The 57,671-nt window shown below is 67.4% G+C and carries 38 protein-coding genes and 1 CRISPR repeat array (2 of these 39 only partly in view); of the genes, 21 read left to right on the forward strand and 17 right to left on the reverse strand.

Going from position 1 to position 57,671, the window contains the following annotated elements:
- The 3 genes in view from R5H19_RS16285 to R5H19_RS16295 are tightly spaced (at most 29 nt apart) and all read left to right on the forward strand, a layout consistent with a single transcriptional unit that may run on beyond the window.
- Positions 1-48 carry the end of an OmpA family protein gene (locus R5H19_RS16285; protein WP_318160092.1) on the forward strand. Its footprint begins 1,269 nt before the window's first position, so only the last 48 of its 1,317 coding nucleotides appear in the window; its start codon lies off the left edge, out of view; it ends in the stop codon at positions 46-48.
- A 29-nt stretch (positions 49-77) separates the two neighbouring features.
- Entirely contained in the window at positions 78-704 is a 627-nt protein-coding gene (locus R5H19_RS16290; protein ID WP_318160093.1) for a hypothetical protein, read from the forward strand.
- On the forward strand, positions 599-2,833 hold the full coding sequence (locus R5H19_RS16295) for a hypothetical protein (protein ID WP_318160094.1): 2,235 nt from the start codon (positions 599-601) through the stop codon (positions 2,831-2,833). The genes R5H19_RS16290 and R5H19_RS16295 overlap by 106 nt, the downstream gene beginning before the upstream one ends.
- Positions 2,834-3,074: 241 nt before the next feature.
- Here the strand turns inward: R5H19_RS16295 and R5H19_RS16300 are convergent, their stop codons facing one another.
- Positions 3,075-3,995 carry a LysR substrate-binding domain-containing protein gene (locus tag R5H19_RS16300; protein ID WP_318160095.1) on the reverse strand — a complete coding sequence of 307 codons (921 nt, stop codon included), beginning with the start codon at positions 3,993-3,995 and terminating at the stop codon, positions 3,075-3,077.
- 109 nt (positions 3,996-4,104) lie between these two features.
- On the opposite strand from R5H19_RS16300, the gene R5H19_RS16305 reads away from it, so the two are divergent.
- Complete coding sequence (locus R5H19_RS16305) at positions 4,105-4,302, forward strand: hypothetical protein (protein ID WP_318160096.1); 198 nt, start codon at positions 4,105-4,107, stop codon at positions 4,300-4,302.
- Positions 4,303-4,407: 105 nt separating this feature from the next.
- On the forward strand, positions 4,408-5,352 hold the full coding sequence (locus tag R5H19_RS16310; RefSeq protein ID WP_318160097.1) for an aldo/keto reductase: 945 nt from the start codon (positions 4,408-4,410) through the stop codon (positions 5,350-5,352).
- Positions 5,353-5,519: 167 nt separating this feature from the next.
- Here the strand turns inward: R5H19_RS16310 and R5H19_RS16315 are convergent, their stop codons facing one another.
- The 4 genes from R5H19_RS16315 to R5H19_RS16330 form a co-directional block, all read right to left on the reverse strand.
- Entirely contained in the window at positions 5,520-6,521 is a 1,002-nt protein-coding gene (locus R5H19_RS16315; RefSeq protein ID WP_318160098.1) for a TraB/GumN family protein, read from the reverse strand.
- 127 nt (positions 6,522-6,648) lie between these two features.
- Positions 6,649-8,874: an NADP-dependent isocitrate dehydrogenase gene (locus R5H19_RS16320; protein ID WP_318160099.1), complete on the reverse strand. Its 2,226-nt coding sequence runs from the start codon at positions 8,872-8,874 to the stop codon at positions 6,649-6,651.
- Positions 8,875-9,106: 232 nt separating this feature from the next.
- Positions 9,107-9,619: a hypothetical protein gene (locus R5H19_RS16325; RefSeq protein WP_318160100.1), complete on the reverse strand. Its 513-nt coding sequence runs from the start codon at positions 9,617-9,619 to the stop codon at positions 9,107-9,109.
- A gap of 16 nt (positions 9,620-9,635) precedes the next feature.
- Entirely contained in the window at positions 9,636-9,932 is a 297-nt protein-coding gene (locus tag R5H19_RS16330; protein WP_318160101.1) for a LysM peptidoglycan-binding domain-containing protein, read from the reverse strand.
- Between the two features lie 298 nt (positions 9,933-10,230).
- Here R5H19_RS16330 and cas1f point away from each other — a divergent pair, with 298 nt between their 5' ends.
- Positions 10,231-11,217, forward strand: coding sequence for a type I-F CRISPR-associated endonuclease Cas1f (gene cas1f / locus R5H19_RS16335; protein WP_318160102.1), 987 nt, complete (start codon positions 10,231-10,233; stop codon positions 11,215-11,217).
- Positions 11,214-14,651 carry a type I-F CRISPR-associated helicase Cas3f gene (gene cas3f, locus R5H19_RS16340; RefSeq protein WP_318160103.1) on the forward strand — a complete coding sequence of 1,146 codons (3,438 nt, stop codon included), beginning with the start codon at positions 11,214-11,216 and terminating at the stop codon, positions 14,649-14,651. The genes cas1f and cas3f overlap by 4 nt, the downstream gene beginning before the upstream one ends.
- 6 nt (positions 14,652-14,657) lie before the next feature.
- Here cas3f and R5H19_RS16345 read toward each other — a convergent pair whose 3' ends face one another.
- Entirely contained in the window at positions 14,658-15,068 is a 411-nt protein-coding gene (locus tag R5H19_RS16345; RefSeq protein ID WP_318160104.1) for a type II toxin-antitoxin system VapC family toxin, read from the reverse strand.
- A gap of 2 nt (positions 15,069-15,070) precedes the next feature.
- A complete protein-coding gene (locus R5H19_RS16350) occupies positions 15,071-15,325 on the reverse strand; it encodes a plasmid stabilization protein (protein ID WP_318160105.1) in 255 nt (84 codons plus the stop codon).
- 422 nt (positions 15,326-15,747) lie between these two features.
- On the opposite strand from R5H19_RS16350, the gene csy1 reads away from it, so the two are divergent.
- The 4 genes from csy1 to cas6f are packed head-to-tail and all read left to right on the forward strand — an operon-like array spanning position 15,748 to position 19,718.
- Positions 15,748-17,130 (forward strand): type I-F CRISPR-associated protein Csy1, encoded by a 1,383-nt coding sequence (gene csy1 / locus R5H19_RS16355; protein ID WP_318160106.1) that lies wholly within the window; start codon positions 15,748-15,750, stop codon positions 17,128-17,130.
- Positions 17,127-18,101, forward strand: a complete 975-nt coding sequence (gene csy2, locus R5H19_RS16360) for a type I-F CRISPR-associated protein Csy2 (RefSeq protein WP_318160107.1) — start codon at positions 17,127-17,129, stop codon at positions 18,099-18,101. The genes csy1 and csy2 overlap by 4 nt, the downstream gene beginning before the upstream one ends.
- A 19-nt stretch (positions 18,102-18,120) precedes the next feature.
- Positions 18,121-19,149 carry a type I-F CRISPR-associated protein Csy3 gene (csy3, locus tag R5H19_RS16365; protein WP_318160109.1) on the forward strand — a complete coding sequence of 343 codons (1,029 nt, stop codon included), beginning with the start codon at positions 18,121-18,123 and terminating at the stop codon, positions 19,147-19,149.
- 2 nt (positions 19,150-19,151) lie between these two features.
- A complete protein-coding gene (gene cas6f, locus R5H19_RS16370) occupies positions 19,152-19,718 on the forward strand; it encodes a type I-F CRISPR-associated endoribonuclease Cas6/Csy4 (protein WP_318160110.1) in 567 nt (188 codons plus the stop codon).
- A 129-nt stretch (positions 19,719-19,847) separates the two neighbouring features.
- A CRISPR array of direct repeats spans positions 19,848-29,239; the repeat unit is 28 nt; unit sequence GTTCGCTGCCGCGCAGGCAGCTCAGAAA.
- A 303-nt stretch (positions 29,240-29,542) separates the two neighbouring features.
- On the opposite strand, the gene R5H19_RS16375 is transcribed toward cas6f, so the two are convergent.
- The 3 genes from R5H19_RS16375 to R5H19_RS16385 form a co-directional block, all read right to left on the reverse strand.
- Positions 29,543-32,683 carry an efflux RND transporter permease subunit gene (locus tag R5H19_RS16375; RefSeq protein WP_318160111.1) on the reverse strand — a complete coding sequence of 1,047 codons (3,141 nt, stop codon included), beginning with the start codon at positions 32,681-32,683 and terminating at the stop codon, positions 29,543-29,545.
- Positions 32,684-33,418: 735 nt separating this feature from the next.
- A complete protein-coding gene (locus R5H19_RS16380; protein ID WP_318160112.1) occupies positions 33,419-36,652 on the reverse strand; it encodes an efflux RND transporter permease subunit in 3,234 nt (1,077 codons plus the stop codon).
- 105 nt (positions 36,653-36,757) lie between these two features.
- Positions 36,758-37,999 (reverse strand): efflux RND transporter periplasmic adaptor subunit, encoded by a 1,242-nt coding sequence (locus R5H19_RS16385; RefSeq protein WP_318160113.1) that lies wholly within the window; start codon positions 37,997-37,999, stop codon positions 36,758-36,760.
- A 490-nt stretch (positions 38,000-38,489) separates the two neighbouring features.
- Here R5H19_RS16385 and R5H19_RS16390 point away from each other — a divergent pair, with 490 nt between their 5' ends.
- On the forward strand, positions 38,490-39,011 hold the full coding sequence (locus tag R5H19_RS16390) for a c-type cytochrome (protein WP_318160114.1): 522 nt from the start codon (positions 38,490-38,492) through the stop codon (positions 39,009-39,011).
- A gap of 265 nt (positions 39,012-39,276) precedes the next feature.
- Here the strand turns inward: R5H19_RS16390 and R5H19_RS16395 are convergent, their stop codons facing one another.
- The gene (locus tag R5H19_RS16395) at positions 39,277-39,870 is read right to left on the reverse strand and encodes an ACP phosphodiesterase (protein ID WP_318160115.1); all 594 of its coding nucleotides are present in this window, start codon (positions 39,868-39,870) and stop codon (positions 39,277-39,279) included.
- A gap of 48 nt (positions 39,871-39,918) precedes the next feature.
- Between R5H19_RS16395 and R5H19_RS16400 the strand changes: the two genes are divergently transcribed.
- Together R5H19_RS16400 and zapE are read left to right on the forward strand one after the other, a co-directional pair.
- Positions 39,919-40,608, forward strand: a complete 690-nt coding sequence (locus R5H19_RS16400; RefSeq protein WP_318160116.1) for an alpha/beta fold hydrolase — start codon at positions 39,919-39,921, stop codon at positions 40,606-40,608.
- A gap of 35 nt (positions 40,609-40,643) precedes the next feature.
- Positions 40,644-41,762 (forward strand): cell division protein ZapE, encoded by a 1,119-nt coding sequence (zapE, locus tag R5H19_RS16405; RefSeq protein ID WP_318160117.1) that lies wholly within the window; start codon positions 40,644-40,646, stop codon positions 41,760-41,762.
- Between the two features lie 86 nt (positions 41,763-41,848).
- On the opposite strand, the gene R5H19_RS16410 is transcribed toward zapE, so the two are convergent.
- Both R5H19_RS16410 and R5H19_RS16415 read right to left on the reverse strand, forming a co-directional pair.
- On the reverse strand, positions 41,849-43,936 hold the full coding sequence (locus R5H19_RS16410) for an Atxe2 family lasso peptide isopeptidase (RefSeq protein ID WP_318160118.1): 2,088 nt from the start codon (positions 43,934-43,936) through the stop codon (positions 41,849-41,851).
- Between the two features lie 66 nt (positions 43,937-44,002).
- Positions 44,003-46,699 (reverse strand): TonB-dependent receptor, encoded by a 2,697-nt coding sequence (locus R5H19_RS16415; protein ID WP_318160119.1) that lies wholly within the window; start codon positions 46,697-46,699, stop codon positions 44,003-44,005.
- Positions 46,700-47,118: 419 nt separating this feature from the next.
- Here R5H19_RS16415 and R5H19_RS16420 point away from each other — a divergent pair, with 419 nt between their 5' ends.
- The 3 genes from R5H19_RS16420 to R5H19_RS16430 all read left to right on the forward strand — a co-directional run bounded on the left by R5H19_RS16420 (position 47,119) and on the right by R5H19_RS16430 (position 50,675).
- Positions 47,119-47,661 (forward strand): sigma-70 family RNA polymerase sigma factor, encoded by a 543-nt coding sequence (locus tag R5H19_RS16420; protein ID WP_318160120.1) that lies wholly within the window; start codon positions 47,119-47,121, stop codon positions 47,659-47,661.
- Positions 47,658-48,704, forward strand: a complete 1,047-nt coding sequence (locus R5H19_RS16425; protein ID WP_318160121.1) for a FecR family protein — start codon at positions 47,658-47,660, stop codon at positions 48,702-48,704. The genes R5H19_RS16420 and R5H19_RS16425 overlap by 4 nt, the downstream gene beginning before the upstream one ends.
- 180 nt (positions 48,705-48,884) lie before the next feature.
- Positions 48,885-50,675, forward strand: a complete 1,791-nt coding sequence (locus R5H19_RS16430; RefSeq protein ID WP_318160122.1) for a GGDEF domain-containing phosphodiesterase — start codon at positions 48,885-48,887, stop codon at positions 50,673-50,675.
- 22 nt (positions 50,676-50,697) lie between these two features.
- On the opposite strand, the gene R5H19_RS16435 is transcribed toward R5H19_RS16430, so the two are convergent.
- Positions 50,698-51,243: a DUF1453 domain-containing protein gene (locus tag R5H19_RS16435; RefSeq protein ID WP_318160123.1), complete on the reverse strand. Its 546-nt coding sequence runs from the start codon at positions 51,241-51,243 to the stop codon at positions 50,698-50,700.
- 247 nt (positions 51,244-51,490) lie between these two features.
- Positions 51,491-52,234 carry a 2,3-diphosphoglycerate-dependent phosphoglycerate mutase gene (gpmA, locus tag R5H19_RS16440; protein WP_318160124.1) on the reverse strand — a complete coding sequence of 248 codons (744 nt, stop codon included), beginning with the start codon at positions 52,232-52,234 and terminating at the stop codon, positions 51,491-51,493.
- Between the two features lie 144 nt (positions 52,235-52,378).
- Here gpmA and R5H19_RS16445 point away from each other — a divergent pair, with 144 nt between their 5' ends.
- On the forward strand, positions 52,379-53,050 hold the full coding sequence (locus R5H19_RS16445; RefSeq protein ID WP_318160125.1) for a hypothetical protein: 672 nt from the start codon (positions 52,379-52,381) through the stop codon (positions 53,048-53,050).
- Positions 53,051-53,097: 47 nt separating this feature from the next.
- Here R5H19_RS16445 and hemF read toward each other — a convergent pair whose 3' ends face one another.
- Positions 53,098-54,000, reverse strand: a complete 903-nt coding sequence (gene hemF / locus R5H19_RS16450; protein ID WP_318160126.1) for an oxygen-dependent coproporphyrinogen oxidase — start codon at positions 53,998-54,000, stop codon at positions 53,098-53,100.
- 302 nt (positions 54,001-54,302) lie between these two features.
- Here hemF and R5H19_RS16455 point away from each other — a divergent pair, with 302 nt between their 5' ends.
- From R5H19_RS16455 to R5H19_RS16465, 3 genes are read left to right on the forward strand one after another with little or no spacing between them, the layout of a single operon-like run.
- Positions 54,303-55,496 (forward strand): beta-ketoacyl-[acyl-carrier-protein] synthase family protein, encoded by a 1,194-nt coding sequence (locus R5H19_RS16455; RefSeq protein WP_318160127.1) that lies wholly within the window; start codon positions 54,303-54,305, stop codon positions 55,494-55,496.
- Positions 55,493-56,287, forward strand: coding sequence for a beta-ketoacyl synthase chain length factor (locus tag R5H19_RS16460; protein ID WP_318160128.1), 795 nt, complete (start codon positions 55,493-55,495; stop codon positions 56,285-56,287). Before R5H19_RS16455 ends, R5H19_RS16460 begins: the two co-directional genes overlap by 4 nt.
- Complete coding sequence (locus R5H19_RS16465) at positions 56,284-57,039, forward strand: glycosyltransferase family 2 protein (protein WP_318160129.1); 756 nt, start codon at positions 56,284-56,286, stop codon at positions 57,037-57,039. The genes R5H19_RS16460 and R5H19_RS16465 overlap by 4 nt, the downstream gene beginning before the upstream one ends.
- 5 nt (positions 57,040-57,044) lie before the next feature.
- On the opposite strand, the gene fabG is transcribed toward R5H19_RS16465, so the two are convergent.
- Positions 57,045-57,671, reverse strand: the 3' portion of a protein-coding gene (fabG, locus tag R5H19_RS16470) for a 3-oxoacyl-ACP reductase FabG (RefSeq protein WP_318160130.1). It continues 111 nt past the right edge of the window; 627 of the gene's 738 nt are visible here — the last part of the coding sequence; its start codon lies off the right edge, out of view — the gene reads right to left on this strand; it ends in the stop codon at positions 57,045-57,047.

The following is a 57,671-nucleotide window of genomic DNA, read 5'->3' on the forward strand; positions in this document are numbered from 1 at the left end:
GACACGGTCCGGGAGAAAGCGCGCAACCTGCTCGACCGGATGTTCTGACACCCTCCCTTTCGCCAAGGAACTACTCCATGCGTCCATCGAAGTTCGTCGTCATAACCGCAGTACTCGGGCTGGTCCTGGCCGCCTGCGGCAGGGAAAAGTCACCGGAGGAACAGCGCCAGGAGGTAGCCGCGGAAATGAAGGCCGTTACCGACAAGATGAAGAACCTTTCTTCCGACCCCGAGCAGGCCGCCGCCGAAATGCAGGCCCTCGCCAAAGACCTGGAGGCGCGCGCCGAACGCTCCGCAAGCAGCCAGAGCGAGCCGGCCGCCGACGTGTGTGCCTTTCTGGCACCGGCCGATGTCGAGGCACTGATCGGCGGGCCAGCCAAGAGCGAATCGATGCAGCGGATGGGCTCGTCCTGGGGCGGCTGCAATCTCGGCCCGGCGGAGCTGGACGCCAAAAACCTGGGCAAGGCACGCTTCCTGATGGTGAACATCCGCCCGGCCAACGAGTTCGAAGCGACCGTGGATTACCACCGCAAGAAGGGCGGGGTATCCGAGATTGCGGACCTGGACGGCCAAGCCTACCTGGACGGCAAGTCGCTGCTGTGGCAGCCATCGGGCAAGCCCTGGTTCGTGTTCGTCAGCGGCGGCCCGCTGGGCAAACAGGATCCCGCGTTCGCCGTGGATGCCGCCAAGCGAATGAAGCTATGAGCGCTGCCCTCCCGGTTTGCGCCGCGCCGCCGTCGACGCGACCTGCCAGGCACCCCACTCGTGCGGTATCGACGGCGCTGGTTACCGCCATCGCATTGGCTTGCTCCACCGCGACCCTCGCGCAGCAGGACCCCAAGGTCCGCGAGGTGCTGGAGGCGCAGCGACGCGGCCTGGAAGAAGGCGGCGACAAGATGAGGGACGGGGTGAGAAAGCTGGAAAATCCCGGCTCGCAGGGCATGGAGGGGCTGGCGGAAGGCATGGCCGACGTGGCCGAGGGCTTCTGCACGGCGGTGAACGCCAATGCCGATGCGTTCGCGGAACTGGGGATCGATTTTTCCGACATGGTCGCTTCCGCGGCCGGAGGGGAAAATGCCGCGAAATATTCGCAGGCGAAGGATGTGTGCGGCCAGATGCAGGCCGAGGCCGAAAGCTTCGCCCTGACCGGCTGCACCGACATCGTGGTGGGTTCACGTACCACGCTGACCGTCACCGCCGCCCGCGGCGGCGGCAGCTACCGCTTCAGCGACAACAAGCCGGGCGTGCTGAGTATCGCCACGCACGGCGCCAGCGCCACCCTGACTGCTACCGCACCGGGCATCGTCACCGTGAAGGCCGAGCGGACCGACAAGGCCAGGAGCCCGAGCGCATCGGAAGTGGTGTACAGCCTGGAGGTGAAATCGATCAACCGCGACAACCCCGTGCAGATGGGTCTGTACGACGCCAAAGGCAGGCCCATCAGCCACCACGACGTGCCGGTGGAAGTGGTGCCGCGCGGTGCGGCGCGCCGGGTCATCTACCGTCCCGCCAGCAACCTGCTTACTGCCGTCGGCGACGCCGACAGCACGCTCACCCTCCGCGCCAGCGCGCCGGGCAGGACCACGGTGCAGGCGATGACCACCTGCGGTCAGGCCACCGGCCCGACGCTGGAGGTGGAGGTCGTGCCCTGCACCGACGAGGTCAGGGCCGAGTTGCGCGCCGAGCGCGACAGGCTGCACAAGCGCCGCGACCGCATCCTCGCCGCGATCAGCGAGGTCCTCAACGACCCCGAGGTCGAGCGCGCCATGCGCGAGTTCGAGGGCCACGCCAACGACTTGGCGAAGAAGACCGCCGAGTTGATCGTGACCGCCGCCGGCGGTGTCCCGGGAACCAGTGGCCTGGCCAAGGCCGGGCAGGAAACCATGAAGACATTGGCCGACGTCGACAGTGTGGCCGAGCATCTGGTCAAGATGCGCGACGCGGCCAGCAACGGCGAGGTCGGCGGACAGCAGTGGAACGAGACCGCGCTCAAGGCCTATGGCGACGCCGTGGCCAACACCATCGATCTGCTCGCGAAGAAAGCCGTGGTGGGCCCTCTCAAGACCGCCATCGAAGCGGGCATGGCGGCACAGGACGTCGGCCAGGACATCGGCACCAGCATGGGTGCGGCCGATCGGCTCAAGGAACTGGATGCCCAACTCGACGCGGTGATCAAGGAGCTGGAAGACGTCTGGCGTCGCCTGGAATTGTGCAAGGACAAACGCACGCCGCCGGGGGATCCCTCCGGACCGGACAGTCCACCCGAAGCCGAGCCACCGGCGAAGCCGAATACCCGCACCGAGTTGCCGCCGGAAGAAGGCCGGCCGCCGCAACGGGCAAAGGAGGTCGAGGTCGGCGACAACGATGCGCCGGTGGACGTGGACAAACCCGGCGACACGGACACGCCACCCGAACCGCCCGGATCACCGGCCGGCGCCGCGACGATGGCGGGTCTGATGTTCGAGGAACAGTGCCCGGGCTGGGAGCCGGTGGCGGCAAAGCAGACGGGGGTCTTCACGACACTGGCCAACAACGTGGGCGCGCTGGGCCAATTCTTCGACACGCAGAAGGCACAGGTGCTGGAGCCGCTGGCGAAGCAGCTGGAAGGGACTGAGCAGGCGCTGCAGCTGTTCGTCGGAGCGAAGGAGCTGCCTGCGGAGCAACAGCTGGCCCAGTTGAAGCAGGTCAGCGCGCTGCTGGGGCAATACCGACCGGAAAAGCTCGCCGGATTCGCCCCGGGCCTGGCGGCCTTGTCGACCCAATCGCAGGCCTGCTCCGGGCTGTTGCGCAACTCGTTCGAACTGAAGATCGAGGAGCTGCGCACACGGTATTGATCGACACGGCTCTTCAGGAGCAAGGCGGTTGAACGGCCGCCCCATCCGCCGGCGCGGCCGACGCCGTGATGATTTTCCACGCCGGGAATGCGGGTTTGGGTCCGGCGTAGAGCAGCGTTGCCTGCCGGGCGCAGCTCAAGCGGCCAGTGGCGCTGGTACGAGCGCCACTGGCCCAGGTCCCGCTGCGAACTCCTCGATACGATACAGCCGCGTGAACAGCCCACGGTAACCGCTCGCTGCATCAGCCCTCGACCATGCCGCACTGGCTCATGCCGGGCAGTTGACGGCAATAGTCGTCGGCCTCGGCCAGCAGCCACGCGCGGAAGGCCTGCAGGCCGCGATGCTCCAGCGAACGCGGCGGGTACACCAGCCAGTACGCCTCCGCCACCGGCAGGTAGTTGTCGCCCAGCACCTGCAGCCGGCCGGCGTCGATCAGCGACTTCGAGGTCACCATCCGCCCCAGCGCCACGCCGAGCCCTTCCAGCGCCGCATGGCGCAGTGCGTCGAGGCTGTCGAACTGCGCCACGTAGCGCTTCGGCCGCGTGCCGCCGTAGCGGTCGAACCAGTCGTTCCAGCGCGTCGACGGCTGCGGCTCGCCGAGCAGCGGCCAGCGCGACAGCTCGCACGGATCGGCGTCGCCCATGCGCGCCACCAGCTCCGGCGCCGCCACCGGCGCGATCCATTCGCCGAACAACCGCTCGCTGTGCAGGCCGGCCCATTCGCCGCGACCGTAGCGCAGGGCGACGTCCACCGGTTCGCGCTCGAAGTTCACCAGGGTCGACGTCGATTGCAGGCTGAGCTCCAGCTCCGGATGCGCGGCGACCAGCCGCGGCAACCGCGGCACCAGCCAGCTCGACAGGATGCCCGGGCTGGCGCTGAGCGTGAGCGCGTCATGGTGGCGCGTGCGATAAGTCGCCAGCGCATGCTCGATGCCGTCGAAATGCCCGCCGACCGCGTCGAGCAGACGACAGCCCTCGGCGGTCAGCTTCACCCCGCGCGGGCCGCGCTCAAACAGGCGCCGCTCCAGGCGTTCTTCCAGCTGGCGCATCTGGTGGCTGAGCGCGCTCACCGTCAGGTTTGCCTGCGTCGCGGCGCGCGACAGATTGCCCTCGCGGGCGACCTGCACGAACTGCTGCAGCAGGCCCAGCGGCAGTTTTCCCATCTTGAATATCCCTCAAGCCTGACTTGCGAATATATCGCTTTTTGGCGGCCTGTGGCGCGCGTATCTTGAGCTCTCCCCAAGCCACAAACCCTCCCAAGGAGGCTTCCCCATGAACTCGCTGTGGAAAGATCTGCTGTTCCTGCATGGCCATCTGGTGCACAAGGACGACCTGGACTGGCGCCCGGAGCCGCAGCCCGCGCCGCGCCCGGCCAACGACACCGCCGGCAGCGACGATGCCGCCAAGGCCGTGCGCCACGCGCTGGCGTGCTGCGCCGGCGTGTGGCCGCGGATCATGGCCCCGCGTTGAATGCCATCGGCTTGAATGCCGCGCAGATGCAGCCACTTGGAAGAGGGCGCGCGCGATGATCGGAGCGCGCGCCAATTCCCCGTTCGCTGCCATCGGAGGCATGCCATGCAAAAACGTCCGCTCGGCCACTCGCCGCTTTCCATCGCCCCGCTCGCCTTCGGCGGCAACGTGTTCGGCTGGAGCGTGGACGAGAGGCGCTCGTTCGAACTGCTGGATGCCTTCGTCGACGCCGGCGGCAACCTGATCGACACCGCCGACGTCTACTCCGCCTGGGTGCCGGGCAACGCCGGCGGCGAATCGGAAACCATCATCGGCAAGTGGCTGAAGAAGAGCGGCAAGCGTGATCGCGTGGTGATCTCCACCAAGGTCGCCAAGTGGGCCGAGCACCCCGGCCTGTCGCCGGTGAACATCCGCCAGGCGGTGGACGGTTCGCTGCAGCGCCTGCAGGTCGATTGCATCGACCTGTACCAGGCGCATCAGGACGACGCCAGCGTGCCGATGGCGGACACGCTGGGCGAATTCGCCCGGTTGATCGAGGCGGGCAAGGTGCGCGTGATCGGCGCGTCGAACTTCGGCGCCGCCCGCTTCGCCGATGCGCTGGCCGTCTCGGAACAACACGGCCTGCCGCGCTACGAGAGCCTGCAGCCGGAATACAACCTGGTCAGCCGCGCCGGCTACGAACAGGAGCTGGAGCCGCTGATCCGCCGCGAGGGCATCGGCGTGATCAGCTACTACGCGCTGGCCAGCGGCTTCCTCAGCGGCAAGTACCGCAGTGAGGCCGACCTGGCCAAGAGCAGCGCGCGCGGCGGGGCGGTGAAGAAATACCTCAACCCGCACGGCCTGCAGGTACTCGCCGCACTCGATGCGGTGGCTGCCGCGCATGGCGCCACGCCTGCCCAGGTCGCACTGGCTTGGCTGATCGCGCGCCCCGGCCTCACCGCGCCCATTGTCAGCGCCACCAGCGTGGAACAGCTGCGCGAACTGCTCGGCGCCACCTCCCTGCAGCTGAGCGACAACGAGATCGCGCAGCTCGACCTGGCCAGCGCTTGATCACCGCAGGGCGGGCCGTGCCCGCCCTGCAAAGCGGTTCACTCCGGCGCTTCGACCTGGCAGCCCTCGGCCCGCAGCGCGTAGGGCGGGCACCGCCCGCCGCCCTCCATGGCCGCGTCACGTAAAGCAAAGAGCCGGCGGGCCGTGCCCGCCCTACGAAAAGCTGGTCACTCCGGCGCGTCGACCTGGTAGCCCTCGGCCTGCAGCGCGGCCAGGTAGCCATCCGGTTTCAGCAGTTCGTCCATCGGCAGCAGCGCGAAGGTCTGCGCGTTGCCGGCCAGCGCCTTGCGCGCGGCGGCCAGCCACGTGGCGCGCTGTTTCGCCGGCACGTCGTCGAGGCCGAGCGCCTGCGCGAAGCCAGCGCCGGTGATGGCCGCCACGCAGGCGTCGCGGCGATCGCTGTCGGGCAGTTCGCGCAGCGCCTGCAGGTCGCCGGTGGCCCAGGCATTGGCGCGCGCGGTCATCGCCGGCAGGTCATGCTGCACGCTGTCGAGGGTGCGGATGAAACAGGTGACGTCGTGCGGCGCGGCCTGCTTGAACGCCTTGATCGCCGCGCGCGGGTGTTCGATCAGCACGGGGTAGTCGGTCGGCAGCTCGGGCACGCCGTGGCGCTTGGCCAGCGCGTCGATGTTCGCCTTGATCCCGCCGGAGCGGCTCAAGCCATTCGCCTTCAGCGCCTTGCGGTACAGCTCCTGCGACGCGAACAGCGGCCGCCAGCGTTCGATGCCGCGGTCGTCGCCGAGGTATTTCTGCTTCAGCACCTGCCAGCGCGCATACACCGGCGGCGGTAGCACCTGTTGCAGGGTTTCGCCATCGGCGTTCTTGCGCGCGCTGTAGGCCGAAGGCAACAGGAACAGCTTGCCGAGGAAGCCGACGTCGGCCTTCAACTGCACCGAAGGCTCCAGCAGCACCTGCTGCGAGGCGGCGATCGCCTCTTCCACCTCGCGCGATTGCCACTGCATCGCGCGCGGCAGCGGCGACTGCGTGCCGAGCACCCACAGCACGTGGTCGCCCTTGCTCACTTTCCACAAACCGGGACCGGGCTGCACGCCGCTGACCACCACGGCGGGCAGTTCGGCCACCTGCGGCGGTGGCGCGGCGGCCGATTGCGCGAATACCGGCATCATTCCGCCCAGCGCGAACAGGAAAGCCACGTGCAACAGACGCATCGGATCGCTCCAGGACAAACGCCGGGCATTGTGGCAGGGCGATGCTGAGCCGCAGGTGGCCGGCGACATCCCGCAAACGAAACGGGGTGCCATGCAGCACCCCGTTCCGTGACGCGTGGTCAGCGCCTCACGCCGACAGCTGCACCAACGCGGCGTTGAACGTCGCACTGGGCCGCATCGCCGCACTCACCCTGGCCATGTCGGGGTGGTAGTAGCCACCGATGTCCACCGGCTTGCCCTGCACGCGCACCAGTTCGTCGACGATGGTCGCCTCGTTCTCCGTCAGCGCTTTCGCCAGCGGTGCGAACTTCGCCTTCAGCGCGGCGTTGACGTCCTGCGCGGCCAGCGCCTGCGCCCAGTACAGCGCCAGGTAGAAGTGGCTGCCGCGATTGTCGATGCCGCCGAGCTTGCGCGAGGGCGACTTGTCGGTGTCGAGGAACTTGCCGTTGGCCTGGTCCAGCGTCTTCGCCAGCAGCTCCACCTCGGCGCTGCCGTGGCGGTTGCCCAGGTGCTCCAGCGAGGCGGCCAGCGCGAGGAACTCGCCCAGCGAATCCCAGCGCAGGTAGTCCTCTTCCAGGAACTGCTGCACGTGCTTGGGCGCCGAGCCGCCGGCGCCGGTCTCGAACAGGCCGCCGCCGGCCATCAGCGGCACGATCGACAGCATCTTCGCGCTGGTGCCCAGCTCCATGATCGGGAACAGGTCGGTGAGGTAGTCGCGCAGCACGTTGCCGGTGACCGAGATGGTGTCCAGGCCCTGGCGGATGCGCTCCAGCGAGAACTTCGTCGCGGCCACCGGATCCATGATGCGGATGTCCAGGCCGCTGGTGTCGTGGTCCTTCAGGTAACGCTCGACCTTGGCGATCACCTGGCGGTCGTGCGCACGCTGCGGGTCCAGCCAGAACACCGCCGGCGTGTGCCGCGCACGGCTCACCGCCAGCTTCACCCAGTCCTGCACCGGCGCATCCTTGGTCTGGCACATGCGCCAGATGTCGCCGGCCTCGACCTCATGCTGCAGCAGCACGTTGCCGGCCTCGTCGATCACCTTGACCACGCCGTCGCCGGCAATCTGGAAGGTCTTGTCGTGCGAGCCGTATTCCTCGGCCGCCTGCGCCATCAGGCCCACGTTCGGCACGCTGCCCATGGTCGCCGGGTCGAACGCGCCGTGCGCCTTGCAGTCGTCGATCACCGCCTGGTAGACGTCGGCATAGCAGCGATCCGGGATCACCGCCTTGACGTCCTGCAGCTGGCCCTGCGCGTTCCACATCCTGCCGGAGTCGCGGATCATCGCCGGCATCGAGGCGTCCACGATCACGTCGCTGGGCACGTGCAGGTTGGTGATGCCCTTGTCGGAGTTGACCATCGCCACGCCCGGGCGCTTGGCGTATTCGGCGTCGAGGTCGGCCTTGATCGCCGCCTGCTGCGCTTCCGGCAGCGCGCCGAGGCGCGCGTACAGGTCGCCGATGCCGTTGTTCGGGTTGAAGCCGATCTGCTTCAGCGCGTCGGCGTGCTTGGTCAGCACGTCCTGGTAGAACTCGCCGACCGCCACGCCGAACATGATCGGGTCGGACACCTTCATCATGGTGGCCTTCAGGTGCAGCGAGAACAGCACGCCCTGCCGCTTCGCGTCCTCTATTTGCGCGTCGAGGAAGGCGGCCAGCGCGCGGCGCGACATCACCGCGGCGTCGATGATCTCGCCGGCCAGCAGCGCGGTCTTCGGCTTCAGCACGCTGTGGCTGCCATCCTTGCCGAACCATTCGATGCTGATGTTGCCGGCCTGCTCCATCAAGGCGGACTTTTCGCTGCCGTAGAAGTCGCCACCGTCCATGTGCGCCACGTGGGTCTTCGAGTCGTGGCTCCACGCGCCCATCTTGTGCGGATGCTTGCGCGCGTAGTTCTTCACCGAGGCCGGCGCGCGGCGGTCGGAATTGCCCTCGCGCAGCACCGGGTTCACCGCGCTGCCCTTGACCTTGTCGTAGCGCGCCTTGACGTCCTTCTCGTGCGCGTCCTTCGGCGCGTCCGGGTAATCCGGCAGCGCGTAACCCTGGCCCTGCAACTCCTTGATCGCCGCCTTCAGCTGCGGCATCGACGCACTGATGTTCGGCAGCTTGATGATGTTCGCCTCCGGCGTGGTGGCGAGGCGGCCCAGCTCGGCAAGGTCGTCGGCGATGCGCTGGCCTTCCTGCAGCACTTCGGGAAACAGCGCAATGATGCGCCCGGCCAGCGAGATGTCGCGCGTCTCCACCTTGATGCCGGCGGTGCCGGTGAACGCGGCGACGATCGGCAGCAGCGAGGCCGTGGCGAGGAACGGGGCTTCGTCGGTCAGCGTGTAGATGATCTTGGGCGTGCTGGACATTGTCGGTATGGACCTCGTGAGCTGCTGCGTTGGCCGCAAGGGCGCCGCGCCGCCGAAGGCCGGCGGCAGAGTGGTACAAGCCTCCCATTGTCGCGTTTTCGCCGAGGTGGGGAAAGCGCGACGCAGCCACGGCCCGCCACCTGCGGCAACGTACCGGGGTTCACACGCGACAGGAACGACGAGGGCGCGACATGGCCGCGCCCCGTTTCACCGACCGCTTCGCCGTGGCAGCTTACTTCACCGAGAAATCCTTGGTGGCGACGTGGTTGCCGTTCAACGATATCTCGACCTTGTAGTTGCCGGCCGGGAAACCGCCGGGCTTGCTGATCATGAACGCGGTGGTTTCCGGCCCCTTGGCGTCGAGGGTCTTGCTGTCCTCGTGCACGGTCTGGCCATCCTGGTAGGTCCATTTCGCCGCCAGCGTGGCGGTGCCGCTGCCGCCGGTGTCGACCGAAGCGTAAATGGTGTCGGTTGGCGCGAAGCTGGTGCCGCTGGCGAGGATCTTGTGGTTGGCGTCGACGGTCGAGCCCAGCTCCACCGAGCCGAACGTGACCGCGGCCGGCATGTCGCTCGCAGGCATCCCCATCGCCGTTGTGGCGGCGGGTGCGGGTGCGGGTGCAGTGGCGGCAGGCGGTGTGGTGGACGGCGCCGGCGCAGCCGCTTCCTCCTTCTTGCCGCAGGCGCTCAAGGCCAGCATCGCAGCCAGCGACACGGCGAGGATCAAGGGTTGGCGATTCATCTTCATGAGGGTATCTCCTGCTTCAGGATTCGGCGGGAATCTTCAGGACCTGGCCAACCCGGATCCGGTCCGGATCGGAGAGCTGGTCGCGGTTGGCGTCGAAGATCCGCTTCCACGCATTCGCGTTGCCGTAGAAATGTTTCGCGATCTTGCTCAGGTTGTCGCCGGCCACCACCGTATAGCTGGTGGCCTTGTCGGCGGTGGAGCCGACGTGCGACTGCACGTCGCTGAAATCCGCCTTCGGTGGTGCATCCGGCGCAGTGGATTCCACCCCGCCCTGCACATCGGAAAAATCGGGTTTGCCGGTCTCGTTGGCCATGAGCCCTGCCTCCGTCTCGGGAAGAGACGTAGTGATAGCCACTTTGCAGTCAACGCGTCGTGAGTGCACGGGCCGAGCATTCAGCCTGAAAACAAGCATCCAGCGCCGACGATCGTCTTCATTTGTCGGCGGGCCAATGGTCCGGCAAAAAGCATTCGCTTTACGCCATCCAGATTCCACGGTGCAATGCGGCAACCGATAACGTGGCAAGCCGCGAGCCAGCCACAGGGGTAATCTCTGTGCGTGAGACGCGGATCGCGCAGGTTGTACGCCGCTGCTGCGCCTGGGGAGATTTGATATGGACGAGATCGGCCCTACCGACCTCAAATCGATACTGCATTCCAAGCGCGCAAACATCTATTACCTGCAGCATTGCCGGGTGCTGGTGAACGGTGGCCGGGTGGAATACGTGACGGATCAGGGCAAGCAGTCGCTGTACTGGAACATTCCGATCGCCAATACCACCACGGTGCTTCTGGGTACCGGCACTTCGATCACCCAGGCGGCCATGCGCGAACTGGCCAAGGCCGGCGTGCTGGTGGGGTTCTGCGGCGGCGGCGGAACGCCGCTGTTTTCCGCGAACGAGGTCGATGTTGAGGTGGCCTGGTTCTCGCCGCAATCCGAATATCGCCCCACCGAATACCTGCAGGCTTGGGTGCGGTTCTGGTTCGACGACAACCTTCGCCTCGCCGCCGCTAAGGCCTTCCAGCACGTCCGTGCGCGGCGCATCGGCGAGGCATGGCAGCAACGCGCGCTGCGCGAATCCGGGTTCGCCGTGGATGGTGCCCGGCTCGTCGAACTGCTGGAACACACGCAGCGCGCCATCGATCTGGCACCGGACAATGTCAGCCTGCTGACCGAGGAGGCTCGCCTCACCAAGGCATTGTTCAAGCTGGCGGTGGACACCGTCGGCTACGGCGACTTTACCCGCGCCAAGCGCGGCACCGGCGGCGATCCGGCCAACCGCTTCCTCGACCACGGCAACTACCTCGCCTACGGCCTGGGCGCCACGGCGACCTGGGTACTCGGCCTGCCGCATGGTCTCGCCATCCTGCATGGCAAGACGCGGCGCGGCGGCCTGGTGTTCGACGTGGCCGATCTGGTGAAGGACGCCCACATCCTGCCGCAGGCTTTTCTCTCGGCCATGCGCGGCGACGAGGAGCAAGGTTTTCGCCAGAACTGCATTGAGGCGCTCACCCGCAGCGAAGCACTGGATTTCACGCTCGATACCTTGAAGGCCGTGGCAATGGACACGGCCGCGCTGGCGAGCGGGAAGCCCGCATGAACGTGCTGCTGGTCAGCCAGTGCGACAAGCGCGCGCTCACCGAAACCCGGCGCATCCTCGACCAATTCGCCGAACGGCGCGGCGACCGTACCTGGCAGACGCCGATTACCCAGGCCGGTCTGGATACTTTGCGGAAACTCTTGCGCAAGACCGCGCGCAAGAACACCGCCGTGGCCTGCCATTGGATACGCGGCGTCGATCACAGCGAGCTGTTGTGGGTCGTCGGCGACGCGCGGTGCTTCAATGGCGAAGGCGCGGTACCGACCAACACCACATCCAGCGACATATTGCGCAAGGGCGACGAGAACGACTGGCACAGCGCGCAGGACATTCGCCTGCTGGCCCAGCTCGCGGCACTACTGCACGACCTTGGCAAGGCTAGCGTGGCGTTCCAGCAGCGCCTCGTTGGCAAGCTCGACGAGCGCAACCGCTACCGTCACGAATGGGTATCGCTGCGGCTGTTCCTGGCCTTCGTGGGCAAGGACGATGATGCCGGCTGGCTGGGCCGCCTCGCCAGCGAAGCGGAAGGCAACGATGCCGACTGGACGGCACCGGGCCGTTACCTGCGCGACGGTGTGGATGCGGGTATCGAGCGCACACCATTTCGCGCTCTCGCCACGCAGGCGCCGCTTGCGGCGGCGATCGGCTGGCTGATCGTCACCCATCACCGCCTGCCGCTCGTCCCCGTATCCAGGCCGGACGACAACGGCCAGGACTGGCTGGGCAAGCGCTCGGGCCGCTTCGAGCTGGCCTGGCTGGAAACCCCGCTGGCGCAAGTCGCCCACGACTGGAACGAGATCGACCAGCACTCCACGACGGAACAAGCCTTGCCGTACTGGCAGCTGGCGGGCGAGCTTCCCGCCATGGCCCTCGCATGGCGCACGCAAACCCGGCGCGTCGCCAAGTCCTTGCTGCAGCTTCGTGCACAGCGCGATGCGGATTGGCTGGGCAATTCCTACGCGATGCATCTGGCCCGGCTCGCGCTGATGCTGGCTGACCATCACTATTCCAGCCTGGGCGCGGACGACCAGAGCAATCCGGCGGCCGAGCGAACACGTTTCGTGCAAGCGGATCAGCGCGTGTTTGCCAACACCCGCAAGGACAGGCAGGGGAAAACGCGGCTCAACCAGTCGCTGCTGGAGCACCTCCTCGGCGTCGGCCATACCGCCAGCCTGATCGCCCATGCGCTGCCCAATTTCGAGCGCCACTTGCCTCGCCTCGCCAACCACCGCGGCCTGCGCAAGCGCAGCGGCGACGCGCGCTTTGCGTGGCAGGACAAGGCCTTCGACGCTGCCACTGGCTTGCGCGAGGCGGCCCGCGAGCACGGCGCCTTCATCGTCAACATGGCCTCCACCGGCTGCGGCAAGACGCTGGCCAACGCCCGGATCCTGTATGCCCTGGCCGACCCGCAACTCGGCCTGCGGATGAGTTATGCGCTGGGGTTGCGCACGCTCACCTTGCAGACCGGACACAGCTATCGCCACGACCTGCACTTGAACGATGACGAGCTGGCGGTGCTGGTGGGTGGATCGGCCAGTCGCGCCCTGTTCGAACATTACGAAGCGAAAGCCGAAGCCAGCGGCTCGGCGTCCGTGCAGGCGCTGATCGAGGAAGACAGCCACGTGCTCTACGAGGGCAACGTGACGAACCACCCGTTGCTGTCGCGTGCACTGGCCGACCCCGAGATCCGCAAGCTGATCTCCGCGCCGATGCTGGTATGCACCGTCGATCACCTCGCCCCCGCCACCGAATCGCTGCGTGCCGGCCGCCAGATCGCGCCGATGCTGCGGCTGATGAGCAGCGATCTGGTGCTCGACGAACTGGATGACTACGAGCTCGACGACCTGCCCGCGCTGACCCGGTTGATGCACTGGGCCGGCCTGCTCGGCAGCCGCGTGGTGCTGTCCTCGGCCACCCTGCCGCCGGCCCTGGTGGAGGGCATGTTCATGGCTTATCGCGCCGGTCGCCGCCACTACCAGCGCAACCGCGGGCGCGATGGCGGTGCCCAGCGGTCTGTCGAGGTGCCTTGCCTGTGGACGGACGAATTCGGGGTGCAAGCCGACACCCTTGCCAATGCCGACGGCTTCGCCGCAGCCCATGCAGGTTTCGTCGAACGCCGCGTGGCCAAGCTGCAAGCCACCGAACCCTTGCGCCTCGCCGAGCTGCTGCCGATCGACATCGCCGCCAGACAGCCTGAGCGCATCCACGCCGAGTTCGCCGGTCACGTACGCGACGCCTGCCTGCGCCTACACCGCGATCACGCCCACCCCGATCCCGTCACCGGCAAGCGCGTCAGCTTCGGCCTGGTGCGCATGGCCAACATCGACCCGATCTTCGACGTGGCCAGCAGGCTCTACACGCAGGCCGCGCCAGAGGGCACACGCGTCCATCTGTGCGCGTATCACGCCCGCTTTCCGCTGGCGCAGCGCTCGGCCATCGAAGCCATGCTGGATGCCGCGTTCAACCGGCGCAACGAGGACGCGGTATGGCAACTGCCGCAGATCCGGCGCGCACTCGATACGCACCCCGAACCCGACCAGCTGTTCGTGGTGCTGGCATCGCCAGTGTGCGAAGTGGGCCGCGACTGGGATGCCGACTGGGCAGTGGCCGAGCCGTCTTCGATGCGCTCGCTGATCCAGCTCGCCGGTCGCGTACAGCGCCATCGGCGCATGCCCCCGCAAGCACCCAACGTGCTGGTGTTCGACACCAACCTCAAAGGCATCGAACGGCGTGAAGGCCGCCAGCCGGTATTCACTCGCCCCGGCTTCGAGACCGAACGCGACAACGGCCGTTTCCTGCTGACCAGCCACAGCCTGCGCATGCTCCTGGCCGAGAACGAATACCGCCACCTCGACGCCCAGCCGCGCATCCGGCCGCGTGCGCTCGAGCTGCAGCCACGCGAGCGCTGGGTGGATCTGGAACAGGCGCGCATCCGCGCCGCCATGCTGCCGATGCCGCCTGCGCCCACCCCCCGCTCCACACGCCGCGGCGCAGCACCAGCCCTCCGACTGGAACGCGACTACGCGCCCGCGGCCTGGGAACACCCTCAGGCCGCGCTTGCAGGCGTACTGCCGCAACAGCAACCGTTCCGCCATGACGAACAACCTGGCACCACGCTGGCATGGCTGCCCGATGGGGATGAAGACGGTCTGCTACCGCATCGCGTGGAAGACGCGCCGGGCAGTCGCCGCGGTGAAAAGCTCTACGTCTCCGCCAGGGAGCTGCTTCACGAGGTCGTGTTGGACGTTGCGCCCGGCATCAGCTGCTGGGGCGAGTTCGACCTGCCGTCGCTGGTGGGCGAACAAGCCGAAGCGCAGGACCTGCCGCTCGATCTTGCCGCCCGCAGGTTCACCACCGTGGAAGTGCCTTCTCTCAAAGAGAACCATCAAGGCTGGCGCTGGCACCCATGGCTCGGCTTCACCAGACAACGCTGAGGCAGGTCAGTGCCAGGGATCAACCAGGGGGATACCGCAACCTTCGAAATCGCGCACGTTGCGCGTGGCCAGGGTGCCGCTGTGCGATCGCGCGATGCCAGCGATCATCGCATCGGATTGGTCGACCGGACGCCCCTGGGTGCGCCGCGCCGCGGCGATGGCGGCGTGCGCATCGGCGGCCGCCTCATCGTAAGGCAGCACGCGCCCTGCCATATCGACGGCAAAGATCGCCGTGACCTCCTGCTGCAGTCGCGTTTTGCGCTGACCATTGGGCAGGATCATCACCCCATACAACATCTCACCGCGCGTCACCGCTGTCGTGAACAGGTTCGAGCGCGACTGCCGGTTCAGCCATGCCACCACGCGCTCGTCCGGCTGCGGCCGCATGAACTCCGACAGCACGTTGGTATCCAGCACGATCACTCGTCGAAGTCCGGCGGATCGCGCTGCGGCTCACGCGGCGGCAATTCCAGGTCGACGCCCCCGAACGGTTCCACGCGGGTGCGGATGGCGACATACAGCGACGCACCCGAATCTTCCTCAACACGATTGGCCAAGGCGGTGCGGAGGATGCTGCGCGCCTCCTCCTCCATCGAACGTCCGTGCCGCGCCGCCCGCACGCGCAGGCGCGCCTTCAGGTCTTCATCCAGATTTCGAATGGTCATGGTGGCCATAAAGAAGCCCTCGGAAGTGACTGCAATGCATGCATTGTAGTCACTTCCGAGGGATACAACTGCCTGTTCGGCAGCGAGTGAATGGTGAAACAGATCACGCAATTTTCTGAGCTGCTTACCCAGCAGATAAAACGTATCATGCAATAGAGAAACTGAACACGCAATGGTTGTACCAATATTTTTCTGCGAGTAAAGTCGAATTGCCCCATGGCGTCGTGGCGCGACGCCATGGGGCGAACAGCCTGCCGATTGGTCTCGGCCCTATGCATAAGGAATGACATGCAAAGGAGGTGTGGCATGTGATTGGCAAACACCGAATCACAATATCTGAATAGGGCGTCGCCCTTCTCCAAACCCCACGGCGGCTTGCTGCCGTGGGGATTCTACAGGCACACCCATTCTGGGTGCATGAAAGGATTCCCATGAACGAGAAATCGGAACCTGCATCACGTTCCGGCCTCTTTCGCGCGGCCATCACCGGCTTCATCGAAGCCCGGCGCGAGGCCAAGCTGAAAGGCAAGGACGACGATGCCGACACGGCATCGAAATACGAGTACGCCACCTGGTTGGCCGATGCGGCACGGCGGGTGGGCCAGATCCAGGCCGTGACCCACGTGCTCAAGGCCACCCACCCGGACGCGCGCGGCAGCAGCCTGCATGTCGCCCCCTCCGGCCTGCCCCGACATGCCGAGATCGGCAGCCACCTGCTGGGTGAGGGCTACGCAGAAGACGTGGTGGGCAATGCCGCTGCACTGGACGTGTTCAAGCTGCTCAAGCTAGAGGTGGATGGCCGCCGCCTGCTCGACTGGATGCAGGCCGGCGACACTGACCTGCAGGCCGCGCTGTCCAACGACGTCGAACAGGCTCAAGGCTGGATGAAAGCCTTCGCCTCGTTGGTGCGCGAAGAAACGCAGCCGTCCAGCCATCCCATGGCCAAGCAGCTCTACTGGCTGGCCGGCGAGGATCCGCAGGACGATGCCCACTACCACCTGCTGCAGCCGATGTTTTCCAGCTCGTTGGCCCATGCCGTCCACGCCGACATCCAGGATGCGCGCTTTGGTGAAGCCAACAAGGAAATGCGACAAGCCAGGCGCGACAACAAGCCGGCCGATGCCATTTGCCGCGACTACCGCGACCTCGTCGCCCGCAAGCTGGGTGGCACCAAGCCGCAGAACATCTCGCAACTGAACAGCGAGCGCGGCGGCGTGAATTACCTGCTGGCTTCGCTGCCGCCACCGGCATGGAAGCCGAGTGCTGCGATGAACCTGCTCAGGCTCGATTCGGTGTTCAACGAAAGGCATGGCGAGCTGAACCGGTTCGGCGGCATGCGCGAGCTGCTGCGCACACTGACTGCCTTTCTCAAGGCAAACCCTGACCCCACCGTGGAAACCCGCAAGCATCGCGAAACCATTGAACAAGCCATCGGCCAGGAGTTGGCCATGTTCGGCGTGGCGATCCGTGGAAGCTACACAGCCGGCTGGACGCGGGATGAGGCCTGCCAGCTGCCGCTGTGTGAGCAGCTCTGGCTCGACCCCGACCGCTTCGAACTGCCGGAACGCAACGATCCGGGGCATCCGCACTGGCAAGAGGACGACCTCGCCTTCAACCAGGCCTATGAGCATGGCGACTGGGCCAACGAAGTAGCGGGTCGCTTCGGCCTCTGGCTCAACGGCCAGTTGCGCAAGCGCAGCGACAAACTGGCACTGCTTGGCGAGGCGGAAATGCGGCACTTCGCGCGCCAAGCCATCCTCGACGTGGCCTGGCCCATCCCGCTGCAACGCCGCGCCAAGGCAGGTGCCGCATGAATACGCTTCCGCATTTCACCCATCTGCTGGTGCTGCCGCACCTCAGGGTGCACAACGCCAACGCCGTCTCCAGTCCGTTGACCCACGGTTTCCCGTCCATCACCGCGTTTCTCGGGCTGATGTGGGCATTGGAACGCAAGACCCGCGCGGCGGGGCTGGATCTGGAGTTCGGGGCCGTAGGCGTGGTCTGCCACGACCGTCAGGAGCAGACCACCGAGGGAGGCTTCGTCAAAAGCTTCCGGCTCACCCGCAACCCGGTCGGCAAAGACGGCAGTACCGCCGCCATCGTCGAGGAAGGACGCATCCACCTCGACCTCAGCGTGGTGCTGGCGGTGAACGCCGGGGCATGGGACAGGGACGCGCAGCAGCACGATCTGGAAACCATCCTCGACCTGCTGCAAGGCATGCGCATCGCCGGTGGCACGCTGTTGCCGGCTACGCAAGCGGCGGCTTCGCGTCATCGCCCATGGCTGGCCAACTTCACCGGCGACAGCGACGACCAAGCCAGAGAGTTCCGCAAGCTGCGCGCTCGCCTGCTGCCAGGCTCGGCATTGGTGGCCCGCGACGACCTGATCGACAGCCGGCTGGACGAGTTGCGCAGGCAGTCGCCACAAGCCACGCGTCTCGATGCGTGGCTATCGCTCTCGCGCATCAATTGGCATTACGACGCCAAGGCCAATGAAGGCAATGGTGGCTGGCAAAACGATCGCACGAAAGGCTCGGGCTGGGTCGTGCCCATTCCCGTGGGCTACGGCGCTCTCGGTGAACTGCACGACGCCGGCACCGTGGCCCATGCGCGCGACGCCACCACGCCCTTCCGCTTCGTCGAAAGTCTGTATTCCATGGGCGAATGGATAGGCCCGCACCGCCTGCACGCAGCGCAAGACCTGCTCTGGTACGCCGACAGCCGCCCCGACGAGGGACTGTACCGCTGCCGCAACGACTATCGCTCCGTCGACACCACTCTCTGACACGACAAGGAATTCCATCATGGCCAACGAACTCAAGACCGCTTCCGTCCTCGCCTTTGAGCGCAAGCTCGACCCTTCCGATGCACTGATGTCCGGTGGCAACTGGAGCGCACGCACCGAGTCGCAAAACTGGGCGCCCATCACGCTGCACGAAAAATCCGTGCGCGGCACCATCTCCAACCGCCTGAAAAGTGGTGCGCAAGACCCCGCCAAGCTGGACGCCGCCATCCAGAGCCCCAACCTGCAAACCGTAGACGTGGCCACCCTGCCCGCCGATGCCGACACGCTCAAGGTGCAGTTCACCCTGCGCGTGCTCGCCGGCACCGGACAGCCCTCCGCCTGCAACGATGCCGCCTATCGGCAGAAACTGTTGACCACCGTGGCTGGCTACGTTCAACAAAACGGCTTTGCCGAACTGGCCAAGCGCTATGCCGCCAACCTCGCCAACGGCCGCTTCCTGTGGCGCAACCGCATTGGCGCCGAACAGGTGGAGGTGACCGTGGCCCACATCGAGAACGGCCAGGCAAAAACCAGCTGGACCTTCGATGCACTGGCCCATTCGCTGCTCGACCTCAAGGCGCCTTCCGCAGAAGCCAAGTCACTGTCCGAGCTGGCGGCACTCATCGCCAACGGCCTCGCCGGCAATAGCCATGTGCTGCTGCAAGTCACCGCCTTCGTGCGCATCGGCGCCGGGCAGGAGGTGTTCCCCTCGCAGGAACTGATCCTTGACCGCGGCCGTGGCGACAAGAGCAAGACGCTGTATGACGTCGACGGTGTGGCCGCCATCCACTCGCAGAAGATCGGCAACGCCCTGCGCACCATCGATACCTGGTATCCCGAAGCCGCCGACAACGGCCCCATCGCCGTGGAGCCCTACGGCTCGGTCACCACCCAGGGCAAGGCCTATCGCCAGCCCAAGGAAAAGACCGACTTCTACAACCTGCTCGATGGTTGGGTCATCAAGGACAAGGTGCCGGACGCCAACCAGCAGCATTTCGTCATCGCCACCCTCATTCGCGGCGGCGTGTTCGGCGATGCGGACAAGTAACCATGACGACGCACTACATAGACCTCAAGGTCATCCATGATCCGGAAACCGGCCCCACGCAACTGCTGGGTGCGCTGTACGATCGTCTGCACCTCGCATTGGTGCAACAACGCCAAGACAATATCGGCATCAGCTTTCCCGGCTACAGCTTGAACCCGCGCACGCTGGGCACCAGCCTGCGTCTGCATGGAAGCGAAGCCGACCTGCAACAGCTGTTGGCCAGCGACTGGCTCAAAGGTATGCGCGATCATGTCCGCATCGAGAACCTCGCCGTGGCGCCCATTGGCGCCCCGCACCGTATCGTGCAACGCAAACAATTCAAGACCAGTGCCGAACGCCTGCGCCGCCGACGTATGCGTCGCAAAGGCGAAACCGAGGAACAAGCCAAGGCGGCGATTCCCTCCAGCATGGAACGTCACCCCAACCTGCCCTACATCCACCTGCACAGTAAAAGCACCCGGCAACCGTTCTGCCTGTTCATCGCCCTGGGCCCCCTGCAAACCGCCGCAACACCCGGCCGCTTCAACAGCCATGGCCTAAGCAATCCCGCCAGCATCCCTTGGTTTTGACCCTTTTCCCTACTCGCGCCAACCACTCACTGTCTATCAACCACTTGCAAGCCAGCGCCCTCAAAGGGGCGCTGGCTTTTTCTCTGGGCAACTGATTAAATTTCAATCGGTTACGCAATAGGCACTCTAGTTCGCTGCCGCGCAGGCAGCTCAGAAAAGCTCGGCTACCGCGGCATCGAAGTCGCTGCGGTTCGCTGCCGCGCAGGCAGCTCAGAAAGTAAAGCATGCTGCATGCGTTTCGCGCTCCATGTTCGCTGCCGCGCAGGCAGCTCAGAAATTGCGCAAGAGAACGCCGTCCTTGTCCTCCAGGTTCGCTGCCGCGCAGGCAGCTCAGAAAAGAATCTGAATTGGTGAGGCCATGACCCAACTGTTCGCTGCCGCGCAGGCAGCTCAGAAATGCTCGTAGGCAAAGCGGTTCTTCAAGGCGTAGTTCGCTGCCGCGCAGGCAGCTCAGAAATGGAACGCCGGGCACGTGGCATGCTGATGCTTGTTCGCTGCCGCGCAGGCAGCTCAGAAAGGGCCACGGCAAAACGCTGCGTGCGATGCAGAGTTCGCTGCCGCGCAGGCAGCTCAGAAACGGCCGACGCCTTCGACGCGCCTTTAGCCGTCTGTTCGCTGCCGCGCAGGCAGCTCAGAAATCACCCAGCCCGCGCAGTCGGTGGATGTGGGCGTTCGCTGCCGCGCAGGCAGCTCAGAAATTGAATTGAGCTAGCACCAACCGCTTAACCACGTTCGCTGCCGCGCAGGCAGCTCAGAAACCGCCGGGCCACTTGCCGGAAGCGGGCCAGGTGTTCGCTGCCGCGCAGGCAGCTCAGAAACTGGTCGAAGTCCAGCAGCAGCGGCGCGTCGGGTTCGCTGCCGCGCAGGCAGCTCAGAAAAACATCGCCCGCCTTGCGCGCGGCTTCCTCGGGTTCGCTGCCGCGCAGGCAGCTCAGAAAACAAGGGCGCCGTCGATTTCAAGTGACGCGTCGTTCGCTGCCGCGCAGGCAGCTCAGAAAATGCTTGGCGATGTATGCGGCCTTTTCGGCGGGTTCGCTGCCGCGCAGGCAGCTCAGAAAAGAAGCGATGACCTTCGACGCAGCCTGGCCGGGTTCGCTGCCGCGCAGGCAGCTCAGAAAATCGGAGCACCCGTGACCGACGGTTACCAGCCGTTCGCTGCCGCGCAGGCAGCTCAGAAATTGCACATCGTGGCGAAAGCGACGCGCGAGCCGTTCGCTGCCGCGCAGGCAGCTCAGAAATCGTCGGACAGCTCAAACTCGGTCTGCGCGTCGTTCGCTGCCGCGCAGGCAGCTCAGAAATCACCGCAGCCACCTGTGCCACGGCTGCGGCTGTTCGCTGCCGCGCAGGCAGCTCAGAAAAGTGGCGCACCTTGTCGCCGACTTCGATCATGGTTCGCTGCCGCGCAGGCAGCTCAGAAATGTTGGAAAGGCGGCGGAAGCGCGCAGGTGATGTTCGCTGCCGCGCAGGCAGCTCAGAAAGCCTCGGCGGCGCCGATTCCCACGGAGCAAAGGTTCGCTGCCGCGCAGGCAGCTCAGAAAGCGGCACTACTGCGCAACAGCGCCATCGCCGCGTTCGCTGCCGCGCAGGCAGCTCAGAAAGGTTCGCGGCTGCTGCGGCCGCTGGTGCGGATGTTCGCTGCCGCGCAGGCAGCTCAGAAATTCGGGAAGGCCAACGCCTGCGAAGCCGTGGTGTTCGCTGCCGCGCAGGCAGCTCAGAAATGCAATCAGGCAAGCGTCATATCCCTTCCAGGGTTCGCTGCCGCGCAGGCAGCTCAGAAAATCAATCACGCTCACGATGGCCCACGGCAGGCCGTTCGCTGCCGCGCAGGCAGCTCAGAAATGCTCGGCCTGATTGCGCAGCGTCTCCAGCTGGTTCGCTGCCGCGCAGGCAGCTCAGAAAAGCTGCTCGCTGACGCCGCAGGCCAGCGTGATGTTCGCTGCCGCGCAGGCAGCTCAGAAATTGCTGCAGTCGCGCCATTCATCGGGATAGTCGTTCGCTGCCGCGCAGGCAGCTCAGAAATAGCCGCCCAGCGTCGCACAGTGCTTGCCGAGGTTCGCTGCCGCGCAGGCAGCTCAGAAACGTGGCGGCGGTGGCGATCTTGTTCATCACCTGTTCGCTGCCGCGCAGGCAGCTCAGAAATTGTAGTAATCGGCCATGACTGGCGCATTGCCGTTCGCTGCCGCGCAGGCAGCTCAGAAATGGACCACTTCGCCGAGGCGGGATGCGCTCCAGTTCGCTGCCGCGCAGGCAGCTCAGAAATCGATCAGCTGGTTGAACGGGTTGTCCACGCCGTTCGCTGCCGCGCAGGCAGCTCAGAAAAGGTCGGCGGCAACACCTTCCAGCGTCATCGTGTTCGCTGCCGCGCAGGCAGCTCAGAAAGCCGCCAGCCGCTTCGCCATGTCGGCTATCTTGTTCGCTGCCGCGCAGGCAGCTCAGAAATCTCCGCCGCCTCCAGCCGCTCAGCATCAAGCGTTCGCTGCCGCGCAGGCAGCTCAGAAATTGATGATTGCCAGTTGCGCGTCGTACTGTCCGTTCGCTGCCGCGCAGGCAGCTCAGAAATGTTGATGGCCCAATTTGACAGCGTGACGTTGGTTCGCTGCCGCGCAGGCAGCTCAGAAATGCAAGGAGCTGGCGATGAAGCTTAAAACAAAGTTCGCTGCCGCGCAGGCAGCTCAGAAATTCGTGGGACGACTCCGATAGCCGCCCAGCCTGTTCGCTGCCGCGCAGGCAGCTCAGAAATACCCATGCGTGCCGGCCCAAAACCGGCCCCTGTTCGCTGCCGCGCAGGCAGCTCAGAAAGCGAAGTCCTCCGCCGAGGTGTATACTGGTGAGTTCGCTGCCGCGCAGGCAGCTCAGAAATGCGGGTAATGCCACTCCTGAAACTCGCCGGTGTTCGCTGCCGCGCAGGCAGCTCAGAAATTGCGGGTACGGAACGTGATCTGCCCGTTCGTGTTCGCTGCCGCGCAGGCAGCTCAGAAAACGGCGTACCTGACGAAGGATGGCCTGCTGCAGTTCGCTGCCGCGCAGGCAGCTCAGAAAGCAGCGCTGACAAGATCGTGAAACAGGAAACCGTTCGCTGCCGCGCAGGCAGCTCAGAAAGTCGGATACAGCAGCTGCCGGCCCTGCCAGTCGTTCGCTGCCGCGCAGGCAGCTCAGAAACGCCATCCTTTGCCGTGCCGGTAGATGCTGGCGTTCGCTGCCGCGCAGGCAGCTCAGAAACTGACCATCACGCCGGCATACGACATCAGCACGTTCGCTGCCGCGCAGGCAGCTCAGAAAAGATCGTGCGGGGTGGGTGTGGGCGGAATAGGGTTCGCTGCCGCGCAGGCAGCTCAGAAACGACCGACTAGCGTGCCGTCGGGGCCGTACACGTTCGCTGCCGCGCAGGCAGCTCAGAAATCAAAAGCGAATCGGGGGAGCAGATCAAAGGCGTTCGCTGCCGCGCAGGCAGCTCAGAAATGCCACTTGCGCGGGTCGGCCAGCTCAAAAAAGTTCGCTGCCGCGCAGGCAGCTCAGAAACGTGGACGATGCCGGCGCCGGCCCCTTGTCGCGTTCGCTGCCGCGCAGGCAGCTCAGAAACGAGTCAGAACGCGACCAAATGGCATCACGAGGTTCGCTGCCGCGCAGGCAGCTCAGAAAAAAGGAGAGCGCCATGAGTGAGTATTCGGTGGGTTCGCTGCCGCGCAGGCAGCTCAGAAAATCGGGATATCGGCATGCTCGACAAAGCCAACGTTCGCTGCCGCGCAGGCAGCTCAGAAAATCGACACCACCGCTGTGATCGAGCCGATCACGTTCGCTGCCGCGCAGGCAGCTCAGAAATGCGACGAAACGACTACGCGCAACGTCATCGAGTTCGCTGCCGCGCAGGCAGCTCAGAAAACGGCAGACCCGCCACACGCGGCACCTGTTGTGTTCGCTGCCGCGCAGGCAGCTCAGAAAGCGAGGTAAAACGGAGCAGCGAGAACGATCCGGTTCGCTGCCGCGCAGGCAGCTCAGAAAGGTGCACTCAGCGGCACGCCTACCGGCGGCGGGTTCGCTGCCGCGCAGGCAGCTCAGAAAAGCGGGCGCGCTCGACGGAACCGAAATCCTCGGTTCGCTGCCGCGCAGGCAGCTCAGAAATGTTCGGCATGTCGCCAGCCGAAGCGTCACGAGTTCGCTGCCGCGCAGGCAGCTCAGAAAGTGAAGGTAACGCGCCGCACGAAAGAGATTGAGTTCGCTGCCGCGCAGGCAGCTCAGAAAGAAGCCGACGCCTCGGAAATACAGCGTGCGGCGTTCGCTGCCGCGCAGGCAGCTCAGAAAGTCGAATTCCATCAGGTCGTCGCTCGCGCCGTGTTCGCTGCCGCGCAGGCAGCTCAGAAACGGATTACGCGAAGCGAAGATGGCCGCTGCGAGTTCGCTGCCGCGCAGGCAGCTCAGAAAAGATTGAGCTAGACCAGCCAGATGGATCGGGGGTTCGCTGCCGCGCAGGCAGCTCAGAAATCGATTGTCGCCGCCGAAGCTTTCATCTTGGCGTTCGCTGCCGCGCAGGCAGCTCAGAAATACCAAAGCAAACACGGCCCGGTCGAAGGCTGGTTCGCTGCCGCGCAGGCAGCTCAGAAAATCCTCGACGCCGATGGCGATGACGTGAAGATGTTCGCTGCCGCGCAGGCAGCTCAGAAATCTGAACCAATGGCCGACCGCTTGGCGTTCATGTTCGCTGCCGCGCAGGCAGCTCAGAAAAATCAAGGCAACACCATGTCATCACGAAGTTCGTTCGCTGCCGCGCAGGCAGCTCAGAAAGGGTTGTGTTGAAGAACACTCGATCAAGCACAGTTCGCTGCCGCGCAGGCAGCTCAGAAATAATGCAACCGCAAGCCGCCACCACCAAGGATGTTCGCTGCCGCGCAGGCAGCTCAGAAATTAACCCAGCACGACGGATCTGTCAGCGGGTCGTTCGCTGCCGCGCAGGCAGCTCAGAAAATCGCCAATGCAACAGCGGCGTCAATCTTGTTGTTCGCTGCCGCGCAGGCAGCTCAGAAATACTGGTGGGGAAAGCCTGACGATTCGGTGGCGTTCGCTGCCGCGCAGGCAGCTCAGAAAAAATAATGGGCTTTCTCGCGCGCGGACTGACGGTTCGCTGCCGCGCAGGCAGCTCAGAAACGCCAGCACAGGCGGCGCAGGTGGCGAAGACTGTTCGCTGCCGCGCAGGCAGCTCAGAAAGATGACACGGACACCGCGCCGCTGGCCGAGATGTTCGCTGCCGCGCAGGCAGCTCAGAAAGACAAAGACGCGGCATACCAGCGGGATAACGCGTTCGCTGCCGCGCAGGCAGCTCAGAAATCAAGCCTGGTAACAATGTCGTCGAATAGCGCGTTCGCTGCCGCGCAGGCAGCTCAGAAATTGAAAGGCAGCGAACCATAGGCGACGCGATCGTTCGCTGCCGCGCAGGCAGCTCAGAAATGCTCGGCCCACTTCCAGGGCGAGCGCTCCTCGTTCGCTGCCGCGCAGGCAGCTCAGAAACGAAACCCCGATCCGCGATAGGGCGTGGACGGGTTCGCTGCCGCGCAGGCAGCTCAGAAAGTAGCGAAATGGCTAAACGGCGAAAACTGCCCGTTCGCTGCCGCGCAGGCAGCTCAGAAATTTGTGGGCGTGCGGAATTACTCAGGGCGTGTGTTCGCTGCCGCGCAGGCAGCTCAGAAATTGGTGAGGTCCGCGGCATCGTCCATCAGGCCGTTCGCTGCCGCGCAGGCAGCTCAGAAAAAGAACCCGAGCCCGTCATCGCTGGCGCGGCAGTTCGCTGCCGCGCAGGCAGCTCAGAAATGGGCACGGTCGCGGCAGTCGAACGTCTTGCCGTTCGCTGCCGCGCAGGCAGCTCAGAAAGCGGTCAGACACGCGGGCAACCTCCACGCGGAGTTCGCTGCCGCGCAGGCAGCTCAGAAAACGGCGCCGCCGATCCGGCGCACCGTCCTGGTGTTCGCTGCCGCGCAGGCAGCTCAGAAAACGAGCACCGAGGCATTCCAGGCGCTGACCGAGTTCGCTGCCGCGCAGGCAGCTCAGAAATCACCATCATCCTGCGCGGCGGCTACTGGGAGGTTCGCTGCCGCGCAGGCAGCTCAGAAACGTGTACGTGGCGAGCGATGCCGATGCCCTGGGTTCGCTGCCGCGCAGGCAGCTCAGAAAACAACCTGCGCCTGCAATTCCTCGGGCAAGTCGTTCGCTGCCGCGCAGGCAGCTCAGAAAAGCGACCACACGTCCCGCCAGCCGCGGTCGAGCGTTCGCTGCCGCGCAGGCAGCTCAGAAAGTGACGCTTGGCGAAGAAGAGTTGCCGTTCTAGTTCGCTGCCGCGCAGGCAGCTCAGAAAGCCCAGAAAACAACCCCTACAGTGGCCATTCTGTTCGCTGCCGCGCAGGCAGCTCAGAAATGGTGGCCGCGTCGACGAACTTCCCGCTGGCGGTTCGCTGCCGCGCAGGCAGCTCAGAAAAGGATGGCACGCTGAAATCCGGCGCGATCCGCGTTCGCTGCCGCGCAGGCAGCTCAGAAAACGACCCTCCGCGGTAATCACGAAATCCGCGCGTTCGCTGCCGCGCAGGCAGCTCAGAAATACCCGCCGGACATCTCAATCGCCAAGTACACGTTCGCTGCCGCGCAGGCAGCTCAGAAAAGCCGATTGAGTACTTCGGCCACAGCATCAGTGTTCGCTGCCGCGCAGGCAGCTCAGAAATTCACGGCGCACCGATCCAGCCACACTTGACTGTTCGCTGCCGCGCAGGCAGCTCAGAAATGACTACCCGTCGGCGTCGTTGAACAGTTCGCGTTCGCTGCCGCGCAGGCAGCTCAGAAACGTTGCGCCGAGTACCTGAAACATAAAGGCACGTTCGCTGCCGCGCAGGCAGCTCAGAAACACCGGCCGAACTGCGCGCCGTGGCGCCTGATGTTCGCTGCCGCGCAGGCAGCTCAGAAATGAAAGCGGCCGAGAACGGGTTTTTTGAGCTGGTTCGCTGCCGCGCAGGCAGCTCAGAAAAACCGCAGGCGTCCGCGTGAGGGAGATACTTCGTTCGCTGCCGCGCAGGCAGCTCAGAAAAGCACCACATGGAGCGCCACGCCATGCTCTCCGTTCGCTGCCGCGCAGGCAGCTCAGAAATTGAGCACCGCCACGCGGGCCTGCTCGGCCAGGTTCGCTGCCGCGCAGGCAGCTCAGAAAGGAAGGTCGCCGGCATATCCGCTACTGGCAAGGTTCGCTGCCGCGCAGGCAGCTCAGAAAGCAAGCTGATCCCTGTGCCGGATGAAGTCGACGTTCGCTGCCGCGCAGGCAGCTCAGAAACTGGGCGACCACGAACACCCCGGCCACGGCGAGTTCGCTGCCGCGCAGGCAGCTCAGAAATACGACGCCGCGCGACGTCCGATGGTGAATTAGTTCGCTGCCGCGCAGGCAGCTCAGAAAGGTACAACACCGTGCCATCTGCCAGCTCGATGGTTCGCTGCCGCGCAGGCAGCTCAGAAAATCTCCGCGAACGGTTCACGGAAACGGCCGAAGTTCGCTGCCGCGCAGGCAGCTCAGAAAAGCCCCGAGGCCTTCGGTCGGTCGGTGGCCAGGTTCGCTGCCGCGCAGGCAGCTCAGAAACGTCGATCGCCGCGCTCACGCGGGCTGCGCGCGTTCGCTGCCGCGCAGGCAGCTCAGAAATGGTCTCAGTGTTCGGCAACCAGACGGCCGCGGTTCGCTGCCGCGCAGGCAGCTCAGAAATCGACGGGTGAGCGCAGGCTGTCGCGCAACTGGTTCGCTGCCGCGCAGGCAGCTCAGAAAAGGAGAACGACATGAGCAACATCGAATTCAGCGTTCGCTGCCGCGCAGGCAGCTCAGAAAAGGAGAACGACATGAGCAACATCGAATTCAGCGTTCGCTGCCGCGCAGGCAGCTCAGAAATGGTCGTCGGCAAGGATGCGCAAGTGGTGACCGTTCGCTGCCGCGCAGGCAGCTCAGAAAGCCATGGTCGGTGCCGTCCTGCACTTCGACCGGTTCGCTGCCGCGCAGGCAGCTCAGAAACGCTCGTTCTCGGGCTTCTCGATGCAGCGGCCGTTCGCTGCCGCGCAGGCAGCTCAGAAAAGCCGGCGCACCGTTGGCGACAGGTCGCACGGGTTCGCTGCCGCGCAGGCAGCTCAGAAAGCACCGGCTTCACGCGCTACTCGCAGGGCATGGTTCGCTGCCGCGCAGGCAGCTCAGAAATCCTGATCCTCCTGGCCATCGTCTGTGGGTATGTTCGCTGCCGCGCAGGCAGCTCAGAAATTCGCCTCGGTTGACTCGCTTCGGTCCAGGACGTTCGCTGCCGCGCAGGCAGCTCAGAAAACGCCGGCATCACCGTCGCGCAGGCCCTGTTCGTTCGCTGCCGCGCAGGCAGCTCAGAAAATCGTCCGCGCCGCCGCAGCCATAGGCGAGACGTTCGCTTCCGCGCAGGCAGCTCAGAAAACACCTTCCGCCAGCGCTCCGCCCTGCAACGCGTTCGCTGCCGCGCAGGCAGCTCAGAAAGCATTGACGTCCCTGCGTCGTTTGAGGCGCCGGTTCGCTGCCGCGCAGGCAGCTCAGAAATGCGCCGCGGCGCTGCGCACGGCGGTGTACTGGTTCGCTGCCGCGCAGGCAGCTCAGAAATTGAGGCAGGCGATGGCGCGGGTGTTCAGCGGGTTCGCTGCCGCGCAGGCAGCTCAGAAATTCTGCCTTGGGTCAGCGCTGCCCTGCTCGCGGTTCGCTGCCGCGCAGGCAGCTCAGAAAGCGCAAACACAACCGGGACAGCATCGTTCCGGGTTCGCTGCCGCGCAGGCAGCTCAGAAAACCCACGCCAGGATCAGCAGGCGAGGGGTCACGTTCGCTGCCGCGCAGGCAGCTCAGAAAATACAGGATCTTGAAGCGGCGCGGCTCAAGGAGTTCGCTGCCGCGCAGGCAGCTCAGAAAGTAGGTCCAGCCGATGAGGAAACCGCGGCCATGTTCGCTGCCGCGCAGGCAGCTCAGAAATGCGCAAATTCGACGCACGTCAGGACGGGGCCGTTCGCTGCCGCGCAGGCAGCTCAGAAATCAACGGCCCCATGCCATCCATTCGCGAGCTGGTTCGCTGCCGCGCAGGCAGCTCAGAAATTCTTGAGGGTGGCGGCGAGGCTTTGCCCGCTGTTCGCTGCCGCGCAGGCAGCTCAGAAAGAACCCGCCAGCCTGACCATTTGCCCGTTAGGGTTCGCTGCCGCGCAGGCAGCTCAGAAATCAAGGCCAGCGGCGCGAAGCACCGCGTAAATGTTCGCTGCCGCGCAGGCAGCTCAGAAAAAGCACGGATTCCATGCCGTCGCGCCGGCCGCGTTCGCTGCCGCGCAGGCAGCTCAGAAATATGGTAGTCGGAGCGTGAAGGTTAGGGCGCCGTTCGCTGCCGCGCAGGCAGCTCAGAAAGCGCAGAAAGCCACCGCCGAGCCGCACCTGGTGTTCGCCGCCGCGCAGGCAGCTCAGAAACACCGGCCCGCGCGGCTGCGGCCTGGCACTGGAGTTCGCTGCCGCGCAGGCAGCTAAGAAATGGCCGTCCTTGTCGATCCACTTGCGCGGTGGATCAGGAAATGCGCTCTGACCGGAACCCACCGATTCGTGTGGAGTATCACCAGTTGCGCGTTCGCTGCTACACGGGAATATTGGAAAAATAACTTGTCATTTGCCGTGCAGATGGCAAGTTATTTTTCCGTCAGTTCAGAAAACACGGAAACCGGTCAGATCATCGACCTCCGGCTTTGCTGCCCTGCACACAGCTCAAAAAAAAGGGACAGGATCGACACCCTGCGCGTTGCACCGTTTCCTGCCGCACAGGTGTCCGATGGATTCCGGGTCATGCCCTGGCCAGCCGTTCCCTGCGTCGTGCCGTCTTGTGCTCACGCCGCCTTGCGGCCCACGCTTTCCGCCGCTCGGCCAGGCACGAGAACACCACATACAGCGCGGGGGTGCTGAGCAGGGTGAGGCTTTGCGAGATCAGCAGGCCGCCGATCAGGGCGATGCCGAGTGGGCGACGCAGCTCGCTGCCTTCGCCGAGGCCGATGGCGATCGGCAACGCGGCGAGGATGGCGACCATGGTGGTCATCATGATCGGGCGGAAACGCACGGTGCACGCTTCGCGCGCCGCTTCCAGCGGGCTCTTGCCGTGCTCGCGCTGGGCGACCAGGGCGAAGTCGATCATCATGATCGCGTTTTTCTTGACGATGCCGATCAGCAGCACCAGCGCGATCTGCGCCACCACCGACAGCTCGGTGCCGGTCAGCCACAGCGCCAGCAATGCGCCCACGCCGGCGGCCGGCAGGGTGGACAGGATGGTGACCGGATGGATCAGGTTTTCGTACAGCATGCCGAGCACGATGTAGACGGTGAGCACGGCGGCCAGGATCAGCCAGCCCATGCCGCTCTGCGATTGCTGGAAGCGGCGGAAGTCGTTGCCCATCTGCACCCGGATGTCGCCGGGCATGCGCATGTTCTTCACGGTGGACTGGATGATTGCCATCGCCTCGCCCATGCTCACGTCGGGCGCGAGGTTGAAGCTCAGGTCCATCGTGGTGTACTGGTTTTCGTGGGTGATCTGCGACGGCGCCAGCCCCGGCTGCTGCTTCGCGAACGCGGTGATCGGGATCATCTGGCCGCTGCCGGAGCGCACGTAGATGCGGTTGAGCGCCTCCGGCGTGGCGGTCTGATCGGGCAGCGCGTTGACCACCACCTGGTACTGGTTGATGTCCGAGTAGATGGTGGACACCTGGCGCTGGCCGAAGGCGTCGTACAGCGCGCCGTCGATGGCGCCGATCGACACGCCCAGGCGCGCGGCCTTGTCGCGGTCGATCACGATGTTCTGGCGCAGGCCGGCCTCGTCGACGTCGGTGCCGACGTCGCGCAGCTTCGGGTTCTTCTTCAGTTCGGTCTGCAGTTTCGGCAGCCACTCCTGCAGGCTGGCCAGGTCGTTGCCCTGCAGCGACACCTGGTACTGCGCGCCCTGGCTGGTGCCGCCGCCACCGCCGCTGGGCAGGTCCTGCACCGGGCGCAGGCGCAGGTTGAGGTCGGGGTAGTTGGCCGCCTTCGCGCTGAGCCGCGCGAGCACCGCGAAGGTATCGTCCTGGCGGCCTTCGGCGCGGGTCTTCAGGTCGATGTTGAACGAGCCGCTGGTGCCCTGCCGGCTGCTGCCCAGGCGCGAGCCGACGGTGGCCACGTCCGGGTCGGCCATCAGCATCGTAGTCAACCGCTCCAGCCGCTGCCTGCTTTCGGCGAACGAGACGGTGGCGCTGGAGCTGGCGCGGCCCCAGATCAGGCCGGTGTCCTGCGCCGGGAACAGGCCGGCCTTGACCACGCCGAACAGGTAGAAGGTGACCACGATCAGCACCAGCGGAGTCAGCGAGAACAGCAGCGCGTGGCGCAGCGAGAAGTTCAGTGCGCGGGTGTACACGCGCAGCATGCCGGCGTGGAAGCCGTCCAGGGCGCGGGCGAGCCGCGACGGCTGCGCCTTTTCCCTTGCGGCATGCCCGTTGAGGAAGCGCCCGCACAACGCCGGCGTCAGCGTCAGCGAGACCAGCGCGGAGACCACGATCGCCGCCACCAGGGTCACCGAGAACTCGTGCATGAACATGCCGGTGACGCCGCCGGCGAACAACAGCGGGATGAACACGGCGACCAGCGAGGCGGTGATCGAGACGATGGTGAAGCCGATCTCGCGCGCGCCGGCCAGGGTGGCCTGCAAGCGCGTCATGCCCGCGTCGATGTGGCGGATGATGTTCTCGATCACCACGATCGCATCGTCCACCACGAAGCCGATCGCGATCACCAGCGCCAGCAGGGTGAGGTTGTTGAGCGTGTAGTCGAGCACGTACATCACCACGAACGCGCCGGCCAGCGACAGTGGCACTGCCACCGCGGCGATCAGCGTGGGCGCCAGCCGGCGCAGGAACAGCGCCATCACCAGCACCACCATCGCCAGCGAGATCAGCAGCGTGGCCTGCACCTCGTGCAGCGAGGCGCGGATGGTCGGCGTGCCGTCGAAGAACGGGGTCAGCACGGTGCCCGGCGACAGGTAGCTGCGCAGCGCCGGCAGCTGGTCCTTGACCAGGTCGACGGTGGCGATGACGTTGGCGTCGGCCTTCTTGTAGACGTACATCAGCACGGCCGGCTTGCCGTGGAACCAGGCGGCCTGGTAGGCATCCTGCTGGCCGGCGTAGACCCTGGCCACGTCGGACAGCCGCACCGGCGTGCCGTTGCGGCTGGCGACCACCAGTTGAGCGAATTCGTCCGCGTTGTGCAGCTGGGTGGTGGCGCTGATCGACATGGTGGTCTTGCCGTTGGACAGGAAGCCCTCCGGCGAAGTCACGTTGGCCGCACTCAAGGCGTTGCGCAGCTGGTCCGGCGACAGCCCCATCGCGTTCAGCGCACGCAGGTTCACGTCGACGCGGATCGCCGGCGTGGCCGCGCCGGCGATCTCCACCGACGACACGCCGGGCAACTGGCGCAGCCGCTGCGCCAGCAGGGTGTCGGAGAGGTTGTACAGGTCGGCCGCCGATTGCGTATCCGAAGTCAGCGCCAGCGCGATGATCGGGTCGTCGTTCGGGTTCGCCTTCTGGTAGCTGGGTTGGCCGTTGAGGCCGCTGGGCAGGTCCGGCGCCGCCGCGTTGATCGCCGCCTGCACGTCGCGCGCGGCGGAATCCAGGTCGGTGCCGGTGCGGAACATCATGAAGACGAAGGTGCGGCCTTCGGAGCTGGACGAGCGCATCGTCTCGATGCCCGGCACCTGGCCCAGGTGCCGTTCCAGCGGCGCGGCCACGGTGGAGGCCATGGTGCTGGCGTCGGCGCCGGCCTGGCTGGCCTGCACGAAGATCGCCGGGAACTGCATGTTCGGCAGCGCCGCCACGCCGAGCAGGAAGTAGCAGATCATGCCGCCCACGAACAGGCCGATCGCCAGCAGGGAGGTGCCGATCGGGCGGCGGATGAAGGTACCGGAGAGGTTCATGGGTTCAACGAAAGCGGGGATGGGCGAAGCGGTGCGGACGGATCATCCCATTCTCAACGCACGGGCTGCGAAAAGGTTGATCGGTCCGGCTTCGCGAAGAGCGACCCCTCCCCGACCCTCCCCTGCTTACGCAGGGGAGGGAGCAAGGCAGCAACTCCTCCCCCTGCGCAGCAGGGGGAGGTGGGGAGGGGATGCCTTTGACTTTGCGGTGAAGAGCGACCCCACCCCAGCCCTCCCCTGCTTGCGCAGGGGAGGGAGCAAGGCAGCAACTCCTCCCCCTGCGCAGCAGGGGGAGGTGGGGAGGGGGTGCTTTTGACTTTGCGGTGAAGAGCGACCCCTCCCCGACCCTCCCCTGCTTGCGCAGGGGAGGGAGCAAGGCAGCAACTCCTCCCCCTGCGCAGCAGGGGGAGGTGGGGAGGGGGTGCTTTTGACTTTGCGGTGAAGAGCGACCCCTCCCCGACCCTCCCCTGCTTGCGCAGGGGAGGGAGCAAGGCAGCAACTCTTCCCCCTGCGCAGCAGGGGGAGGTGGGGAGGGGGTGCTTTTGACTTTGCGGTGAAGAGCGACCCCTCCCCAACCCTCCCCTGCTTGCATAGGGGAGGGAGCAAGGCAGCAACTCCTCCCTCTGCGCAGCAGGGGGAGGTGGGGAGGGGGTGCTTTTGGCTTTGGGGTGAAGAGCGACCCCTCCCCAACCCTCCCCTGCTTCGCAGGGGAGGGGGCAGGATACGGCCACGGGATCACGCAGCGCTGCGGGCCTGGACCAGCGCGCGCCGCTCGCGGCGCTCGGCCAGCCAATCGGAGAAGCGCTCCATGTACAGGTAGATCACCGGCGTGGTGTACAGCGTGACCAGCTGCGACAGCAGCAGGCCACCGACGATCGCCACGCCCAGCGGCCGGCGCAGCTCGGCGCCGATGCCGTTGCCCAGCGCCAGCGGCAACGCGCCGAGCATCGCCGCGGCGGTGGTCATCATGATCGGGCGGAAGCGCAGCAGGCAGGCGCGGTGGATCGCGTCGCGCGCATTCAGTCCGGTGCGGCGCGCCTCGATCGCGAAGTCGATCATCATGATCGCGTTCTTCTTCACGATGCCGATCAAGAGCACGATGCCGACGATGCCGTCCACCGACAGGCTCATGCCGCACAGGATCAGTGCGAGCAAGGCGCCGACGCCGGCCGGCGGCAGCGTGGAGATGATCGTCAACGGGTGGATGTAGCTCTCGTACAGCACGCCCAGCACGATGTAGATCACCACGATCGCGGCCAGCAGCAACAGCACTTCGTCGCCCAGCGAGGAAGCGAACTCGGCCGCCTTGCCGACGAACTCGCCGCGGATCTGCGGCGGGAAGTCCAGCTGCCGCTCGACCTCGTGGATTGCCGCCACCGCGTCGGACAGCGAGTAGCCCGGTGCCACGTTGAACGCCAGCGTCACCGCCGGCAGCTGCTGCTGGTGGCTGACCACCAGCGGCGCGCTGGTGACCTGCGCGCTGACCAGCGATGACAGCGGGATGGTGCCGCCGCCGCCGAGGGTGAAGCCGACGTTGCCCGCGTTGCCGATGCCCGACGGCGTCGCCGAGTTGCTCGACTTCAGCTGGCCGAAGCTGGTCGCGTTGCTGCCGGTGAGCGCGCCGTTGCCGTTGCCGCGCACGGTGAGCTGGTCGAGCAGGCCGGTGGTGGTGCGGAACTCCGGCGCCACTTCCAGCACCACGCGATACTGGTTGAGCTGGGTGAAGATGGTGGAAATCTGACGCTGGCCGAAGGCGTCGTACAGGGTGTCGTCGATGGTCTGCACCGGCACGCCGAGGCGGCTGGCCTTCTCGCGGTCGATGGTCAGCTTGAGCGCGTTGCCGTTGTCGGCGAGGTTGTTGTCCACGTCGGCCAGTTCCGGCCGCTGGCGCATCGCCTGGGTCATCTGGTTGGCATAGCCGGCCAGCTCGTCCGCCTTCACGGCGGACAGCGAATACTGGTATTCGGTGGCGGCCACGCGGCTGTCCAGGGTCACGTCCTGCACCGGCTTCAGGTACAGCGCCACGCCGGGGATGCCGGCCACGGCGTGCTGCAGCCGCGGCAGCAGCGCGTCCAGGCCGTCGCGGTCGCCGCGATCCTTCAGCACGATGCTGAGCTGGCCCTGGTTGAGCGTGGGGTTGATGGTGCCGGCGCCGATGAAGGCGGCCACGCCGGCCACCGCCGGGTCCTTGCGCAGCGCCTCGGCGACCGCCTTGGTGCGCTCTTCCATCTGCGGGAACGCGATGTTGTCGTCGGCCTGCACCACGCCGGTGATCAGCCCGGTGTCCTGCTCGGGCAGCAGGCCCTTGGGAATCACGATGTACAGGAACACGGTGAGCACCACCGCGGCGCCGGCCACCAGCATGGTCAGGCGCTGGTGGTCGAGCACCCAGTCCAGCGAGCGCTCGTAGATGGCGACAGTACGCGACCACACGGTGCGCTTGCCGGCGGCGGCGTGGCGCTCGTGCGCATCCTCGCCCTCGGGCAGCTGGTCGGGCTTGAGCAGGTAGGCGCACATCATCGGCGTCAGCGTCAGCGACACCAGCATCGAGATGCTCACCGCGATGGTCAGCACCCAGGCGAACTCGTGGAACAGCCGGCCGGTGACCCCGGGCATCAGCAGCAGCGGCAGGAACACCGCCACCAGCGACACGGTCAGCGACAGCACGGTGAAGCCGATCTCCTTCGCGCCGACCTCGGCCGCCTCCTTGCCCTCCCGGCCCTGCTCGATGTAGCGCACGATGTTCTCGATCATCACGATCGCATCGTCGACCACGAAACCGGTGGCCACGGTGAGCGCCATCAGCGACAGGTTGTCCAGCGACATGCCGGTGAACGCCATGACGCCGAACGTACCCATCAGCGACAGCGGCACCGCCGTGGCCGGAATGATGGTGGCCCACAGCCGGCGCAGGAACACGAAGATCACGCCGATCACCAGGAACACGGTGAGGATCAGGGTGAACTCGACGTCGTGCACCGAGGCGCGGATGGTCACCGTGCGGTCGGCGAACACGTCCAGATGCACGTCGGCCGGCAGCGCGCTGCGCAGCTCCGGCAGCACCGCGCGGATGTGCTCCACCGTCTGCACGATGTTCGCGCCGGGCTGGCGGCGCACGTCCAGCAGTACCGCCGGCTGGCCGTTGGCCCACGCGGCGAGCTGGTCGTTCTCCACGCCGTCGACCACGTTGGCCACGTCGGACAGGCGCACCGGCGAGTTGTTCTTGTAGCTGATGATGGTGTTCTTGTACTCGGCCGCATCGGCGAGCTGATCGTTGGTGCCGATCGAGTAGCTCTGCGTCTTGCCGTTCAGCGTGCCCTTCGGCGCGTTGACGTTGGCCTGGGTCAGCGCGCTGCGCACGTCCTCCATGGTCAGGCCGAGGTTGGACAGCTGCGCCGGATTCACCTGCACGCGCACCGCGGGGCGCACGTTGCCGGCGATCGAGACCAGGCCCACGCCCTGCACCTGCGACAGTTTCTGCGCGATGATCGAGTCGGCCAGGTCGTTCACCTCGCGCAGCTGGCGGCTGTCGGAAGTGAGCTTCAGGGTGAGGATCGGCGCGTCGGCCGGGTTCACCCGGTTGTACACCGGCGGATACGGCAGGTTGCCCGGCAGCGTGCCCTTGGCCTGGTTGATCGCCGCCTGCACGTCCTGCGCGGCAATGTCGATGTCGCGGTCCATCGAGAACTGCAGGATGATCGTGGACAGCCCGGCGGAGGAGTCCGAGCTCATCATGGTGAGCCCGGAGATCTGCCCCAGGTTGCGCTCCAGCGGGGTGGTGATCAGCGCCGCCATGGTGCTGGCGCTGGCGCCCGGGTACTGCGTGCTGACCACCAGGCTGGGCGCCTCGATCTCCGGCAGCGCCGACACCGGCAGCTGGCGGTAGCCGAGGATGCCGAGCAGCAGCACCGCCACCATCAGCAGCGAGGTGGCGATCGGGCGGCGAATGAAGAGCGTCGAAAATCCCATGGCTATCCGTAACAACGTATTGGTGCGGTTTCAGCCGCGATCATGGCCGGTCACGGCCGGTTTCACGCGGCTACGGTGGCGTGGCGCCGGCCGGCACGCGGCCGCTCAGCCGCGGCGACGGCCGCCACCCTTGGCGTTCTGCTTGGCCTTCTCCAGCTCGGCCGCGGTCGGCGCCGCCGGCACTTCGCCCGGCTTCAGTGCGTTGACCTTGCTGCCCGGCTTCAGCCGGAACTGGCCTTCGGTGACCACCCGGTCGCCGGCCTGGAGGCCCGTGCCGATCATCACGTGGCTGTCGCCCACTTCGCCGGCCACCGTCACCGGCTGCATCTTCACCGTGCTGTCGGCCTGCACCTGGTAGACGTAGTCGCCGTCCGGCCCGCGCTGCACCGCCTGAGTCGGGATCACCAGGCCACCGTCGACGGTGTTGACCAGCAGGCGCACGTTGACGAACTGGCCCGGCCACAATTCGTTGTTCGCGTTCGGGAACTCCGACTTCAGGCGGAACGTGCCGGTGCTGGTGTCGATCTGGTTGTCGACCACCTTGAGCACGCCGCCGCTGGCGATCGGATGCGCGTCGGTGCGGTCCAGCGCGGTCACCTGCAGCGCGGCGCCCTCCTTCGCGGCAGCACGGCGCACCATGTCGAGATTCTGCTCGGGCAGGGTGAACATCACGTTGATCGGGTGCAGCTGGGTCAACGTGACGATACCGGTACTGGTGGTCACCACGTTGCCCGGATCCACGTTGCGGATGCCGGCCAGGCCGTCGATCGGCGAGATCACCTTGGTGTAGGCCAGCTGCACCTGGCTGTCGCGCACGCTGGCCGCGTCGGCGGCCACCGCGGCCTCGTACTGGGCGGCGGTGTTGCGCAGGGTATCCAGGTCCTGCTTGGAGATGTAGCCCTGGGCGGCCAGGTCCTGGCTGCGCGCCAGATTGCTCCTGGCGGTCTCCAGCTGGGCCTGGTCCTGGCGCTGGCGCGCCACGGCCTGATCGTAGGCGGCCTGGTAGGTGCGCGGATCGATCTGCGCCAGCAGCTGGCCCTTCTTCACCGGCTGGCCCTCGGTGAACTCCAGGCTGAGCAGCTGGCCGCCCACCTGCGGGTTCACCGTCACCGTGTTGAGCGCCTGCACCGTGCCCAGCGCGGTCAGGTAGACCGGCACGTTCTGCCTCACCACCGGCACCACGGTGACCGGCACCGGCGGCGTCTCGTCCTTGCCGTCCTTGCCCTTGTTCGCGGCATGCACCGATGCGGAGCCGGCCGGAGCCGGCTTGTGCAGCAGGCGGAAACCCACCCCTGCCACCACGATCACGGCAACGGCGATCAACGCGATTTTCCAAAAACGCGACATGTAAAACTCCCGGACTGGACGGTGCGACCCATCGGCGCACGACTGTGTAGCATGCAGTGGCGAAGCGGCGGATGCGGGCCGGACCATGCCCGCGCGCATCCGCAAGTGGCCGAAGCATAGAAGCAGTTCAACGAACTTGGACAATGCCGGTTGACATGGGTGCGACATGACCGATGGCAGGGGCAGCGCCCGCGGCACGGCCCTCGCCGGCACCCGGCGGCCGCCGCGGCGGCCATGCCGGACGCGGCAGATCGCCATGGGGGCCTGAAACTTGCCGCGTGCTTCGTTTATAATCGCCGACTGGTTGCCTGCACGATCCCGAACCCGGGTCGGGCGGCAAGCGTGATTGGCGCCGCGCACTCGTTCGCGGCGGGTCGCATCGGGGCGTCTCCATCGAACCGGCGCGACGGCAACAGATCATCCAGGCAGGTCGGGCAGCCATCGTGGCGTTCCGCCGCCCTCTGACAGGAGTACGTGCGTGAGCGGTTCCATGAGCAAATCCGACCAGAGCGTCCTGCGCCAGTTTTCGGTCATGATCGGCGGCCTGGTCGTGCTGACCGTGGTGCTGATCCTCGCGGCGCTGGCGATCCACGACCACGAGCCGAAGGAAACCAACCCGAACCAGCCGGCCCGCGTCACCGCGCGGATCGCGCCGGACGGCGCCGTCTACGCCGGCAACACCGGCCGCGCCGCCATGCAGGCCGCTGCGGACGCCGCCGCCAAGGCCGCCGCGTCGCAGGTCGCCTACGGCGGCACCACCGACGGCAAGGCGATCTACGACCACCTGTGCACCAGCTGCCACACCTCCGGCGTCGCCGGCGCCCCGAAGACCGGCGACAAGGTTGCCTGGGGCCCGCGCCTGGCCCAGGGCATCGACACCCTGGTCAAGCATGCGATCGACGGCTACCACGGCCCGGACGGCAACTTCATGCCGCCCAAGGGCGGCAACCCGGCGCTCACCGCCGAACAGGTGACCAACGCCGTGCACTGGCTGGCTGATCAGGCGAAGTAACTTCGCCTGATCCAACAAGCTTGCTTCAAACGCCGCCCTTTGGGCGGCGTTTTCGTTTGCCCCTTCCCCCTTGGGGGAAGGTTGGGATGGGGAGCCCCGGCGTGCGAAAAGATCAAAAGCACCCCTCCCCAGCCCTCCCCTGCTACGCAGGGGAGGGAGCAAAGCGGTTGGCGACCGCAGGGAGTCCTTCAGGTGAGGGGGTGCTTTTGACTTTGCGGCGAAGAGCGACCCCCTCCCCTGCTCACGCAGGAGAAGGGGCGCCGCCTCACTCCGCGTACGCTTCGACCCACGTCTGCGCGAATTCCCGCAGCTCCGGGAAGAACGCCTCGAAACGCCGCTGCAGTTCCGCTTCCCGTTCCAGCAGCACCGGCAACGCCGAGGCCAGCGGGTTGGCGCGGCGCAGGCGCTGCCCGATGCCGCCCAGCGCCTCGTCCAGTACGGCATCGTCGGTGTAGGCGGCCGGCAGGCCGTGCGCTTCCATGTAGCCGCGGAAGCGACGCAGCGCCGGCGGCAGCAGCGGATCCTGCCGCCACAGCAGGACGCGCAGCGCGGCGGAGTATTCCGCCAGCGGCTGCGCACTCCACTGCGGGAAATCCCGCGCCAGGCAGCGATCGAACCACATGTCCAGCAGGATCCCGGCGTAGCGGCGGTACGGCGCGGGCAGCAGCGCCCGGGCGGCCAGCACCTCGGGGTGGGCGTCGGTGTAGACATCAATCGCCCGGTGCAGGCGGATGCCGGCGATCACCCGTGGCGGGAACACGGTCGCATCCGGCCGCCCGTGCACGAAATCGCCCAGCATGCCGCCCAGCCGCAGGGCCTCGTCGTCGCCGGCCAGCAGCGCGTGCGCCAGGTGGTTCATCCGCGCCGTCCGCGGCAGCCGATGCGTCCGGCGGTTATCATCACGTGCATGACTCCCACCGAGCTCTCCACCGCACCTGCCGGCTTTCCGGATGTCGCCGCCAGTTTCATACTGGACGGACCCGCCGGCAAGCTCGAGGCGATCAGCGACGTCGCCGAACCGGCCTGCGCGCGCCGCGGCGTGGCGGTGATCTGCCACCCGCTCACGATCGAGGGCGGCAGCATGCACAACAAGGTGGTGACCATGGCCGAACGCGCGCTGCGCGAATCCGGCCTGGACACCGTGCGCTTCAATTTCCGCGGGGCCGGCAACTCGGCGGGCAGCTACGACAAGGGCCACGGCGAAAGCGACGACCTCGCCGCGGTGGTGGCTTGGGTGCGTCGCGTGCGCCCGGACGATGCGCTGTGGCTGGCCGGCTTCTCGTTCGGCAGCTACGTCAGCATCGCCAACGCGGCGCGCCTGCGCGCCGACGCGCTGGTCAGCATCGCGCCGCCGGTGGGGCGCTGGCCGTTCGAGACGGTGACGCTGCCGACCTGCCCGTGGCTGGTGGTGATGGGCGAGGCCGACGAGATCGTCGAGCCACAGGCGGTATTCGACTGGGTCGAGGCGCTGCAGCACCGGCCCGAACTGGTGCGCATGCCCGGCACCAGCCACTTCTTCCACCGCCGGCTGATGGACCTGCGTGGCGCGATCAAGCACGCGGTGCACGGCTGGCTGCCGCCGAAGCGGCATGTCTGACGTCCGTCCGTTCCACGCCCCGGCTTGCCCGCTCCATGAGTGAATCCCCCTCGCTGGCGCCCAGCGCGCGCTACCTCGAAGGCGTTGCCGCGCACCGCTGGGCGTCCGACCCGACCCAGCTGGCGCTGCTGCCGAAATTCGACCGCATGCACGCGGCGCTGTGCGCCGTGCCGGCGAACGGCAACGGCCTGTTCGGCCGGCTGAAATCGCTGCTCGGCAACGAGCCGCCGGCGGTGGTGCCGGGGCTGTACCTGTGGGGTACGGTGGGCCGCGGCAAGACCTTCCTGATGGACCTGTTCGCGTCCAGCCTGCCGCACGGCGTGGCGCTGCGCCGGCACTTCCACCGCTTCATGGGCGAGGTGCACGAACACCTGCGCGCGCTGGGCGAACGGCAGAACCCGCTGGTGGAGGTGGCCGCCGGCATCGCCGCGCGCTGCCGCGTGCTCTGCCTGGACGAGTTCCTGGTCAACGACATCGGCGACGCGATGATCCTGTCCGGCCTGCTCGACGCGCTGTTCGCGCGCGGCGTGACCCTGGTCACCACCTCCAACACCGCGCCGGCCAACCTGTACAAGGGCGGCCTGCAGCGCGCGCGCTTCCTGCCCGCGATCGCGCTGATCGAGCAGCATTGCCGTGTGGTCGAGATGGCCTCCGCGCACGACTGGCGCCTGCGCGCGCTGACCCGGGCGCCGGTCTACCTCACCCCGCCAGGCGCCGAGGCGCACCGCGCGCTGGAGCGCATCTTCGCCGACCAGGCCCGCGGCGCCGTGCAGGAAAACGGCAACCTGCACGTCAACGGCCGCGACATTCCATTCGTCAAGCGCGACGACGACATCGTCTGGTTCGAGTTCGCCGCGCTGTGCGAAGGCCCGCGCGCGGTGGCCGACTACATCGCGCTGGCCAAGGCCGGGCCGACGGTGATCGTGGCCAACGTGCCGCAGTTCACCATCTACAGCGAGGACGCCGCCAAGCGCTTCGTGCAGCTGGTGGACGAGTTCTACGACCGCCACGTCAAGCTGGTGCTCACCGCCGCCGCGCCGATCACCGAGCTGTACGACGGCGAACGCCTGCGCGCCGAGTTCGGCCGCACCGAGTCGCGCCTGATCGAGATGCAGAGCGAGGAATACCTGGCGTTGCCGCACCGGGCGGAGTGAGCCGGCGGCGTCGGGATCGAACGACGCCGGGACCACATGGATCGGGACTGGAGCCGGTGCGGCCCTCCCTGCCCGCATCCGGCGGATCAGCCGCCCTGACGCGCGCCACCCCGTACCGCCCTGGCCGACACCGCAGCTCTCATCTCCCGCCAGCGCGCGTACTGCTTTTCCTTGGCGGGGTTCGGCTCCTCGTATCCCTGCAGCCAGAAGCGGAACCAGTCGAGGTTGCGCTGGTAGACCGCCAGCTTGTGCCGGGGCTGGAACTTCTGGTGCGGCTCGTGCGGGAAGACGTACATGTCGGCCAGGCCCGAGCGGATCAGCGGAATTGCGTAGTCCAGCACGAGCATGTACTCCTGCTCGGGCATCTGCATCAGCAGCGGAATCCGGAACCTATCGAGGTTGAACACCGGCGACATCGCTCGCCACCCCGCGCTGGCTTCATCCCGGCCGCCAAGCTGCCAGTACGCGTCGAGCCGCTGCTCGAACGCTTCGCCCTGCAGGCCCGACAAGAGGCGCAGCTGAGGGGAGAGCATCGGGGAACTCACGGACGCCGCCGCCAGGGCATCCGAATACATCGCGGTCCACAGCGTCGTTTCCGTGCCGAAGCTCAGGCCGCCCATGCCCACCTTGTTCCGGTCCACCAGCCCTTCCGCGACCAGCCGATCCACGGCGCTCTCGACGGCCGAACGTCCCAGCTCGTAGCGCTCCACGGCATTCGTGCGCACGGGCGCGCGATTGATGCACAGCGCTGCGATGCCCTTCTCCGCAAGCGACGCGAACGGCATCTCGTCGCCCAGGCCGCCGCGCACGAAACCGAGGCACCAGTAGTAGCTGACCACCAGGGGAACCGGTCCATGGCTCCCTCCCGCCGGGGTGAAGAGCTGGCCGGTGTAGGTCGTCCCCTCGCCGTCCGTCCACCGGAGCGGCCGCACGGAAACGCCTTCCATGTCCCACGCGAGGGACTGGTTGGGATCGTGCAGCACTTGGCGCTCCCCGGACACGAGATCGATGCGCTCGAGTCGCGGCGGTCGGTCCGGATCGGCGGTTACACACGCCAGCACCGCGGAAGATACCCCGCAGGGACTGAAGCGATCGCGCCCGCCGCCGGCCAGGCCCTGCGTATCGACGACCCGGTGCACGGCATTCGTCTCGACGTCCCAGCGGAAGATCGACTGCGCGTAGCCCTCGTCGGGGCTGCTTACGGTGAAGACCACGTCGCTGCTGCCCGGCCGCCACTGGACACCCGTGATCGGCACGCCGGTGCACAGAGGCAGGGCGCACGCGACCCGGCCCCGACGCCGGTCGACGACCGAGAGCTCCACGTCCGGCGAATCCCGCAGCCCCTGCTGCCCGCCGATGCGGGTCAGCACGGCGACACGGATGCCGCCAGGCTCATACGAAGTCTTCCAGGGCTTGCTATCTCGCGTAAGCAGCTGCTGCCGTTCGCCGGCAGCCACCTCGCTTTCCGCGACAGGCTTCCTCGCCCCGGTGGCGAGATCGATCGAGATCCAGCGATCGGCAACCTCGGCCAGCAACGGGTAGCGTATGACCTCGTTGTCCTTCAGCCGCTGCGTCGCCAGCCTCTCTTCGAGGTACCCCGATCGGAACAGGCCCTGGCCGATCGGAACCGAGCTGTCAATGCGGATCCCCGCGTCATACTCCGCCAGCTCCGCGTCGAGCACCTCCTTCCGCGTCGCGCCGACGCTGTAGAGCAGCGTGCGGCCATCGTCGCTCAAGCGAAACTCCCTGACGTCGGCCGGATCCCCCGTGACCGGCACGGCGGAGCTTCCATCCACGGCCGCGCGCCACACATCGATGCGGCCGCCGATCAGGGCCCGATAGTGGATCCAGCGACCGTCCGGCGACCACACTGCCTGCGCAGCGAGCGGCACCCCCGAGGAATTGCGCAGCGGAATGCCGCCGTCGCCTACCCTGCGTGGCGGCGCCAGGCCATCCAGGCTCGCGACGTACCAGGCGGTCTCCCAGGTATTGCGCTCGACCGAGGCCTGCTCGACGCGGTACGCGACCATGCGGCCGTCGGGCGAAACCACCGGCCCACCGAGATCCGCGACCTCGACCAGCTGCCGCGGCGACACGGCATGCCCATCGGCGCCGCATACCAGCATGGCCAGACCCAGCCATAGGCCGGGCACCGCTCTCGTCTTCCGGTTCATCGCCATTGCCCTCTTCGCGCACCTTCAATGCCGCTGCCGAACCCCGGCAGGCCCGCACGTCCATGTTCACCAGTGCTTGGTCACGGCCACGCTGGCGAAGCGCCCGATGGGCGAGAAGTTCGTCGCGTCGTAGGGCGGCACCTGGAACGGGGTGACCGCACCGATCGTGTGCAGTGGCGGGGTACGGTTGAACACGTTCTGCAGCGAAAGGGCGGCCTCCCAATCCGGAGCTGCGTCGCGTCCCGATCCCCACGCGTAGCGCAAGGTGGTATCGACCGTGGTGAACGATGCGGTCCGCTCGTGGGCGACGACGTTCTTCAGCCCCGCCTTGTGGTTGAGGAAGGCCGATGCCGTCACCGGCCCGGCGCTCCACACCGCACCGAGCCGTCCGGCAAACGTCGGCGGATTGTGCAGCGTGCCCGCCAGATCGAACCGGGTGGTCGAAAACCGCTGCGTGCTGCGGAGCCAACTCGCGGAGCCGCGAAGGGTCAACCGGCCGCTGCCCAGATCGAGCCGGTAGGAACCGGAGAGATCCGCCCCCCGGATGCGTTGCGCCACCGCGTTGCGGAAATGGAAGTAGACCACTCCGACCACGTTGTTCGGATCATAGGGCTTGCCGGCCTGGTTGGTAATCACCCCGTCCCCGTCGCGGGCGATGATGGCCGCCTGTTCCGCGGGCGTCGGAAACAGCTGCACGAACTCGGCGTAAGCAGGGTTGCTCAGCGCCTGGGTCGGGTCGGTGATCGGCTGCACCACGCGGCCGGTGTAGTCGATGTCGAACCAGGTCAGCTCCGTCTCCAGGCCGGGAAGCGCCTGCGGGTGGAACGCGGCGGAAGCCGTCCAGGTGTGTGCCCGTTCGGGCTTCAGTTCCGGGTTTCCGCCGTCCAGGTACAGCACCGTGGCGCTGGAGGGGAAACCGGCTCCTCCACTCCCCTGGGCGGTCCGCAGCACCACCTGCTCGCTGCGCAACAACTGGTAGAGCGTGGGTGCCTTGAAGGACTTGCCCCAGGAACCCTTCAGCGTGAAGTCGGCGCCCGGGCGGTAGACGACGCCGAGCTTCGGCGTGCTGACGCCGCCGAAACTCTCGTAGTTCTCGTTGCGCAAGGCCACGGACAGCTCCAACCGCTGCGCGTTGCCCATGTCCTGGCCAGAGCCCAGCAAGGGCATGTTGAGTTCGACGTAGGCAAAGCGGCTTGCTTCGTCTCCTTCGATGGTCGCCTTGCGGGAAACGCGGTTGTACTCGAGGAAATCGTTCCTGCGATGGCCTGCGCCGACAGCCAGGCGGGCATCGCCCGCTGGCAGCGCGAACAGCGGCCCCTCGGCGCTCAGCTCCGCGACGCGGCTGCCGGTGCAGACGCAGATGTCGGTCACCGATACAGCGCCGGTGGCGAGCCTCTTGGTGGACTGGTACTGCCTGTGGCGGTTCCTCGCCCATGCGCCCGCGGCCGAAAGCGTCCAGTCGTTCGGCAGAAAGAACGACAGGCCCGGGGAAACCATCCAGGTCGCCGTGTCGGGTGCAGCCTCGACATACTGGTTGCCTACGTCGTTGTAGACACCGTAGCGTTGCGAGCGGGTGGTCTTGAAAGCGTCCAGGCTCAGCTCCGCGACGCTGCCGAGCTGCTGGTGGGCGCCCAGCAGGCCGCTGCGCTGTCTGCTCTCGGGATACAGCGTCCACGGATCGCGCAGCTGCGCCGTGTACGCGCGTTGGCGTGCGTAGATCGGATCGGTGGAGACATCCTTGACCGTTGCCATCAGGCCTCCGCTGGCCCAGGTGGTTCCGGCGGTCGCGGCGTACTCGCGCGTGCCCAGGCCGCCGTCCATCGCGCCGCCGCGGCGCGCACTGACGGAAGCGCCGTCGAAGCTGCGCCTGAGGATCACGTTGGCGACGCCGCCGACGGCATCGGAGCCATAGATCGCGGAGGCGCCGTCCGGCACGATCTCGATGCGCTCCACCGCCTCCACCGGAATCGCCGATATGTCCACGCCCTGCGACACGCCGCCATACGCCATGCGGCGGCCGTTGAGCAGCGTGAGCGAGGCATCCTGGCCGAGCCCTCTCAGGTTCAACGCCGAGCCGCCGGTGACGTTGGTGTTCTGGCCGCCGGCACCCGAGATCGTGAAGGGAATGACCCCGGGATTCTGGCCGCCTGAGTAGTTCTGCGGCAGGCTGCGGACCACGTCGCCAAGCGTCGCGAAACCCTCCTGCCGGATGCGCTCGCTGCCGATCGTGATGACCGGCGACGGCGCGTCGCCGCCGCGGATGCGCGTACCGGTCACGGTGACGCTCTCCAGTATGCTCGGCCCGGCCTCCTGGCCAGCTTCCTGCCCCATCGCCGGAGCGGGCTTTGCCGGACGCCGGGGCGTATTCGGCGGAGCCTGCTTGACGATCACCGTGCCGTTGCCGGTCACCTCGTAGGTGAGCCCGCTGCCGGTGAGCAGGTGTCGCAGCGCCGCGTCGAGCGAGTAGTGCCCGGCAAGCGACGGCGCCGTGCGTCCGCGCACCAGCTCCGGGGGCACCATGATCTGGCGGTCTGCAGCCAGCGCCAATTGATTGAGCGCCGTGCTCAATGGCTGGCTGGAAATCGCGTAATCGCGCGTCTCGCCAACATTCTGCGCATGAACCGGCGCAGCATGCGCGAGGACGATGGCCAACGACAGGAGGCCAAGCGCCGGCAGGTGCCGTAAATCTCTCACTCCTTCTGCCGCTGCGGAACGTCGCTTGCGCGCAGCTTGCCACCCGAACGGCGTCGACTCGTCGATCATGTGTTCTCCCCCGATGATGCTGGTTTGTCGGCACCGGCGTGTCCTTGCACACCGGATCATCCGCGGCACTCAGGGTGTTCCCTGGCATGCCTCGTCACCGGGTAGACGCGGTTGTACCCGTTTACCTCACCCCGCCCGCTTCAACCTGCCATGCACCGGATTCACACGGATGGCGATGGCCGCCGGCATCTCCGTGTGCGCAGGCATTTCCTTCCGATGCGCAAGCGCGACGACGATGCGCACGACGATCTTTCGAAAGTACTCGGCACGTCTGTGTAGACGCAGGTCGCGGCGCTTGCCTCACCTGCATCCGGACCGTTCCGTCGCCACTTGCGGCACTCCCGGACCTCGCGTAGCGTCGGCCTTCCGTTGCCACCTCCCGGCGCACCGCCATGGCGGACATCACGACGAATCGCATCATGCCTGGCGAGGATGCCGATGCCCTCGTGTACGCCGATGCCGGGCAAGGCATCGACATGCTGGCGCGGCGCTATCGAAGCTCGCTCGTGCGCTACTTCCTGTTGCACATGGGCAGCAGGGAAGATGCGGAGGACCTGGCCCAGGAAGTGTTCGTACGCTTCGCGCAACAGAAGTCCACGCAGCCGATCGCCAACGTCGAGGCGTTCCTGTTCCGCATTGCCGCCAACCTGCTCAGGGACCGCTTCCGCCGCAACAAGACGCGTCACGTGCACTCGCACTTCCCGATCGACGAGTGCGCGGGCGAATCGTTGGGTGAGGCACCTTCGGAGCAGCACGTCTACGAAGGGCAGGAGCAGCTGAACGCATTTCTGCATGCCCTGGAGGAGTTGCCACCGAGGTGCCGGGCGGTGTTCCTGCTGCAACGCTACGAGGGCATGAGCTACAGCGCCGTCGCGCAGCACCTGGGCATCAGCGTGAGCGCGGTGGAGAAGCACATGATGAAGGCGTTGCTGCACTTCGACGCACGGCTGGACCTGACATGAGGACGGAACAACTGCACATCGCCAGCACGGGCGATCCGGCGCGGCACGAAGCGGCGGCCTGGTTCGCACGCCTGCGCGCGGACGACGTCAGCGAACGCGAACGCGCGCAGTTCCAGCGCTGGTTGGCGGACGATGCTCATCGGGCGGTCTACGAGCGGCTGGAAGTCCTGTGGTCCGGGCTGGGTGCGCACGCCGACCGGCCGGAGATCGGCGAGGCGCTGCGCCGAAGCGACACGCTGCGGAAGGATTCCGCCAAGACACGAAGTCCCCGCCGCCGGCACGCCGCAGCACGGCTTGCCGTGGCGGCGTCGCTGGTCGCAGTGCTTGCCGGCGGTTGGTTCGCATGGCGCATGCAGCAGCCGGAGGTGCGCAGCTACGCCACTGGTGTCGGCGAGCAGCGCACGCTGGTGCTCGAAGACGGTTCGCGCGTCACTATGGATACCGACACGCGGCTGTCGGCAGCGTTCTCGGCGAAATCGCGGCAGTTGGTGCTGGAGCGGGGCCGCGCCTTCTTCCAGGTCGCCAGGGATGCCGCACGGCCGTTCCTGGTGACGGCGCAAGGCGGCGTGGTGCGCGCGGTCGGCACCCGCTTCGACGTCTACGAGCACGGCGACGTGGTCGAAGTCACCTTGGTCGAGGGTCGTGTCGAAGTCACCCCCGAAGGCGGCAAACCCGGCCGCCATGCCAGCCCGACGACCATGAGCGCCGGGCAGCGGCTGCTGATGGGCAAGGCATACGCCACTCCCGTTATCGAATCCGCCAACACCGGAACGGCGGAAGCATGGCTGTCCGGCAAGCTGGTGTTCAACGACACGCCGCTGCCAGCGGCCGTGGACCAGTTCAACCGGTACGGCGCTTCCAGGATCGTCATCGGCGACGACGCGGTCGCACGACTGCGCGTCAGCGGCGTGTTCCGCAACGACGACAGCCAGGCTTTCGTCGATGCGCTGCACGGCTCCTACGGCGTATCGGTCCGTCGTGGCAGCACCGGGGAGCGGACGCTGTTTTTCCGGAAGGACCTATCGACAGCACGCTCCCCATGAGTGGAATCCCGGCCGGAACGGGGTTCCGGCCGGTACCTGATCGAGATGCAAAACCAGGGAACACAGGGCACCACCGCACCCGCCCTGAATGACCCGCCCGTACGTTGCTCCCCTGCCGGTGCCGCAGTAGCCTGCAACGATCGGCACCCATGCTGCCGTCCACGGGAGCGGACGATGGAAATGACGCAAGGATCGCTCGCGGATTCCCGACCCATTGTCGCCGCGGACGAACCCCACGCCCTGCCCGGTTTCGACGCGGTGGCGCGGCTGGCGGCCAACGCGCTGGCGGTGCCGCTGGTGGCGCTGCTGCTGGTCGACGGCAGTGCGTTCTGGTACACCCCGCCCGGCCACGCCGATTCGCTGCGCCTCGACGGCGCGCTGCTGGCCGCCTGCCGGCAAGCCGCACGCCGCGGCGTCGCCGAAGCCGTGCCGGACGCCCGCAACGACACGCGCTTCCTGCCGGCCGGCACTGACCCGGCGCACGCCGCCATCGGCTTTTTCGCATGCGAGCCGGTGTTCGCGCTGAACGGCCAGCTGCTGGGTGCGCTGTTCGCCGCGGACCGGCACCCGCGCCTCACGCTGTCCGCCGGCGAACGCGCCGCCTTGCGCGACGCCGCCGCGCTGGCCGGCGCCGGCGTGGCGCTGCGCAACTACCTCGACCGCACCGACCCGGCCACCGGGCTGCCGCATCGCAACGCGTTCTTCGCCGACCTGCGCGCGCAACTGCCGGGCGACGACGACACCGCCTGGCTGGTCGCCATCGAGGCGGCGCCGGTGGCGCGCTTCCACGCCTTCGTGCGTGCCATGGGTCACGTCTACGCCGACGCGCTGATGCGCGCGGTGGCGGCGCGGGTACAGGCGTGGACGAGCCCGGGCATGCAGCTCTACCAGGTCGGCACCTCGCGGCTGGCGGTGCTGCTGTCCGACCCGCGCGACGAACCGCCTCCGGCGCGGCTGGATGCGCTGGTAGCCCGGCTGCGCGAGCCGATCGACTGCCTCGGCGTGCCGCTCACCCTGCAGCCGGGTGTGGGCCTGCTCCGGGTCGAGGCCGGCGAGCTGCGCGGCGGCGATCCGCTGCGGCGGGTGATGAGCGCCTCGCATGCTGCCCAGGACAGCGTGCCCGGCTGGGCGCGGTACGACCACGCGCAGGACGAACGGCAGCGGCAGGAGTTCCTGCTGGTCACCGAACTGGCTGCGGCGCTGTCCGAGCGCACCGAACTGGAGTTGCATTACCAGCCGCGCGTGGAGCTGGCCAACGGCCGTTGCGTGGCTCTGGAAGCGCTGGCGCGCTGGCGCCACCCCACGCTGGGCGCGGTGCCGCCCGGCGTGTTCGTGCCGCTGGCCGAGCAGGCCGGGCTGATGCGCGCGCTGACCGACTGGGTGCTCGACCACGGCCTGGCGCAGCTGGCCGCGTGGCTGCACGCCGGACTCGACGTGCAGCTGTCGCTGAACGTGTCCAGCGCCGATCTCGACGCCACCTTGCAGACGCGCCTGGCCACCGCGGCGCAACGTCACGCGGTACCGCTGACGCGGCTGGAACTGGAGTTCACCGAGAGCACCACGATGCGCCACAGCGATGCCACTCGCCGCCACCTCGCCGCGCTGCGCGAGGCCGGCGTGGGCATTGCCATCGACGACTTCGGCATCGGCTACAGCAATCTCGACGCGCTGCGCCAGATGCCCGCCAGCTGCCTGAAGATCGACCAGTCGCTGGTGCGCGGGCTCGACGCCAGCCGGCATGACGCGGCAGTGGTGCGCTCGATGGTGGTGCTGGCTCACGAGCTGGGTTTCCGCGTGGTGATGGAAGGGGTGGAAACCGGGCGCGTGCTGGCTGCCGTGCGCGACATGGACTGCGACGAGGTGCAGGGCTTCCACATCGCCCGCCCGCTGCCGGCGGCGGACGTGGCGGACTGGCTGCGCAGCAACCGGTCCGCCCCCCTGCCGCGCCCGGCGGACCACCCGCCCGGCTGACCTGCCGCGCCGCGGCGACGGCTCAGCGCGCGGTCGCGGTACCGGAATGCGCGTGCTGGAAGCGGCGGTGGTGGACCAGCAGGCCGCTGAAATACACGATGTAGTAGCCCACCAGCAGGCCGATCACCAGCATGGTCAGCGGCGTGAGGGCGTGGCCCATCGGCGGCATCACTCCGGGTGGAGCCGGCTCTTGCTGCATCTGCGGCCACACGACCAGCAACCGCCAGCCCAGCCGGCCCAGCAGCAGCACGGTGAGCAGGGCGCCGAGCCACGGGTTCGGCACGTAACAGTCACCCTTCACCGGATCGGTCTCGAAGCGGGTCAGGCGCAATCCGAGCAGGCCGATCGCGCCACCGGCCAGGACCCCGCCGACGAGGCCTTCGGCCAGCGCGATGCGATGCAATCCACCGAGCGCGAGCACGCCGCCGACGAGCACGAACACCGCGATACGGAAGATCATCCGCCCGCGCCGGATCGGCTGGCGGCCGAACTGACGACCGACGCGGCGCCACACGATCAGGGCGAGAATCGGCAGCATCACGAGGTAGTTGGTCAGGTGCGCGGGCATGGCGCAGTCCGGTGGCTGGGCGGGAGGTCAGCATAGTGCGGCCGCCCGGCGCGGGCGACTGACGCTTGTCACCCTTCGGCAGCGCGCGGATCCGTGACGAGCGCGGGCATGTCTTTCGGCTCCGCGTCGCTCAGGGTGCCGCAGGAGCCCGCTCGCGGGCGATGCTGCTGGCTTTTGCGCATGCTGAACCCCTGCCTCCGGGGTATCGCCCGCAAGCGGGCTGCCGGACAGGGATGCGGCGCGAGGGTTATTTCGCCTTGCCCTGGTTCGCCACCGCGGCCATCTTCGCCGCGATCGCCTCGGCGTCGCCAAGGTAGAAGCGGTTGATCGGTTTCAGCGCCTCGTCGAACTCGTACACCAGCGGCACGCCGTTGGGGATGTTCAGCTCGACGATCGCCTGGTCGGAGATGCCGTCGAGATACTTCACCAGCGCGCGCAGCGAATTGCCGTGCGCGGCCACCAGCACGCGCTGGCCGGACCTGATCGCCGGCGCCAGCACCTCATGCCAGTACGGCAGCACGCGCGCCACGGTGTCCTTCAGGCATTCGGTGTCGGGAATGTCCTTCGGGTCGAGCTTCACGTAGCGCGGGTCGTGCACCGCTTCGTTCTTGTCGCGCTCCAGCGGCGGCGGCGGCACGTCGTAGCTGCGCCGCCAGATCTTCACCTGGTCCTCGCCGTACTTGGCCGCGGTCTCGGCCTTGTTGAGCCCGGTGAGTCCGCCGTAGTGGCGCTCGTTGAGACGCCAGTCGGTGAGCACCGGGATCCACATCAGGTCCATCGCGTCCTGCACGCCCCACAGCGTGCGCACCGCGCGCTTGAGCACCGAGGTGTGCGCCACGTCGAACGCGTAGCCGCCCTCGCGCAGCAGGCGACCGGCTTCGCGCGCCTCGGCCATGCCCTGCTCGGTGAGGTCGACGTCGGCCCAGCCGCTGAAGCGGTTGTCGAGGTTCCACTGCGATTGGCCGTGGCGGATCAGGACGAGCTTGTGCATGAGAGTGCCCAACGGTGAGGTGTAAACGGGGAATGGTGCAGGCCGGCCCAGGCAGCGTCAAATGCGCCCCCTGCCACAGGTCATGCCAACCTTCCGCGGCGGCGGCGCATCCCAGTGCGGTATCCCATCCTCAAGGAGACTGCCATGCGTCGATTCCCGACGATCCTCATCCTCGCCGCGCTGGCGCTGGGCCTGGCGCTGCCGCCGCCGGCCAGTGCGCGCGACAACGACATCGACAAGGTCAACGGCTCGGTGCAGGTCGAAGCCGGCCAGCAGGTCGGCGACGTCAGCACGGTCAACGGCTCGGTGCGCATCGCCGGCGGCGCCAGCGTGCACGAGGCCAGCACCGTCAACGGCGAAGTCGAGCTGGGCGACAAGGCGCAGGCGACCGAACTGGGCACGGTCAACGGCGCGATCAGCCTGGGCAGCGCCAGCCGGGTCAGCGGCAAGGTGAATGCGGTCAACGGCAGCATCCGTCTGGCCCGCGGCGCCGACGTCGGTGGCCGGGTCGAGAACGTCAACGGCGCGATCGTGCTGGATGGCGCCCACGTCGCCGGCGGCATCGGCACGGTGGCGGGCGACATCACGGTCGGTGCCGACTCGCGCGTCGAGGGCGGCATCCTGGTCGACAAGCCGAACAACGGCTGGTTCCGCTGGGGCAGCGAACGCAAGCCGGTGATCGTGATCGGCCCGCATGCCGTGGTGCAGGGCACGCTGGAATTCCGCCGCGAGGTGGTGCTGAAAGTCAGCGACAGCGCGCAGATCGGCCCGGTGAAGGGCGCCACGGCAGAGAAGTTCAGCGGCGCCACGCCCTAGGTCGGCCCGTGGGGCGGGCGATGCCCGCCCTGCGCGGTGAGGTGGCGTCAGACCCAGTCGCGCGGCTTGAGGTAATCCGCCAGTCGCGCCTCGGGCGAGCCGACCTCGGGCTGGTACGCGTACTCGAAGCGCACGCGTGGCGGCAGGCTCATCAGGATCGACTCGGTGCGCCCGCCCGACTGCAGGCCGAACAGCGTGCCGCGGTCGTAGACCAGGTTGAACTCCACGTAGCGGCCGCGCCGGTACAGCTGGAACTCGCGCTCGCGCTCGCCGTAGGGCGTGCCCTTGCGGCGTTCGACGATCGGCAGGTAGGCATCGAGGAACCCCTGGCCCACGGCGCGGGTGAAGGCGAAGCAGCGCTCGAAGCCGCCCTCGTTGAGGTCGTCGTAGAACAACCCGCCGACGCCGCGTGTCTCGCCGCGGTGCTTCAGGTAGAAGTACTCGTCGCACCATTGCTTGTAGCGCGGATAGACGTCCACGCCGTATGGCGCACACAGCTCGCGCGCCACCGTGTGCCAGTGCCGCACGTCCTCGTCCACCGGATAGAACGGGGTGAGGTCGAAGCCGCCGCCGAACCACCACACCGGCTCCACGCCTTCCTTGCTGGCCTCGAAATAGCGCACGTTGGCGTGGGTGGTGGGCACGTGCGGGTTGTTCGGGTGCAGCACCAGCGACACGCCGGTGGCGATGAAGCTGCCGCCGGCCAGCTCCGGCCGGTGCGCGGTGGCGCTGGGCGGCAACTGGTGGCCGGACACGCGCGAGAAATTCACCCCGGCCTGCTCGAACACCGCGCCGCCCTGCAGCACGCGGGTGCGCCCGCCACCGCCCGCCTCGCGCGTCCACGCATCCTCGGCGAAGCGCGCACGGCCGTCGGCCTGCTCGATCGCGCTGCAGATGCGGTCCTGCAGTTCGCGCAGGAAGGTTTCGGCCTGGTTGGCTTGCTCGCTCATCGTCCGGCTCGTCGATTCGACCCGGCCAGTCTAGCAAGCACTGCCAACGCGGCCGCTGCGACGCGACGCCGCGCAGGGCTGAGCCAGATCAGCCGGCGCGGCGCAACTGCTCCGCGCCGCCATGGGCCGGTTGCCGGTCATCCGCATCCGGCGCGGGCCCGGGCCGACCCGCATCGGCAGCCGGCTTCGGACAGCCGCCGGCCGAGGCAGAGCCACCCGCGCGGTTCGGCCGCTGAACGGCGGTTCCGCGCAGGCTAGGCATTCGCAGGGGTGCCCGCTACGCTTTCCCGATGCCTTACTCGATGACACCTCTCGCGGTCACCGCGTACACCGCCACGTCCGCCATGGGCAGCGGCCTGGCGGCCCAGCTCGACGCGCTCGAACACGCCCGCAGCGGCCTGCGCCCGAACGACTTCAGCAGCGCGCCGCTGACGTGCTGGATCGGCCGCGTCGACGGCGTGGAGGACGTCACCCTGCCCGGCGCGCTCGCCGACTGGGACTGCCGCAACAACCGGCTGGCCTGGCTGGGACTGGCCCGGGACGGCTTCCTCGAGCGCGTGCGGGAAGCGCGCGCGCGCTACGGCGCGGGCCGCGTGGCGCTGCTGCTGGGCACCTCCACCGCCAGCATCGGCGCCACCGAGGAAGCCTATCGCCGGCTCGATGCCGACGGCGGCTTCGCCGACGACATGCTGCGCCCGGCGATCCACGCGCCGCATTCGCTGGCCGCCTTCGTCGCTGCCGCGCTCGCGCTGGAAGGACCATGCCTGACTGTGTCCACCGCCTGCTCGTCCAGCGCCAAGGTGTTCGCCAGCGCCGAGCGGATGCTCCGCCTCGGCCTGGTCGATGCGGCGGTGGTCGGCGGCGTGGACACCCTGTGCGACAGCGTGCTGTTCGGCTTCAACGCGCTGGAGCTGGTCTCGCCCGAACCGTGCCGCCCGTTCGACGCCGCGCGCTGCGGCATCTCGATCGGCGAGGCCGCCGGCTTCGCGCTGCTGGAGCGCGTCGAGGCGGCGCCCGCCGCGCCGCGACTGCTCGGCTACGGCGAATCCAGCGACGCCCACCACATGTCCACGCCGCACCCGGAGGGCCTCGGCGCCGAGCTGGCGCTGCGCGATGCGCTGACGCGCGCCGGCCTCGATGCGGCACGGGTGGACTACATCAACTTGCACGGCACCGCCAGCCGGAAGAACGACGAGGTGGAGGCGGCGCTGGTCGCGCGCGCGTTCCCCGCCGGCACGCGGGCCAGCTCGACCAAGGGCTTCACCGGTCACACGCTGGGCGCCGCCGGCATCCTCGAGGCGACCATCGCGCTGCAGGCGATCGAGCACGGTCTGGTGCCCGGCACCCTCGGCGGCGACACGCCCGACCCGGTCTGCGGCGCGCAGTTCGCCTGGCGCAACGAGCAGCGGCGCGTGGACGTGGCGCTGAGCAACTCGTTCGGCTTCGGCGGCAACAATGCCTGCCTCGCCTTCGCCCGCGCGGGGTTCGCCGCGTGAGCGCGCTGCGCGTCCACGTGGAAGGCGTCGGCCTGTGGTCGCCGGCGCTGGCCGACTTCGCCGCGCTGCGCGCGCTGCTGGCCGGCACCACGCCGGCGCCACCGCCGGCGCGGCCGCCGGCCGCCACGCTGCCGCCGAACGAGCGTCGCCGCGCGCCGGAGAGCGTGCTGCTGGCGGTCGAGGCGGCCGGCCAGGCGGTGACGATGAGCGGCCGCGACGCCACCACGCTGGCCTGCGTGTTCGCCTCCGCGCACGGCGACCAGGCGATCACCGACTACATGTGCGCCACCCTGGCGCAGGCGCCGGCAGAACTGTCGCCGACCCGCTTCCACAATTCGGTGCACAACGCCGCGGTCGGCTACTGGACCATCGCCAGCGGCTGCCACGCGCCGTCCACCGCGGTCTGCGCCCAGCGCGCCAGCTTCGGCGCCGGCCTGCTGGAAGCGGCGGCCCAGGCGCTGGCCGAGCAGCGCCCGGTGCTGCTGGCGTGCAGCGACATCGCCGGCAGCGGCCCGCTTGCCGAAATCACCGGCTGCCGCCAGTCGTTCGGCTGCGCACTGGTGCTGGCGCCGCAGGCCGGCGCCGCCACGCTGGCCCGGCTCGAGCTCGGCCTGCAGCCAGGCGCCGCCACCGACACACCGCTGCCCGAACCACTGGCAGGCTGGCGCGACGGCAACCCGTCGGCCGCCAGCCTGCCGCTGCTGGCCATGCTCGCCGGCCGCGGCGGCCGCTGCACGCTGGCCGCCGCCACCGGCCTGGGATTGCAGCTCGACATGGAGCCCGTCGCGTGAGCCCGGCCAGTGCACGCTGGTGCGTGCTGATTCCATGCCTCAACGAGGAGGCCGCGATCCGTTCGGTGGTCGAATCCGTGCTGGCGCTCGGCGCGCCGGTGATCGTGATCGACGACGGCTCGGACGACCGCACGCCCGAGATCATCGCCACGCTGCCGGTGACGTTGCTGCGTCACGAAGAACGCTGCGGCAAGGGCGAGGCGCTGCGCCGCGGCTTCCGCGAGGCGCTGCGCCAGGGCTACGACGCGGTTCTGACGATGGACGGCGATGGCCAGCACCTGGCCAGCGACATCCCGCGCATCGCGGCCGTCGCGCAACGCTACCCGCAGCACATCGTGATCGGCGCACGACTGCTCGATTGCGAACAGCAGCCGAAAGGCCGCCGCTGCGCCAACGCGGTGGCCGACTGGGGCATCTCGTGGGCCTGCGCGCAGCCGGTGGCCGACACCCAGAGCGGACAACGCTGGTATCCGCGCGAAGCACTGGACCTGGTCGAACTGCCGGCGGAGAACTTCGTGTTCGAGGCAGCGATCCTGATCGCCGCCTCGCGCGAGAAAAAGCTCGGCGTGGTCTCGGTGCCGATCGCCTCGCGCTACCACGGCACGTTCCGTCCCAGCCACCTCAGGCCGGTGCGCGACGTCACCCGCATCACGCTCTACACGATCGGCCGTGTCGTCCACTACGGCCACCTCGTCGACAGCTATCGCCGCTCGCGCGGCACGCCGCGCGTCGTCGACGACACCCTGGCGTAAGAGCCTCAACCCATCGCGCCGTTGACGCCGATCAGCTGGCCGTTGATGTAGCCGGCCGCGTCCGAGCACAGGAACGCCACCAGCGCGGCGACCTCCTCCGGCTTGCCGGCACGCTGCGCGGGCACCAGCTCGCGGATGCGCTCGGGCGGGAACGCGGCCTCGGCCATGCGTCCCTCGATCACCCCGGGTGCGACCACGTTGACGGTGATCCCGCGCGAGGCCATCTCGCGCGCCAGCGACTTGCTGGCGCCGACCAGGGCCGCCTTCGCCGCGGCGTAGTTGGTCTGGCCGCGATTGCCCAGCTGCGCCGCCGCCGAGCCGATCGAGACGATGCGGCCGAAGCGCGCGCGTGCCATCGGCAACAGCAGCGGCCGGGTGACGTGGAAGAAGCCGTGCAGCGAGACGTCGATCACGCGGTGCCACTGCTCGTCGCTCATGCCGGCCATCGGCGCGTCGTCGTGGATGCCGGCGTTGTTGACCAGCGCGTGGATCGGCCCTTCGGAGAGCAGCACGTCGAGCGCGGCGCGGGTCACCTCCGCATCGGTGACGTCGAACGCCAGCGCCTGCGCGCTGCCGCCGCCGGCGACGATCGCCGCGGCGGTTTCCTCGGCCCGGGTCAGGCTGTGGTGGCC

Source organism: Rhodanobacter sp. KK11 (assembly GCF_033345435.1).
In the GTDB taxonomy this organism is placed as follows: Bacteria; Pseudomonadota; Gammaproteobacteria; order Xanthomonadales; family Rhodanobacteraceae; genus Rhodanobacter.

Coding starts and splice junctions, on each gene's coding strand:
- R5H19_RS16290 (WP_318160093.1), top strand. CDS start 78: ATGCGTCCATCGAAGTTCGTCGTCATAACCGCAGTACTCGGGCTGGTC.
- R5H19_RS16300 (WP_318160095.1), bottom strand. CDS start 3,995: ATGGGAAAACTGCCGCTGGGCCTGCTGCAGCAGTTCGTGCAGGTCGCC.
- R5H19_RS16305 (WP_318160096.1), top strand. CDS start 4,105: ATGAACTCGCTGTGGAAAGATCTGCTGTTCCTGCATGGCCATCTGGTG.
- R5H19_RS16310 (WP_318160097.1), top strand. CDS start 4,408: ATGCAAAAACGTCCGCTCGGCCACTCGCCGCTTTCCATCGCCCCGCTC.
- R5H19_RS16315 (WP_318160098.1), bottom strand. CDS start 6,521: ATGCGTCTGTTGCACGTGGCTTTCCTGTTCGCGCTGGGCGGAATGATG.
- R5H19_RS16320 (WP_318160099.1), bottom strand. CDS start 8,874: ATGTCCAGCACGCCCAAGATCATCTACACGCTGACCGACGAAGCCCCG.
- R5H19_RS16325 (WP_318160100.1), bottom strand. CDS start 9,619: ATGAAGATGAATCGCCAACCCTTGATCCTCGCCGTGTCGCTGGCTGCG.
- R5H19_RS16330 (WP_318160101.1), bottom strand. CDS start 9,932: ATGGCCAACGAGACCGGCAAACCCGATTTTTCCGATGTGCAGGGCGGG.
- cas1f (WP_318160102.1), top strand. CDS start 10,231: ATGGACGAGATCGGCCCTACCGACCTCAAATCGATACTGCATTCCAAG.
- cas3f (WP_318160103.1), top strand. CDS start 11,214: ATGAACGTGCTGCTGGTCAGCCAGTGCGACAAGCGCGCGCTCACCGAA.
- R5H19_RS16350 (WP_318160105.1), bottom strand. CDS start 15,325: ATGGCCACCATGACCATTCGAAATCTGGATGAAGACCTGAAGGCGCGC.
- csy1 (WP_318160106.1), top strand. CDS start 15,748: ATGAACGAGAAATCGGAACCTGCATCACGTTCCGGCCTCTTTCGCGCG.
- csy2 (WP_318160107.1), top strand. CDS start 17,127: ATGAATACGCTTCCGCATTTCACCCATCTGCTGGTGCTGCCGCACCTC.
- csy3 (WP_318160109.1), top strand. CDS start 18,121: ATGGCCAACGAACTCAAGACCGCTTCCGTCCTCGCCTTTGAGCGCAAG.
- cas6f (WP_318160110.1), top strand. CDS start 19,152: ATGACGACGCACTACATAGACCTCAAGGTCATCCATGATCCGGAAACC.
- R5H19_RS16375 (WP_318160111.1), bottom strand. CDS start 32,683: ATGAACCTCTCCGGTACCTTCATCCGCCGCCCGATCGGCACCTCCCTG.
- R5H19_RS16380 (WP_318160112.1), bottom strand. CDS start 36,652: ATGGGATTTTCGACGCTCTTCATTCGCCGCCCGATCGCCACCTCGCTG.
- R5H19_RS16385 (WP_318160113.1), bottom strand. CDS start 37,999: ATGTCGCGTTTTTGGAAAATCGCGTTGATCGCCGTTGCCGTGATCGTG.
- R5H19_RS16390 (WP_318160114.1), top strand. CDS start 38,490: ATGAGCAAATCCGACCAGAGCGTCCTGCGCCAGTTTTCGGTCATGATC.
- R5H19_RS16395 (WP_318160115.1), bottom strand. CDS start 39,870: ATGAACCACCTGGCGCACGCGCTGCTGGCCGGCGACGACGAGGCCCTG.
- R5H19_RS16400 (WP_318160116.1), top strand. CDS start 39,919: ATGACTCCCACCGAGCTCTCCACCGCACCTGCCGGCTTTCCGGATGTC.
- zapE (WP_318160117.1), top strand. CDS start 40,644: ATGAGTGAATCCCCCTCGCTGGCGCCCAGCGCGCGCTACCTCGAAGGC.
- R5H19_RS16410 (WP_318160118.1), bottom strand. CDS start 43,936: ATGAACCGGAAGACGAGAGCGGTGCCCGGCCTATGGCTGGGTCTGGCC.
- R5H19_RS16415 (WP_318160119.1), bottom strand. CDS start 46,699: ATGATCGACGAGTCGACGCCGTTCGGGTGGCAAGCTGCGCGCAAGCGA.
- R5H19_RS16420 (WP_318160120.1), top strand. CDS start 47,119: ATGCCTGGCGAGGATGCCGATGCCCTCGTGTACGCCGATGCCGGGCAA.
- R5H19_RS16425 (WP_318160121.1), top strand. CDS start 47,658: ATGAGGACGGAACAACTGCACATCGCCAGCACGGGCGATCCGGCGCGG.
- R5H19_RS16430 (WP_318160122.1), top strand. CDS start 48,885: ATGACGCAAGGATCGCTCGCGGATTCCCGACCCATTGTCGCCGCGGAC.
- R5H19_RS16435 (WP_318160123.1), bottom strand. CDS start 51,243: ATGCCCGCGCACCTGACCAACTACCTCGTGATGCTGCCGATTCTCGCC.
- gpmA (WP_318160124.1), bottom strand. CDS start 52,234: ATGCACAAGCTCGTCCTGATCCGCCACGGCCAATCGCAGTGGAACCTC.
- R5H19_RS16445 (WP_318160125.1), top strand. CDS start 52,379: ATGCGTCGATTCCCGACGATCCTCATCCTCGCCGCGCTGGCGCTGGGC.
- hemF (WP_318160126.1), bottom strand. CDS start 54,000: ATGAGCGAGCAAGCCAACCAGGCCGAAACCTTCCTGCGCGAACTGCAG.
- R5H19_RS16455 (WP_318160127.1), top strand. CDS start 54,303: ATGACACCTCTCGCGGTCACCGCGTACACCGCCACGTCCGCCATGGGC.